The organism is Actinophytocola sp., from assembly GCF_036378875.1.
In the GTDB taxonomy this organism is placed as follows: Bacteria; Actinomycetota; Actinomycetes; order Mycobacteriales; family Pseudonocardiaceae; genus Actinophytocola.
The window spans coordinates 1-52,024 of sequence record NZ_DASUVO010000121.1 but is presented as its reverse complement, the minus strand read 5'-3'; the positions used below and the strand labels follow the sequence as shown (position 1 = coordinate 52,024).

The window sequence follows — 52,024 nt, the reverse complement described above, 5'->3', positions numbered from 1 at the left end:
CTCAGCCCGCCGATCTGGCCTTGTCCGCGCGGTCTGGCCAGCCCAGTCTGGTCCGACCTGCTCAGCCTCCACCCTCCCGGGCTGGCTGACTCGGCCTGGCTCGGCCCGCCTGGCCCGGCCTGACCTGCTCAGCCTGACCTGCTCAGCCTGACCTCCCCTCCGTCCCGGCCTGACCTGGCCTGCCTGGTCCGGCATGGCCTGGTCCGGCATGGCCTGGTCCGGCATGACCGCCCTTCCGGCCTGGCCGACCCAGCTTGCCGGCCGATCCGTCTGGCTGACCCCCAGCCCGCCTGCCGGCCCGGCTGACCCGGCCTGCCTGCCGAGCTGCCCGGTTGGCTGCCCACCGCGTGTTCGGCTGCCATGCCCACCTGGCCACCCAGGGCCCAGTCGGCCTGGCCGACCCCGGCCCCGCCCGGCCCGCCCCGCCCGGCCCCGCCCGGCTCGGTCCGGCTCGGTCCGGCTCGGTCCGGCTCGGTCCGGCTCGGGTCGGCTCGGTCCGGCTCGGGTCGGCTCGGGTCGGCTCGGGTCGGCTCGGGTCGGGATCCGGCCTGGTCTGTTGGTGAGGATGGCGATGCTTTCGGGTCGGGAAGCGGTGGTGGGTGTGTTGGCGAGCGTTCCGGTCTCGTCGTGCGACTCGTGCGTCCAGCTAACTGGGGTGCCCACTGCGTGCGGAGCCGCATCCTCACCTCACCCTGGACGCTCCCTCGGTCGGTGTCCGGGCCGGTAGGAAAGTCGCCGGCCCGGACACCGCCGCCTCCGTCGCGCCTCGGACGCGTTGGAATCGGCTGTCGGACGTGCGTGTCAAGCGCACCCGCCGGGCGCTTGACACGCACGAGCCGGCTTGCCTGGACGAACCGCGCAGGGTGCCCAGTCCTGTCGCTGCCCGTCTCCGCCGCGCACTGCCCTTCCGGAGGACGCGTCGACTCCGGGACGGGGTTGTCACCCCTCAGACAGTGCTCGAGTCGCGTTCTGGAGGCGGTCTGCGGTGATCGCCGCGTACTTCGGTCTCGTGCTGATCTCCTTTCTGCCAAGCCATGACCGTTGTCAGGCGCCGATCACGTTGTTGTGGCCAGAGCGAATGGCAGCACCGCGGGTACACCGGTTTCCCGCAGGAGCTTCGCTGCGACCGTCATCGTCCAGCCCGTGTCCACCCGGTCGTCGACCAGTAGAACCGGCCCAGTCACCGTGAACAGTCGCTCGGCCAGCTCGGCGTCGACCGTGAGCTTCTGCCACACCTGCGCGAGACGTAACGCGCTGTTGGCACGAGGCTCTCCCGACGGTTCGGTGCCGATCTCGCCGAGTAGAGCCAGTCTGCCGATCGAGGCGAGACGTTCACCCAAACTGGAGACCAGCTTCGGTCGGCTTCGTGAGCCGATCGTCACCACTCCGACTGGGCGTTCCTCCCACTCCCACGACGCCAACACCTGCACGCAGGCGCTGACCATGTCATCCGGCACCGGACCGTCCGCGTTCTCAGCCCCCGGCGAGAACAGTTCGCGCAAACGATTGCCCCACCCGACGTCCGTGAGTCGTCCTAGCGCTCTACCCGGTGCGGCGGCCACGTCCGCGCCGATTCGACCGGAAAGCGGCACGTCCAGCACCGCCATTCCGCTCGGCCACTGACGACGCGGCTCGACCTCGACGCCGGGGCGACGTAACCGCTCGCCAGCCTTGGCCACCCGGTCCAGCGACACATCGGTGCTCCACTTGGGACCGGCGCAGTTGTCGCACCTGCCGCACGGTGCCGCGTGAGGGTCGTCCAGTTGACGAAGTAGGTACTCCATCCGGCACCCGCCCATCGACTGGTAGTCGAGCATGGTCTGTTGCTCGGCCTGCCGTGCCTCGGCGATGCCTCGATACCGCTCCGCGTCGTACTGCCACGCGGCGCCCGTCGCGAGCCAGCCACCCTTCACCCGCTGCACCGCGCCATCCACGTCCAGGACCTTGAGCACCATCTCCAGCCGCGACCGCGACAGGTTGCACCTCGGTTCAAGGGCCATTGTGGACAGTGGTCGATCGGCGTTCGCCAACGCGTCGACCACTTGGCGTACAAGCGGTTCCGGCGGGAAGGCCAGCGAGGCGAAGTACTTCCAGATGGCTCTGTCCTCGACACCCGGCAGCAACAACACCTCGGCACGGTCCACCCCACGACCCGCGCGGCCGATCTGCTGGTAGTACGCGATTGGTGAGGCGGGGGAGCCGAGATGGATCACGAACCCGAGGTCGGGTTTGTCGAAACCCATGCCCAGTGCGGACGTCGCCACGACCGCCTTGATCCGGTTGGCCAACAGGTCCTGCTCGATCTGCTCCCGCTCGGCCGGTTCCGTTCGACCCGAGTACGCGGCGACCTCGAACCCGTTGTCCCGCAGGAAGGACGCCGTCTCGTACGTCGCGGCCACGGTGAGCGTGTAGATGATGCCCGACCCCGGCAGATCGCCAAGATGTTCCGCGAGCCAACCCATCCTGGCCTGCGGTGTCGGCAGATCCAGCACACCGAGATGAAGGCTTTCCCGGTCGAGCTCGCCCCGCAGCACAAGAGTGTCCTGCTTGCCGAGATCGAGCTGGTCCGCGACGTCTCGGACCACGCGGTCGTTGGCCGTCGCCGTCGTCGCCAGCACCGGCACGCCGTCCGGAAGCTCGGTCAGCAGTGTGCGGAGCCTGCGGTAGTCCGGCCGGAAGTCGTGACCCCAGTCGGAGATGCAATGCGCCTCGTCGACGACGAGCATGCCGGCCGACGCGGTCAGTTCAGGTAGCACGGACTCGCGGAAGTCCGGGTTGTTGAGCCGTTCCGGGCTGACCAGCAGCACGTCGGTGCGGCCGGAGAGCACATCCTGTTGGACCTGGTGCCACTGGTCGAGGTTCGCCGAGTTGATGGTCGCCGCGTGCACGCCGGCGCGTGCCGCGGCGTCGATCTGGTTGCGCATCAACGCCAGCAACGGCGAGACGATCACCGTCGGACCACTGCCCAACTCCCTTAACAGTGCGGTGGCGAGGAAGTACACGGCCGACTTGCCCCACCCGGTGCGCTGCACGACCAGAGCACGCCTGCGTTCGATGACCAGCGCCTTGATGGCGGTCCACTGGTCGTCGCGCAGTGACGCGCCGTCGCCCGCGAGGGCGCGGAGCCGGGTTTCTGCTGAGTTTCGAAGTGCTTGCTCGTCCACGGGGTCCACGATGGCGCATCGCGGGGGAGGGGGCCAGGAGAAGGCCGAGCGAATGGGACTTTCGCTCGGGAAAGTGGTGGGCGACATACGCGCTCCCGATCTCGTGCACGTACGCTGACCAGCTATGACAGGTCGTCGGATCGGGATCATGGGTGGCACGTTCGATCCCGTGCACCACGGGCATCTGGTCGCCGCCAGTGAGGTTCAGGCGCGGTTCCACCTCGATGAGGTGATCTTCGTGCCGACCGGTCATCCCTGGCAGAAGAGCGACCGCAAGGTCAGCGCCGCGGAGGACCGCTATCTCATGACCGTGATCGCCACCGCGTCCAACCCCCGCTTCTCGGTGAGCAGGGTGGACATCGAGCGCGGCGGCACCACCTACACCATCGACACGCTCCGCGACCTGCGCAACGCCTATCCCGGGGCCGAGCTGTTCTTCATCACTGGGGCCGACGCGCTCGAGCAGATCGTGTCATGGCGGGAGGCCGAGGAGCTGTTCTCGCTGGCACACTTCGTCGGCGTCACCAGACCCGGCTACCGGCTGGACGACGGACATTTACCGACTGGTTCGGTGAGCCTCATCGATGTGCCGGCGATGGCGATATCCTCAACAGCGTGCCGGGAGCGGGTCGCGTCCGGTCTGCCGGTGTGGTACCTGGTTCCCGACGGCGTGGTCCAGTACATATCGAAACGGGACCTCTATAACGCGTGACCCGAACCGCAACGGCACAGGTATTCTCCCAGGGTTGAACAACCCAGGACACACGACAAGGAGTGACGTGGCCGCAACGCACGACGCACGGGAGTTGGCGCTGGTCGCAGCCAATGCGGCAGCCGACAAGAAGGCCAGCGACGTGATCGTGCTCGACGTCTCCGACCAGCTGGTCATCACCGACTGCTTCGTGATCGCCTCCGCGCCGAACGAGCGGCAGGTCGGCGCCATCGTCGACAACGTCGAGGAGAAGATGCGTGACGCCGGCACCAAGCCGGTGCGCCGGGAAGGTGCGCGGGAGGGCCGGTGGGTCCTCCTCGACTTCGTCGACGTGGTGGTGCATGTCCAACACGCCGAGGAGCGCGCGTTCTACGGTCTCGAGCGCCTCTGGAAGGACTGTCCGCGCATCGATTTCGACCCCGATGCCGGGATGGACGAGTCGAACGGTGGGACGACGTGACGCTCCGCCGGCTCGTCCTGTGGCGCCACGGCGAGACCGACTACAACGCCGCCAGCCGGATGCAGGGCCAGCTGGACTCCGTGCTCACCGACGTCGGGCGCAACCAGGCCAGGTTCGCGGTACCCGCGCTCGCTCGGTTCTCGCCCGATGTGGTGGTCGCGTCCGACCTCAAGCGCGCCACGGACACGGCGCTGATCTTCACCGAGACGACCGGCGTGCCGCTACGGTTCGACAAGCGCTTGCGTGAGACGCACCTCGGTCTGTGGCAGGGCATGACCGGCCAGCAGGTGGACGAGCAGTGGCCCGGTGCGCGGCAGGTGTGGCAGACGGACGCGGCCTGGACACCGCCGGGCGGCGAGGCGCGGGTCGAGGTCGCCGCACGTGCGTCCGAGGTCGTGGCCGAGCTCGACGAGTCCACTGAGGACACCGCGATCCTGTGTGCGCACGGCGGGTTGATCACGGCGTTGACCGGGCATCTGCTCGAGCTGCCGATCGCCGCGTGGTCGAAGCTCGGCGGCATCGGCAACTGCCACTGGGTGGTGCTCGCTCGGCGGGCATCGAGCGGCCTGGCCTGGCGGCTGATCGCCTACAACGCGGGGATCACCGGCTGACCAGCATGACGACCCTGCTGGTGTTCGGGGATTCACTGAGCTTCCAAGGCCCGAACGGGCCACGCCCCTCGGACGACGAGCGGCTGTGGCCCAACCGTGCGGCGGCTGCGCTGGGTGGGCGCGCCGAGCTGTTCGCGAGGTCCGGCTGGACCGCGCGTGACGCGTTCTGGGCGCTGACCAGCGACCCCAGATTGTGGACCCAGCTGCCCAAAGCCGATGTGCTCGTGCTTGCGGTCGGCAGCATGGACACTCTGCCCTCGCCCTTGCCGACCTACCTGCGGGAAGGGCTGCGTTACCTGCGGCCGGACCCGCTGCGGCGTTGGGTGCGGGACCGCTACCTCGCCGCGCAGCCCTGGCTGGCGAAGGCGACAAGAGGTCGTCCCGTCGCGTTGCCGCCCGCCCTGACTGTCCATTACCTGGACCGGATCCTCGCTTCGATCCGCGTACTCCGGCCGGATCTGCCGGCGGTAGGGGTGTTGCCGCCGGTGCACCAGGCCAGCTCCTACGGCTATGTCCACACTGGCCGGGCCGTCGGAGCCGCCGCGATCCGCGCCTGGGGAGACCGGGTGGGAGTGCCGCTGCTGGACCTGGCCGCGCTCGTCGGTGACCATGTGCGCGCTGGACGCGGCAACCCGGACGGCATGCACTGGGGCTGGGAGGCGCACGAACTGGTGGGCAAGGCCCTCGCCGACGAGGCCGGCGCGCTGCTCGGCCGGCGCTGACGTTCATTTTTGTCACCGACCCCGTAGGCTCCCGTCCGTGGCGGTCGCCGTGGTCACCGATTCCAGCGCGTACCTGCCGGATGGCTTCGCCAGCCGGCACGCGGTGCACGTCGTACCACTGCATGTGCTGATCGACGAATGTTCCGGTCTGGATGGTGTCGACATCGGACCCGCGGAGGTGGCCGCGGCGTTGAGCGGGCGCCGGAGGGTCACCACGTCGCGGCCCAATCCAGAAGAGTTCGCCCAGATCTACCGGCGGCTACTCGACGACGGCATGGACGGCATCGTTTCCGTGCACCTGTCCCGTGAGCTTTCCGGGACCTGGGAGTCGGCCAGGCTGGCCGCACTGGAGGTCGGCGCCGACCGCGTGAAGGTCGTCGACTCGCGCACCGCGATGATGGGACTGGGGTTCTCGGTGCTGCGGGCGGCGACGGCAGCGGCCAGCGGTGCGGGCTGTGCCGATGTCGAAGAGGCCGCGGTGGCCGCGGCCGCGCGGACCACCACGTTCTTCATGGTCGAGACGCTGGAGTACCTGCGGAGGGGCGGCCGGATCGGCTCGGCGGCGGCGTTCCTGGGTACCGCCCTTGCGGTCAAGCCGGTCCTGTATGTGAAGGACGGCCACATCGTGCCGCTGGAGAAGGTACGCACGACCAACAGGGCACTGGCCCGCCTCGTCGACCTGGCTGAGCAGGCCGCTATCGACACGGGTGCCGACGAGGTGGAGCTGGCTGTGCACCATCTTGCCGCCCATGAACGGGCCGTCGAGCTCGCGACCAGGTTGGACGAGCGCATCTCGCCGTCTTCCGGCTGTGTGGTGTCGGAGCTCGGTGGCGCGATCGGCGCGCACACCGGACCCGGCATGCTCGGTGTCGTCGTCTGTCCCGCGAACGGGTAGCCGGCCAGCTTCGCACACCACACCGACATTTACGCGGCCCGAAGCCGCTCCCCGGGGGCAGTTGTCCACAGCCCACCGAGTTGTCCACAGACAAGCCGTCGGCTCCCCCGCCCTCCCCCTCCAGCCCCTATCGTCGAACTCGTGATCGAAACCATCTCGCGCCGCGACCGCGGGGCAGACGAAACACGTGACCGCCTCAACCGACTGATGAACGAGACACGTCCAGAACAGGAGCAGCAGCGGACCGAACTACTCGCTGACCAGCAGTGGGTGGACGTCTCGGCAGAACCACCGGAACCGCCGCCACGAGAGCCGTGGTGGCGGCGTGGCCGGGCTGGTCGGTTGATGGCCGATTGGACACCGGAGGCGTCCACCGGTGGTCGTCGCCGGTCTACCGTGGCGCTGGTCGGTGGGCTTGTACTCGCCGTGCTGGTGGCGATCGGTGTGTCCATTTCCAGTGGTGGCGTCGAACATGAAGCACCCCCGCTGTTGCCGGTGGCCGCCGCGACGCAGTCCGTCTCGGCCGAATCGTCCATTGTGGTGAGTGTGGTGGGGCTGGTCGCCAGACCCGGCTTGGTGACGCTTCCCGAAGGTGCGCGGGTGGCCGACGCGTTGCGCGAGGTGGGCGGCCCGGTCCCGGGCGCGGACCTCAATGCGCTCAACCTGGCCCGCCGACTGGCTGACGGCGAGCAGATCTATGTCGGTGTTCCTGCTCCGGCCGGCGGCGAGCCGGTTTCGGGGGCACCAGGTTCCGCGTCCTCGGACAAGGTCGACCTGAACATGGCGACGTTGGCCGAGCTGGACACGTTGCCAGGTGTTGGTCCTGTGACGGCGCAACGCATTCTGGACTGGCGCACCGAGCACGGCCAGTTCGACAGTGTGGAGCAGCTGCGGGAGATCGACGGGATCGGTCCGAGCCGGTTCGCGAAGCTCCGGGACATGGTGGTGGCGCGATGATCGCGGCTCGGCCAGGGAAGCTCCCCTTTCGGTTCGCCGCCACTGGGTTTCGTGGCGGGGTGCGGTCGTGATCAGGGCGTTCGGCCTGGATCTCGGTAGCCGAACTGACTGGCGGCTGATGCCCGCCGCGCTCGTCGTGTGGTTCGCGACGATGGCCGGCCTGCTGCTTGGTTGGTGGTGGTGCGCGGTCGGTGGTCTCGCCGGAGCAGTGGCGGGGCTCGTCGTGCTGGCCCGGGCGCGAGGACGTTCAGCGGTCGACAGATGGTGGCGGCTCGGTGTCGCGTGGTCGTTGGTCCTGTGTGGTCTGTTGGTCACGGTGGTCGTCACTATGCGACTGCGGGATGCGGCCGACGATCCACTTCGGGCGCTTGCCACCGCCGACTCGGTCGGGACGTTTCGGCTCGAGATAACCGAACGGGCGAGGCCCGTGTTCGCCGCCGGGTTCGGTGGGCAACAAAGCGGTGTTCGTGTGGTCGTGTTGCCGGCGCGAGTGGTCATGGCGGAGGTAGCCGGTCGGCCTGTGCGGTCGACTGGAGCTGTTGCGGTGATGGCGCCGACCGACCGCTGGCGGACGCTTCTGCCCGGCCAGCGCGTGACGGCGAGGGCGGTCATCGTGCCAGCCGAACCGGGGCAGCTCACTGTCGCCGTGCTGCGGGTCCGCGGGCCCCCGGACGAGGTGAGCGAGGCGGCGGTGTGGCAGCGCGTCGCGCAGACGCTGCGGTCCGGCTTGCGGGATGCGGCCCAGGTGCTGGATCCGGAGCCACGCGGATTGGTGCCCGCGTTGGTCGTCGGTGACACCGACGATGTGCCATCCCAGGTCGTCGACGAGTTCCGCGCGGCCGGGCTGACTCACCTGCTCGCGGTGAGCGGCACGAATCTGGCCGTGGTGTGTGTCGCTGTGCTGTTGCTGCTGCGGACACTGCGGTGCGGGCCGAGGACAGCGGCGGCCGGAGCGATGGTGGCGCTGGTCGGGTTCGTGGTGCTTGCCGGGCCTGAGCCGAGCGTGCTACGGGCCGGTGTGATGGGCGCGGTCGGGTTGCTCGCTCTCGCGCTCGGACGCCAACGTGCGGCGCTTCCTGCACTCGGCGTCGCCGTGATCGTGCTGGTGCTCTGGGATTCCGCGATGGCGGTCAGCATCGGGTTCGCGTTGTCGGTGCTGGCGACCGGAGCGCTCGTGCTGATCGCGCCTCGGTGGGCGGAGCGGCTCGCCGCCGGGGGCGTGCCGCGTGGGTTGGCGGAGGCGCTGGCCGTGCCGGCCGCCGCACACCTCGTCACCGCCCCGGTCGTGGCTGGGTTCGCCGGTGAGGTGAGCGTGGTCGCGGTCGTCGCGAACCTGCTCGCGGCACCTGTGGTCGCGCCGGCGACTGTGCTCGGGGTGCTGGCCGCGGTGGTCGCGCCGATGGCGCCGTGGCTTGCCGAGTTGCTCGTCAGGCTGGCCGGGCCAGAGGTGGACTGGCTGATCGTCGTTGCCAGGCACGCGGCTGACGTGCCGGGCGCGGTGATCTCGTGGCCCGGTGGCTGGCTTGGCGGGCTCCTGCTCGCCGGGTGCGCGATAGTGCTGGTGGCGGCGCTGCGCAGGCGGCGGCTGCGAGTGCTTGTCGCCGTGGTGCTGACCGGGTTGCTGGTCGTGGTGATCCCGGTGCGGGTGATCGCGCCTGGATGGCCGCCGGCGGGCTGGGCGGTGGTCGCGTGTGACGTGGGACAAGGCGATGCCCTTGTGCTCGCCACCGGGGAGGCAGGGCGGGCGGTCGTCGTGGACACCGGGCCGGAATTCGGGCCATTGGCGGCATGCCTCGACCGGCTGGACGTGTCTCGGGTGCCGTTGGTGGTGCTGAGCCACTTACATGCCGATCACATCGGTGGGTTGGCGGCGGTGCTGGCCGACCGGGCGGTCGGCGCGGTCGGAGTGAGCCGGGCGCGGGAGCCGCGCTGGGCGTGGAAGGAGGTGCGAAGAAACGCACAGGACGCTGGGGTGCCGGTGGTGCAGCTGACCGCGGGGCAGCGGTTGGCGTGGTCAGGACTGGTGATCGACGTGTTGGCGCCGGACGAGAAGGAGGTGATGCCGGCCGCCGAGTCGGACGGAACGGAGATCAACAACGCGTCGTTGGTGTTGCGGGCGGCGACGCCGGCGGGCCGTGTGTTGCTGAGTGGAGACGTGGAGTTGGCCGCGCAGGCGCAGTTGCTGGACGCACAGGTGGACCTCAGCGCCGATGTGTTCAAGGTGCCGCATCACGGTTCGCGGTACACGTCGCCGGAGTTGTTCGCTGCAGTGCGGCCGCGGATCGCGTTGGTGAGCGTCGGATCGGGAAACCGGTACGGCCACCCGAGTCCGGTCACGCTTCGGATGCTCGCTCGGCTCGGGACTCTGGTGTTGCGCACCGATACCGGCGGAGACACGGCGATCGTCGCGACTCGGACCGGACCACGGGCGGTGACGCGCGGGCCGGCCCGCCGGCCACCGTGACGTGCAGCGCCCACCGTGACGGCAGCGCCCACCGTGACGGGCGGCGACCGCCACAGCGACGTGCGGCGACCGCCACAGTGACGTAGCGGCCACCGTGGTGCGGCAGTCGCGTTGAGTGGCGGCTTCTGTGGCGCTGTGGGCACGTCGTGCGGCGTCGTCCGTGGGGCTGCGGGCAAGTGCATGCAGGCTTCTGCAGTCGCGGTGTGCGGCGGCTTCCGCGGCGCTGCCGCGGCGACGGGTCGACCGTGACGTGGGTGACTGTGGCGCACAGCAGCCGTGCTGCGGCGACAATGACATGCGGCAGCGACCATGGCGTGCGGCGGAGGCCGTGGCGGTGGCTGTCACGTGTTGGTAGCCGTGAGGCTGCGGTGACGTGGTGCTGCGGTGGTGTGGCGTTGTGCCGCGTTGGGGTCAGGTCAGGTCTGCCTGATCCGACCCCAACGGCGGAAACGCGTTGTCAGTCGGCCAGTGCGGCGCGTACCGCGGCGGCCGACGGGGGCACTGTTGCGCGCGGGCCTACCTTGTCCTGCACGGCATCGAGGGTCTTGAGGCCGTCGCCGGTGATGAGGAGGACTGTTTCGGCGTCTGGGTCCAGTTGGCCGGACTCGATGAGCTTCTTCGCCGTGGCGACGGTGACGCCGCCGGCGGTCTCGGCGAAGATGCCTTCCGTCCTGGCCAGCAACCGGATGCCGTCGACGACTTCCTCGTCGGTCACGTCCTCCACCGCGCCGTTGGTGCGGCGGACCACGTCGAGCACGTACGGGCCGTCGGCCGGGGCGCCGATGGCGAGCGAACGGGCGATGGTGTCCGGCTTCACCGGCGTCACCACGTCGTGGCCTTCCTTGTACGCGGTCGCGACCGGGGAGCAGCCCGTTGCCTGCGCGCCGAACACGCGGTAGGGCTTGCCCTCCACCAGGCCGAGTTCGGTGAGCTCACGGAAGCCTTTGTCCACTTTGGTGAGTTGCGAGCCGGAGGCGACCGGAACGACCACCTGGTCGGGCAGGCGCCAGCCCAGCTGCTCGGCGACCTCGAAGCCGAGTGTCTTCGAACCCTCGGCGTAGTACGGCCGGACGTTGACGTTCACGAACGCCCAGTCCTCGTGCTCCGCGGCCAACTCGGTGGCGAGGCGGTTCACGTCGTCGTAGTTGCCGTCGACGGAGATCAGCGCGCCGTCGTACACGGCGGTCGTGAGGATCTTCGCCCGCTCCAGCGACGACGGGATCAGCACGACCGACTCCCAGCCGGCCCGTGCGGCGGCGGCAGCGACCGCGTTCGCCAGGTTGCCGGTGGAGGGGCAGGCGAGCACGCGGAAACCCAGTTGGCGTGCGGCGGCGAGTGCGACGCCGACCACGCGGTCCTTGAAGGAGTGCGTCGGGTTACCGGTGTCGTCCTTGACCCACAGGGACTTCACGCCGAGTGCGGCGGCCAGCCGGTCGGCCTTCACGAGCCGGGTGAGGCCGGGCTCGGTGTTCGGATGGGTGTCCACATCGGATGGCACGGGCAGGAGGTTGCGGTAGCGCCAGATGGACTTGGGACCCGCCTCGATCTCGGCTCGGGTGACGTCCCCGAACTCGTAGGAGACCTCGAGCGGGCCGAAACACTCCGCACAGGCGAACTCTGCTGCGAGAGGAATCTGGTGACCGCACTCCCGACAGCTCAGGGCGCGCGCGGGCCCGAGGTCGAACGTGGTGGTGCTGGCGTGGGCGGTGATCGTCATCGCGAGGTATCTCCTCATCTGTCCCGCGTGCGGGTCGGAATTGGCACCGTGGTCGTCGCCAAGCTCGCGATCGCGATTCGTCTGGCTGACGCTGGTTGCCGGGGCTTCTTCGGGCCGATCCCTCTGCCCCTCTGGATGAGCAATATGAAGTTGTCTGTCGGACACGTTACGGCACGACCGAGTCACTCGGCCAATGTGAGGTCCATCATTCGAGAATGCCTGTAGCGGGACTCTATATGCGCACACGGCCGGGGGAGACACGGACGAGTGGCGTGCCCGCCAACCCTCTCCGGCAGGGTGATGCGAGGATGGCGGGGTGAAGGCGCCCGCCGTGACCCCGCCCGCACTCCAGGTCGTGCTCGGCGACGAAGAACTGCTGGTCGAACGCGCGATTCGGACCGCGATCGACACCGCGCGCCTCGCTGATCCGTCCGCGGACATGACCCGCATGAAGGTGACCGATCTCACCGGGCCGGAGCTGGCCGAGCTGGTGAGCCCGTCGCTGTTCGCCGAGCGGCGCGTGATCGTGCTCGAGGGCGCGCAGGAAGTCGGCAAGGACATCGCGACGGCGATCATCGCCTACGTGAAGGAGCCGGCGGACAGCGTTCAGCTGGTCGTCCTGCACAACGGCGGGGGGCGGAAGCCGGGCAAGGACCTGCTGGCGGCCATGAAGTCCGCCGGTGCACAGGTCGTCGAGTGCCCCAAGATCACCAAACCGGCCGATCGTGAGTCGTTCGTCCGAAACGAGATCCGCCAGGCCGGCGGGCGCTCCGACGCGGAGGCCGTGCGCGAGCTGATCGAGTCGGTCGGCTCCGACCTGCGAGAACTGGCCGCCGCGGCCGCGCAGCTGGTGGCCGACGCGAACGGCCAGGTCACGGTCGACGCGATCCGCCGCTACCACCGCGGCAGGGCCGACGTGACCGGGTTCGCGGTGGCGGAGAAGGCCGTGACCGGCGACGTGACCGGGGCCCTGGAGATGCTGCGCTGGGCCATGCAGCTCGGCGTACCGCACGTCCTGGTGGCCGACGCGCTGGCGGACGCGGTCCGCACGGTGGCGAAGGTCTCGGGGGCGGGACGCGCGGACCCGTACCGGCTGTCGACGGAGCTCGGCATGCCGACGTGGAAGGTCCGCAAGGCACTGTCCCAGTCACGCGGATGGCACCCGGCGGGCCTGGTGGCCGCGATGCAGGTGGTGGCCGAGGTCAACGCGGACGTCAAGGGCGTCGCGGTGGACGCGAACTACGCACTGGAACGCGCGGTACTACGCCTCGCGGAAGCACGCCGCCAGACCTGACGGGCACCGCCCAGGCCCCTGAACACGGCGAGGGCGCGTCGGCTGTGCCGACGCGCCCTCGTGGGAAGCTCAGATCAGATCTGGTTCGCCCGCTTCGCCATGGCGGACTTCTTGTTCGCCGCCTGGTTGGCGTGGATCACGCCCTTGCTGGCCGCCTTGTCGAGCTTGCGGCTCGCCTCCTGCAGAAGTTCCGTGGCCTTGGCCTTGTCGCCCGACTCGGCGGCCTCGCGGAACTTGCGGATCGCGGTCTTCACCGAGGACTTGACGGACTTGTTGCGCAGGCGCGCCTTCTCGTTCGTCTTGATCCGCTTGATCTGGGACTTGATGTTTGCCATAAGGGAACTAGCTCCTCGATGTCGATCACGGAAGTCGTGCACGCGTCTCAACCAGTGGCCCCGCCGAATCGGCGGGTTTCCTCCAGGGCGGAATGCCACACGGGCACGACCGGCACAGCTTAACAGCGGGTGATCCCACCCTGGTCAGCGGCCGCCGAGGATGCTCCTGGTCAGTGTCTGCTGTTCGGCCATCAGCTCCGTGAGGACGTCGTGGACCACCGCCCCGTCCAGTGTTCCGCCCTGGTCGACATGACGCAGGACCGCGCGCCGCACGAGCTCCTTGATGAACGACGCCGTCACACCGTCCGTCGCCTCGACCACCGTGTCCGCGGACGGCAGGTCCAGCGGGGTGCCCGACGAGTACAGGCGCAGCAGGCGCTCGCGGCACTCCGTGTCCGGTTTCGGCACCTCCACCGCCAGGTCGACGCGGCCCGGGCGCTGGGTCAGGGCCTCCTCCATCGCGCCGACGCGGTTGGTTGTGAGCACGAACGTCACGTCCGCCTCCGAGCCGATGCCGTCCATCTCGTTGAGCAGCTCGAACAGGACCGGGTTGCCCTCCATCCCCCGGTGCTGCGCGATCAGGTCAACGTCCTCGACCACGATGACCGACGGGGCCAGCCGCCTGGCCAGTGCCGTTGTCGCACGCAGGTGTCTGATCATCGCGATGCCGGACAGCACGAACACCGTGCACTCCGGCAGGCGGCTGAGCAGGTAACGGACGGTGTGGGTCTTGCCGGTGCCGGGTGGGCCGTACAGCAGGAGGCCCCGCTTGAGGTGCTGTCCGTACCTCCGCAGCACGGCCGTCTGCTCGGCGGTGCGCACCACGTGCCGTTCGATGGACGTCAGCAGGCCCTCCGGCAGCACGACCTCGTCGGCGCGCAGTGCCGGGCGGGGCAGGAAGGTCAGCAGCTGGTTGCCGTGATGCTCACTCATACCGAACGAGAGCACCTGGCCACGGAAGATGTTGTGCTCGCGGGTCAGGCGGTCGACCTCGTCCCGGACCACGGCGGCTGTCGCCCGGTCCGCGGCCAGCACCTGCAGGTGACACCGCTGCTCGTGGTGGTCGTCCTGCGCGCCCTGGATGCCCAGCACCACCGGGGACCCGTCGGGCGCCGACGTGCACACCAGGCCGATCTGCACCGCCTCGGTCGACGTCGACGGGCCGGTGGCCACCGTCGTGTAGTCGACCGCGCCGAGCTGGTGGCTGCCGCTGTTGGCCGACTCCGCCAGCATGTCGATCACGGTGTTGAAGTGGCGGGTGCCGGAGATGCCGAACCAGCTCGCCTCCGGGGTGTGCTCCGCCAGGTACGCGTCCACGCCACGCTGCAGGTTCACGTGCTCGAAGCTCGGCAGGTGCAGTGCGACGTTCGGGATCTCGGTCATCGGACAGCCGAGGTGCTCGGTGACCCGGCTGACAAGCGTTGACTCCGCCGACCCCCGCAGTGTCCGGTGCGCTGACTCGAAGAGCTCCTTGACGGCAACGGCCAGCGCACGTGCGTCGGTTGGATTCACTCCTCCACAGTGCCGGGCGGGTCAAGCACTTCGCTTCCGGAATCTTCCTTAGGGGGCCGGCCTCGTTTCGGCGGCTTGCCCGCGTTGTTCGGTAGGCGTCCCGCCTGTGACAGCGCCCGGCGCAGGAGGAACTCGATCTGCGCGTTGGTGCTGCGCAGCTCGTCAGCGGCCCAGCGTGCCACCGCGTCGTGTATCGCGGGATCCAGACGCAGCAGGACTTTCTTGCGCTCCGACACGGCTCAGTAGAGCGAACCGGCGTTCACCACGGGCTGGGTTTCCCGGTCCGAGCACAACACCACGAGAAGATTGCTGACCATCGTCGCCTTGCGCTCCTCGTCCAGCTCGACAACATCCTGGTCGGCGAGCTCCTGCAACGCGAGCTGCACCATGCCGACCGCGCCTTCCACGATCCGCTGCCGAGCCGCGACCACCGCGCCTGCCTGCTGGCGCCGCAGCATCGCACCCGCGATCTCCGACGCGTACGCCAGGTGCGTGATGCGTGACTCGATCACCTCGACCCCCGCCGCCTCGACGCGGGCGGAGATCTCCGCCGACAGCTTCTCGGTGATCTCCGACGCGTTCTCCCGCAGCGACAGGTGCTCGTCGCCGTGCGCGTCGTACGGGTAGCTGGTCGCGATGTGCCGGACCGCGGTCTCCGCCTGGATGTTCACGAACTCGTCGTAGTCGTCCACCTCGAACATCGCGCGGGCGGTGTCGGTGATCCGCCACACCACCACGGCCGCGATCTCGATCGGGTTGCCGTCGGCGTCGTTGACCTTCGTGACCGCGGTCTCGTGGTTGCGGATCCTGGTCGAGACGCGGCGGCGGTAGGTGCACGGGTTGACCCACCGCAGCCCGTCGGTCCGCACCGTGCCGACGTAGCGGCCGAGGAACTGCAGCACCCGTGCCTCGCCGGGCGCCACCATGATCAGCCCGGCGTTGAGGATCGCGCCGGCGACGAGCAGCAGCGCGCCGATCACCAGCAACACGACGCCCGGCGTGCGGGGATCGCCGTCCGGGTCGGGCCGCAGGATCCCGACCAGTACGAGCGTGATCGCCCCGAGGTAGGCGAGCGCGACGAGGCCCAGGACCGGCAGGCCGGAGCTGCCGAACGCGACGCGTTCCCGTACGCGTGGTGCCGGCATCGCCGGAGTGTCGATGACGAGGTCGGTGTCCATGACGTTCCCCTTGGAGGCACGGATCTAGCAAAGTGATATCACTTTAGCGTACTGTCAAGAGCATGACCAACGAGGTGGCGCTTCGGCTGTCCCGGCTCTACAAGGTCTTCGGCTCGAACATCGCGGTCGATCACGTCGACCTCGAGGTCCCGGCCGGCTCGTTCTTCGGGCTGGTCGGGCCGAACGGCGCCGGCAAGACGACATCGCTCTCGATGGCGGTCGGACTGCTGCGTCCGGACGGCGGCACCGCGAGCATCTTCGGTGTCGACGTCTGGGCGGACCCGCTGCGCGCGAAGGCCCTGATCGGGGTCTTGCCTGACGGGCTGTCGATGCCCGAGCGCCTCACCGGGCGAGAGCTACTCACCTACATGGGTCTGTTGCGTGGCCTGCCCACGCAGACAGTCACCGAGCGTGCCGACGAGCTGTTGACCGTCCTCGAACTGGCCGACGCCCAGCACCGCCTGGTGATCGACTACTCGGCCGGTATGCGGAAGAAGATCGGGCTCGCCGTCGCGCTCCTGCACGCGCCGCGCCTGCTGGTGCTCGACGAGCCGTTCGAAGCGGTGGACCCGGTGTCGGCTTCGACGATCCGCACGATCCTGCAGCGCTTCGTGACCTCCGGCGGTGCGGTCGTGCTGTCCAGCCATGTGATGGCGCTGGTCGAGCAGCTGTGCACGCACGTCGCGGTGATCACGCGGGGACGGGTGGTCGCGGCAGGGCCGGTGGCGCTCGTGCGGGGCGCGACGAGTCTGGAGGAGGCGTTCGTGCACATCGTCGGCGGACGCACGGGTGGCGGGGAGGGGTTGTCGTGGCTGGCGTCGTCGTGAGACAGGGCGGCGTCGTCGGTGTCCTGATCCGGATGCGGTGGCGGGTGCTGCGGCACTCGTTGCGGGGCAAACAGGCCGGCCTCACGGTGCTCGGGTTCGTGGTCGGGTTGTTCGCCGCCGGGGTCACGCTGGTCATCGCGGCCACGGACTTCGGCAGGCCGGGCGTGGCCACCGACGTCGTCGCCGCCGTTTATCTCATGTGGACGCTCGGCTGGCTGGTCGCGCCCGTGCTGTCGGGCGGCGGGGACGAGACGCTGCGCCCGGAGCACTTCGCGTTGCTGCCGCTGTCGCCGAGGCAGCTGGCGGCGGGACTGCTGGGCGCCGCGTTCGTCGGAGCGCCGGCCGTCGTGACCACGATCGCGTTCTGTGGCCTTCTCCTGCACGGACACGCGCTAGTCGCGCTGGTCGCGATACCGCTGCAACTGGTGTTCGTCGTGCTGCTGTCGCGGGTGACGATGACGGCTCTCGGCGCGGTGCTGCGGTCGCGGCGTGGTCGGGACCTGGGCATCCTGCTGGCCGCGGCCGTCAGCATGTCCGGGTTCGTCGTGCAGGCGCTGGTACGTGCGTTCGGGCCGGCGCTCACCGCGGGCGACTCGCCGGTGCTTTCCGCGGTCCTGCGCTGGTCGCCGTCCGGGTGGGGAACCGTCGCGGTGACCTCGTCGTGGCCGGTGGCGCTCGCGTGCCTGGCCGGCTTGGCGGCGGTGAACGTGGCGCTGCTCATGATCTGGGGCACGTTGCTGGTCCGGCGCACGACGCGTGTGGCGGCCACCACCGCCCCGGCGCGTGGGCGATCCTTCGGCAGCCGGACCCCGCTGGGTGCGATCGTCGGCAAGGAGTTACGGACGTGGGCCCGTGACGTGCGGCGCCGGGTGGCGCTCCTGTCGACGGTCGTGGTCGCAGCGATCGTCGCGGTAGGACCATTGCTGTCGGGCGACGGTGGGGTGTCCCCGTTCGGCGGGGTCGCGCTGGTGGCGTTCGGAGCGCTGATGGCCGGGAACCTGTACGGAATGGACGGTAGTGCCGTGTGGCACACGCTCGTCGTCCCCGGTGCGGAGCGGATGGACGTGCGTGGCCGCCAGGTCGCGTGGCTGCTGATCGTCGGGCCGTTGTCGTTGCTGCTCGCGATCGTGCTGCCCGCCGTGTCGGATCCCGGCGCGTACCCGTGGGTGCTGGGGTTGGCGCCGGCTCTGCTCGGCGGCGGGTCCGGTCTGGTGGTGGTGCTGTCGGTGTTCGCGGCGTACCCGATGCCCGACCAGAAGGCGAGCCCGTTCGCCACGGGTGGCGGTTCCGGGTTCCTGAAAGGCTTGCTGCAACTGGGAATCAGCCTGCTCCTGGCCGTGGCGGCGTTGCCGGTGGCCGCGGTGGTGGTCGCGGGATCCTCGCTCGGCGTGCCGGCGCTGGAGTGGCTGGGCGTGCCGGTCGGGATCGCGGTCGGGGCGCTGCTGTTCTGGTGGTGGGGCGGCGTCGCGGCGCGCCGGCTCGCGACGCACGGTCCTGAGCTGCTGGCACAGGTGGCCAAGCCGGTCTGAAGTTGTCCACAGGCAAGATCAACTGGCTGGGTTCTGTCACCCCCCACTGGTAGACTGGCACGGCGGGACGCCCCCGGGACAGGGTGGGGGTTGGGCAACGCGCGCGCGAGTTTCGTGGCGATGGGGGACTGTGCATCCGGTTGCGGTTTTGCTTGTGCTCGGGGCCGCGTTTTCCCATGCCGGGTGGAATCTCTTCGCCAAGCGGGTGCCGCACGGCGGTGCTTCGTTCGTCTGGCTGACTGCCGCCCTGGACTTCGTCCTCCTGCTGCCGTTCGCCGTGGTGATCGTCGTGCGGGACGGTGTGCCGGGGGTCTGGTGGGTGGCCATCGCGGTCACCGGGATGTTGCACCTCGTCTACTTCTTGTTGCTGCAGCGCGGTTATCGCGTCGGTGACCTGTCCGTCGTGTACCCGCTGGCCCGTGGCAGCGGACCACTGCTGTCCATTGTGGCCGCCGTCTGGCTGCTGAACGAACGGCCGGGGACCACCGCGCTCGTCGGCGCGGGACTGGTCATCGCCGGGGTGTTCGTCATCGGCGGGCTGCGCACCGGGCGTGGCGCGGCGTACGGGTTCGCCACCGGTGTGCTGATCGCCGCCTACACGCTCTGGGACGCACACGCCGTCACCGCGCTGGCCGTGTCGCCGCTGGTGCTCATGGCCGGGTCGGCCGCCGTGGAGACCCTGCTGCTCGCGCCTTACGCGTGGCCGCGCAGGCAGGAGATCGGCCAGCTCTGGCGGGAGCACCGGCTTCCCGTGCTGGCCGTCGTCGTGCTGTCGCCGATCGCCTACCTCCTCGTGCTGTTCGCCCTGCGGCTGGCGCCCGTCAGCATGGTCGCGCCGGCACGGGAGCTGTCCATCGTCATCGCGAGCCTTGGCGCCTGGCTGCTCCTCGGCGAGCCGAACCCCGCGCGACGACTCGTCGGAGCTGTGATCGTGGTCGCGGGGGTGGCGGCGATCGCGGTCAGCTGAGTAGTTTCTGCTGATGGAGAGATCAACCCGTGCGCGCAGGCCACCCGCCGGGCTGTTCGACGGCTACCTCGACCCCAAGCGGCCGCACGCCGGCGCCTACGACGAGATGTTCGCCCGCGACGGCGCCGTCCGGCAGGCCTACCGGCGGCTCCACGAGCAGCTCGACAAGAGCGTCCCGGCCGAGCTGGGCGCCCGCGCCGAGGCACTCGAACGGGCGCTGGTCGACCAGGGCATCACGTTCTCGCTGTCCGGGCAGGAGCGCCCCTTCCCTCTGGACCTGATCCCCCGGGTGATCGCCGCAGCCGAATGGGCACGGCTCGAACGGGGGATCGTCCAGCGGGTCAAGGCGCTGGAGGCGTTCCTCACGGACATCTACGGCGACCAGCAGATCGTTCGCGACGGTGTGCTGCCCAAGCGCCTCATCACGTCGTGCCCGCACTTCCACCGCCAGGCGGCGCGTCTCGTGCCACCCAACGGCGTGCGCATCCACGTCTCCGGCGTCGACGTCGTGCGCGACGAGGACGGCGTCTTCCGGGTGCTGGAGGACAACCTCCGCAACCCGTCCGGGGTGTCGTACGTGATGGAGAACCGCCGGACGATGGCGCGGGTGTTCCCCGACCTGTTCGCCAAGCACCGGGTCCGGCCGGTCGGCGACTACGCGGTCCACCTGCTGCGGGCGCTCCGGGCTGCCGCGGCGCCCAACGTGGCCGACCCCAACGTGGTCGTGCTCACCCCGGGCGTCTACAACGCCGCCTACTTCGAGCACTCGCTGCTCGCCCGCCAGATGGGCGTCGAGCTGGTCGAGGGCCGCGACCTGTTCTGCCGGGACAACACGGTCTACATGCGCACCACCCAGGGCGAACGCGTGGTCGACGTGGTCTACCGGCGCATCGACGACGACTACCTCGACCCGGTCCAGTTCCGGCCGGACTCGGTGCTCGGGGTCGCCGGCCTGCTCAACGCGGCCCGCGCCGGCAACGTCGTGATCGCGAACGCGGTCGGCAACGGCGTCGCGGACGACAAGCTCGTCTACACCTACCTGCCGGACATCGCCAAGTACTACCTTGGCGAGAGCATGCTCCTGCCCAATGTGGACACCTTCCGCTGCTGGCTGCCCGACGAGCAGCAGCAGGTCATGGACCGGCTGGCCGAGCTGGTCGTCAAGCCGGTCGAGGGATCCGGTGGCTACGGCATCGTCTTCGGGCCCAACGCGAACACCCGCGAGCTGGCCGCGTTGCGCCGCCGCATCCGGGCCAACCCGAGGGGTTGGATCGCGCAGCCCGTTGTGCAGCTGTCGACAGTGCCGACGAAGGTCGGGCAGCGGCTGCGTCCCAGGCACGTGGACCTGCGGCCGTTCGCGGTCAACGACGGCAAGTCGGTGTTCGTGCTGCCGGGTGGGCTGACCCGGGTGGCGATCCCCGAAGGCAGCCTGGTGGTGAACTCGTCGCAGGGCGGCGGTTCCAAGGACACGTGGGTGCTGGCCGCCCGGTCCTCGACGCAGGACTCCGAGCTGTCCGGCAGCGGCCTCGCGGACGCGCGGAGCCAGACCGTGCCCGAGGTCGCCCCGGAAGTGGGCCCGGAACTCACCCCGGGCCAGCAGCAACAGCAGCAACAGCAGCAGGGGGTGGACCGTGCTCGCCCGTAACGCGGAGTCGCTGTACTGGATCGGCCGATACGTCGAACGGGCCGACGACACCGCCCGTATCCTCGACGTCTCCGTCCACCACCTGCTCGAGGACGCGACCGTGGACGCCGACGCGACCAGCCGCCAGCTGCTCGCCGTCCTCGGCATCACCCCACCGGACGGCGAGGCCCTCGACGTCCGGCCGCTCACCGACCTCGTCGCGTTCTCCCGCGAGCACGCCGGCTCGATCGTGTCGTCCATCTCCAGCGCGCGGGAGAACGCCCGCGTCGCCAGGGAGGTCGTGTCGACCGAGCTGTGGGAGTGCGTCAACGCCATGTGGAACGCGGTGCCGGAACGCCAGCGGGCCGCGAAACGCCTTGGCCCGCACGAGTTCTTCTCGTTCGTCGAGGAGCGGGCGGCCATGTTCGCCGGGCTTGCCGACTCGACGATGAGCCGGGACGACGGCTGGCGGTTCCTCGTGCTCGGCCGGAACGTGGAGCGCGTCGACATGATCGTGCGGTTGCTGCTGTCCCGGGTGGGGGACAAGCCGTCCTCACCGGGCTGGGTGACGGTGTTGCGGTCCGCCGGCGCGCACGACACGTACCTGCGCACCTACCGCGGCGCCCTCGACGTCGGGCGGGTCGTGCAGTTCCTGATGCTGGACCGGTTGTTCCCGCGTTCGGTGTTCTACGCGTTGCGCCAGGCCGAGTCCTGCCTGGAGCAGTTGGACCTGCGGCCGACCGCGCGGGTCGGCGCCAAGGCGGAGGCGATCCGGTTGCTCGGCAAGGCCCGCAGCGATCTGGAGTTCCTGCGTCCCGAGGAACTGCTCGACGGCCTCACCGGACGGCTCAACTCGCTGCAGAAGACCGTTCGCGACGTCGGTGAAGCCGTTGCGCTGCAATACTTCCACTCGGTGCCGTGGGTGGCGTGGACCAATGCGGAGGTTTCGCTGTGAACTGGCGGGTCAGGGTGGTTCACACCACTGGGTACCGGTACGCCGCGCCGGTGACCCAGTCCTACAACGAGGCTCGGCTCACGCCACGGAGCAACCGCTGGCAGAACCTCGTGGTGGGCAGCGTCGTGACCACGCCGGCCACCCGTTCCTACCGCTACACCGACTACTGGGGTACCGAGGTCACCGCGTTCGACCTGCACGCGCCGCACACCGAGCTGAAGATCGTCTCGTCGTCGGTGGTGGAGACCGGCGACGCCGGTGCGCCAGTCAACGGGGTCAGCTGGGCGGAGCTCCGCTCGTCCGACGTCATCGACCGGTATGCCGAGTACCTGGAGTGGACCCAGTACGTGCCGCGCGACCGTGAGTTGGCGGCGGTGGCCCGGGAGCTACGCAAGGGACGGCGACCGGTCGACGCGGTGCTCGCCGTGTCCGAGTGGGTGCACGACAAGCTCACCTACCAGCGCGGCACCACGGGCGTGCACTCGTCGGCGGTCGACGCGTGGCAGACCCGCGAGGGCGTCTGTCAGGACTACGCGCACCTCACGCTGCTGATGCTCCGGTCGATCGGCATCCCCAGCCGGTACGTGTCCGGCTACCTGCACACCAAGCCGGACGCGGGCATCGGCGAGACTGTCAGCGGCGAAAGCCACGCGTGGATCGCGGCGTGGACGGGCGGCTGGTGGGGGTTCGACCCGACCAACGACATCGAGGTCGGGCCCCGGCACATCTGGGTGGCGATCGGCCGGGACTACGGGGACGTGTCGCCGGTCAAGGGCACCTACTCGGGCGGCGCCGCGACCGCCATCGAGGTCTCGGTCGAGGTGACCCGCCTGGCCTGACTGTGGCTACGGTGGAGGCATGCCGAACTGGGCCACCGGACGGCTACACGCCGTCGTCTACGACTACGGGGTGGAGCGGGCGTGGCTCGCGCGGCCGGTCGGCGCGCTCCTGTGGGGCACCGACACGCGGGAGCTGTTCGCCACGATCCGCACCCTCGGCGCGCTGCCTCCCGGCACGGCCGTGCTCGACGTGCCGTGCGGGGGCGGGCTGGCGCTGCGAGGCTTACGCCGTGACCAGGACGTCCGGTACGTGGCGGCGGACATCTCGCCGACGATGCTCGACCGGACCCGGCAGCAGGCCCGCCGGCTCGGCCTCGACGTCGAGCTGGTGGAGGCCGACATCACGCGGCTGCCGTTCGCCGACAACGAGTTCGACCTCTGTGTGAGCTTCAACGGCCTGCACTGCCTGCCCGACCCCGCACTCGCGGTGCGTGAGCTCGCCCGCTGCCTGCGACCGGGTGGCCGTCTTGTCGGCGACACGCTGGTCCGGCAGGCGGGATGGCGGCAGGACCTCGCGCTCACGGTGTTCCGCCGCAGCGGGCTGTTCGGGCCGGGCGGCACTGCGGCCGACGTCGAGCAGTGGCTCGCCGGCGCCGGTCTGCACGTCGACCACATCGAGCGCTCCGGCGCGGTGACCCGGTTCGCGGCGACCCGTTGACGGGCCGCCGCGAACGCGGAACCTACGCGACGACCCTGCGGCGAGCCCGCACCAGACCGAGGCCGGACACCATCAGGAGCACGCCCAGCGCGATCATCGGCGGCACGGGGGATCCCGTGTCGGCGAGCTTGGTCGTGGCCGCGGCCGTGGCGGTCGGCGTGTTCGACGTCGGGTTGGCGGCTGGCGGCAGCGTGGCGCCGTCCAGCGCGATCGTGACGGTCACCGGGTCGAGTTCGGTGCCTGCCTCGTAGAAGCCGGCGAAGCCCGCCGCGCCCTCCTCGGTCAGCGTCGCGGGCAGTGCGGTGTAGGTGACCACGCCGTTCGCGACGTTCGGGGCGGCCGTGCCCAGCGTGGCGAACACGACATCGTTCAGCTCGGTGAACTCACCGGTCTCCAGGCTCTTGCCGCGCACGTCGAGCAGCAGTTCGGCGCGCCCGCCCGCGAAACGCACCTGTGGCTGGGAGATCGTCAGGTCCAGCTGTCCACTGTGGCCGGTGAAGCGCACCCCGCCGGCGAACGCGGTCGTCCCGCCAGTGCCGGTCGCGTAGTCCGACGAGGTCACCGTCTCCCAGCGGAACTCGCCGGTCACCCCGTCGAGCGTCCAGGAACCGTGCGCGATGGGGCCGCGCACGTAGGTGCGGAACGACTGCTTCAGGCCCCAGCCGAGCCGCGCGCTCGTGACGGCACCAGGCTCGACCGGTGTGGTCGGGTCCGGGTCGGTGGTCGGCGGAGCGGCCGTGAACGACAGCGCGGTGAACAACTCGTGCGCGGCGTTGACCGCGCCACCCGCCGCGTAGGTGATCACTCCACAGGTGTCGACGGCGCAGTCGGCGACACCCTCGGTCACCGCCAGCACGTCGAGACTCGTGGAGAACGTGCCGTCCTCGGCGAGTGTCACGTAGTCCGGGTTCGTGCCGGCCGGGTCCAGAACGGCCCGGGAGGCGGCCGGCAGCACCCACTTCTGGTCCAACACGGTCCGTGCGGTCGACGGCGCGCCCTCCGACGGCTTCCACGGCTGCCCGACCTTCGCGAACACCAGGTAGATCCCGGTCCGCTGGCCGGCGAGCGGTGGCCGGGTTCCCACGTTCGCGGCCGGGTCGAACCCGCTGCCGGTCACGTTCAGCGTCTCACCCGCCGGGTCGATACCGGAGGTCTTGCTCACCGTCACGGCCGGTGTCCACACCGGATCCGGCACGGTCGTCAGGCTGAACGACAGCGGGTCGAGGGCGGTGCCCGCTGGGTAGAAGCCCGCGAACGCCGGCGAACCGTCCTCGGTCAGCGTCGCGGCGACGCCCGTGCCGGTCACCGTGCCGGTCACCGTGCCGGTCGCGGCGGTCAGGTCGGTGTCGGCCAGCGTCGCGAACTCGGCGTCGTCGTAGGTGGTCAGCTGCCCGCCGGGGGACAGCGACTTGCTGACCACGTCCGCGACGAGCGTGCCGCCGGAACCGGTGAGCGCGACGCGGATGTCCTCGATGGTCACGTAGAGCAGGCCGTCGTGCCCGGTGAACTCGACCTTGCCGGTGAACGCCAGCTCCGCGGTGTCCGCGTCGGCGTCGGCGGAGCCGGTGGCCGACGGGAAGCGGAACGTGCCGTCGACGTTTCTCGTCGCGCCCTCGCTCGTGGTGATCGTGCCGTGTGCGATCGGGCCACTGATGTAGTTGCGGAACGACTGCTTCAGACCCCAGTCGAGGTGTCCGCCGGACACGGTCGCCGCTGAGGCCGCGGTGGCGGAGCCGACGAGCAGTCCGGCCGTGCCGAGCGCGACGGCCAGTGCCGTTGCGATCGGTCTCGCCTTCGTGGTTCGAGTGGACATGGTGAGCTGACCTGCTCCTTCGGGGGATAGGGGACGGACAGCTCCGTGGTGGGGTGGCGCGTCAGCCGGTACGCCTTCTGCGTGCCCGCAGCACGAGCACGACGACCGCGGCGAGCAGCACCGCGGCTCCTGCGCCGAGCCACCAGCCGGTCCGGTTAGGTTCGGCCGGCGCGGCGGTGTTCTCGACGGCCGGCGCGGTCGTGGTCGTCGTCGTTGTCGTAGTGGTGCTGGTCGTTGTCGTGGTGGTCGTGGTGGTCGGCGGCGGAGGAGGAGGCGGCGCCTCGGTCGTCGTGGTCGTGGGAGCCGGAGGCAGGCCGAACGTCAGCGGTACGCGAGCGTCCTGCGAGCGGTCTGACGTGCGGGTGTGGTCGGCACGTGTGACCGCCGAGCACTGGACCTTTGTGCAGTCCGTGCCGGTCACCGGGTCGACGGCGACCACCGACAGCGTCACCGTGAACGAGCCGTCCGGGTTGTACGGCGTGGTCAGGCCCTTGCTGTAGGCCGGTGGGTTCGACGAGATCCACTTCGACCCGGTGCCACCGCCGCTGGTGTCGGCGCCGCCGAGGCACGGCGTGGGCACCTGGCCAGGTCCGTTGTCGACACATACGGCCACGTAGATGCCCTTCGTGACGTCGAATCCCGAGCCGCTGACCGTGATCGTGTCGCCGGCCGGGTCCAGCCCGGTGCTCTTCGAGACCGTGATGTTCGGCGCCGCCGAGGCGGGGGTGGCCGTCGCGAGCAGCATCGCCGCGGCAGCCGTGAGCACGGCGACAGTTCGTCCACTTGGCACTAGAGGCCCCACCAATCATTAGGTTAGGCTCAGTTTACTTAGGGCAGCCTAGCTTTACTGGAGCATGGGTGACAATGACCGATCTTGAGGTGGGACGGCTTTCCGCACGGCTGCGCGACGCGACGAGGGAGGAGCACGAGCGGACCGAGTCGGCGCTGTTCGTGGTCGCGTTGATGGCAGGAGAGCTGGACCGCGGGGCGTACGCGGCGTTGCTCGGGCAGTCCTACCTCTTCTACTCCGTGCTCGAGGAGGCCGGTGAACGCTGGCGCGGGGACGCCGTGGTCGGGCCGTTCGTGTCCGACGCCCTGCTGCGCCGCGAAGCGCTGGAGGCCGACCTCGCGTGGCTCTTGGGGGACGGCTGGCGGAACGAGGTCGCGCCGCTTCCCGCGACCAGCCGCTACATCGACCGCCTGCGACAGGTGTGTTTCTCGTCCCGCAGCGGTTTCGTCGCACACCACTACACGCGCTACCTCGGTGACCTGTCCGGCGGGCAGATCGTCAGGAGCAAGCTGCGCACGATCTACGGGCTCACCGGCGACGGCGTGCGGTTCTACATCTTCGACCGGATCGCGAAACCCAAGGTGTTCAAGGACTCCTACCGCGCGCTGATCGACACGACGTCGTGGGCCGTGGGGGAGCAGTCCAATCTGCTCGCCGAGGCCAACGAGGCTTTTCGGCTCAACCGAGGGGTTTTCGACGACCTGGGCAAGGCGCTCGGCGTCGGGTGGACAGGGTCGTGCGACAAGTAGCGGCGCTGCTCGCCGCGGCCTTCCTGTTGGCTGGATGCGGTGGGGTGGCGACCGGCACGCGGGAGGCGCCGACCGCGCTGGCGCTGTCCGGCCCGGCGACGGCCCGGCTCACCGACACCGACGTGCATCCCGTCGTCACCGACCCGACGCCGGAGCTGCCGGTGACCGTGCGGTCCCACGACGGCGCCGAGGTGACGGTGTCCAGTGTGGACAGGATCGTCACGGTCGACCTGTACGGCACGCTCAGCGAGATCGTGTTCAGCCTCGGACTCGGCGACCGCGTGGTCGGTCGGGACTCGTCGACCGGTTTTCCCAGTGCCGCGAACGTTCCGGTGGTGACCGCCGGCGGGCACGACCTCAACGCGGAGGCCATTCTCGACCTCGATCCCACGGTGGTGCTGACCGACACGAGCATCGGGCCGCCGGAGGTGCAGCAGCAGCTACGCGAAGCCGGGATCCCCGTGGTGTTCTTCGCGCCGGAGCGGACGCTCGCCGGTGTGCCGGCGCACATCCGCGCGGTGGCGGCCGCACTGGGTGTGCCTTCCGTCGGCGAACAGCTGGTGTCCAGTGTGGACGCAGAGATCACCGCCGCCCGTGCGCTGGCGCCGGAGGGCGCGACACCGCCCCGGCTGACGTTCCTGTACGTGCGTGGCTCGGCCGGCGTGTATCTCATGTCCGGTCCGGACTCCGGCGCGGACGCGATGATCGAGGCCGTCGGCGCGGTCGACGTCGGCACGGACATCGGGCTGGACAAGCCGTTCGTGCCGATCACGAGCGAGGGTCTGCTGAACGCGCAGCCCGACGTGATCCTGGTGATGTCGGAGGGGCTCGAGTCGGTCGGCGGGATCGACGGGCTGCTGCGGATCCCCGGTGTCGGGCAGACCCCGGCCGGGCAGTCACGCCGGATCGTGGACGTCGCCGACACCGACCTGCTGAGCTTCGGCCCTCGCGTCGGCCGGACGATCACGGCGCTCGCCAAGGTCCTGTATGAAGGCTGACACCCTGGTGCGCAGGCGGGTGCGTGGCGTGCCGCTGGTCGCGGGGCTCACGGCTGTGTTGGTTGTCATGATGCTCGTCGCGGCCGGCAGCGGGCAGGTGGCGATCCCGCCCGATGAGGTGCTGGGGTCCGTTCTGCACCACCTGGGGCTCGACCTCGGCCCGCTGCCGGCACATCCGCAGGGGGAGAACGCGTTGTGGGCCGTGCGGTTCCCGCGCGTGACGCTCGCGCTGCTGGTCGGCGCGTGCCTCGGGGTCGCCGGGGCGCTGCTACAGGGGGTGTTCGGCAACCCGCTCGCCGAGCCCGCGGTGATCGGGGTGTCGTCCGGCGCGGCGGTCGGGGCGTGTTCGGCGATCGTGCTGGGTCTGTCCGTGGCAGGGAACCTGACGATCGCGGTCGCGGCGTTCCTCGGCGGGCTGGTAACCACCCTCGCCGTGTACGTGCTGGCCCGCTCGGGCGGCCGCACCGAGGTGGTCACGCTCGTGCTGACCGGAATCGCGGTCAACGCGTTCGCGTTCGGCATCATCGCGTTCCTGACCTTCGTCGCCGACCCGCAGGCACGGGAGCAGATCGTGTTCTGGCAGCTGGGCAGCCTCAACGGCGCGACATGGGAGGCGGTCGCGGCCGTGAGCCCGCTGGCGGCGGCCGGGTTGGTCCTGGCGGCGTCGGTGGCGGGTCGGCTGGACCTGCTCGCGCTCGGCGACGGCCCGGCCAGGCACCTCGGCGTGCACGTTGAGCGGCTGCGGCTGACGGTGGTTTTCGCGGTGGCGCTGCTCGTCGGCGCGGGGGTGGCGTTCACCGGCATCGTGGGGTTCGTGGGGCTGGTGGTGCCGCACGTGATCCGGATGGTGGCCGGGCCGGCGCACCGGCTCCTGCTCACGGCGAGTGGGCTCGGTGGGGCGCTGGTGGTGGTGAGCGCCGACCTGCTGGCCCGCACGGCGGTCGAGAACGCCGAGTTACCCCTCGGCATGCTGACCTCGCTGGTCGGCGGCCCGTTCTTCTTCTGGCTGCTGCGGCGCACCCGCGACCGGCAAGGAGGCTGGGCATGAGGCGGCGTACACCGCCGGTGTGGCCGTCGCCTGGTGAGCCGCTGGCGGTCATGAAGGGCGCCGGGGTGTCGCGTGGTGGTCGGGAGGTGCTGCGGGACGTCTCGCTGACGCTGTCCTCCGGGGAGGTCGTCGCGGTGGTCGGGCCCAATGGTGCCGGCAAGTCCACGCTGGTCAGCGTGCTGTCCGGGGATTTGTCGGTGGGCTCTGGCATGGTGTCGGTCGGTGGGCGGCCGGTTGGGCGGTGGCGGCCGGCCGAGCTGGCGCTGTGGCGGTCGGTGCTGCCGCAGCACACGGCGGTGGCGTTCCCGTTCACCGTCGAGCAGGTGGTGGCCATGGGCCGGGCGCCGTGGGTGGGCACGGAGCAGGCCGACGAGGACGAGAAGGCCGTGGTGGAGGCCATGGCGGAGACGGAGGTGACGGAGTTCGCGGGGCGGACCTTCAGCACGCTGTCCGGCGGTGAGCGGGCACGTGCGGCGCTCGCGCGCGTGCTGGCGCAGCGCACGCCGGTCCTGCTGCTGGACGAGCCGACGGCGGCGCTCGACCTGCGGCATCAGGACCTGGTGCTGCGAGTGGCGGTGTCGCGGGCACGGGCCGGCGCCGGCGTGCTGGCGGTGCTGCACGACCTCAACCTGGCGGCCGCCTACGCGGACCGGGTCGCGGTGGTCGCGGGTGGGCGGCTGCGTGCGTGCGGGCCACCGGCGATGGTGTTGACCAGCGAGTTGCTGACCGGGGTGTACCAGCGTGAGGTGGAGGTGCTGGCGCATCCCCGCACGGGAACTCCGCTCGTCCTGCCGGTGCGGTAAGCGCTCATGGGACGATAGGTCGTATCCGTAGACACCGCGAGGAACCCGAGTGACGACTTTCGCCGACACGACCTTCACGAAGCCTGAGCTGATCAGGAACTTCTGCATCATCGCGCACATCGATCACGGCAAGTCGACCCTTGCCGACCGGATGCTGCAGCTCACCGGCGTCGTCGAGGAGCGGGCGATGCGGGCGCAGTACCTGGACCGCATGGACATCGAGCGTGAGCGCGGCATCACGATCAAGGCGCAGAACGTGCGGCTGCCGTGGCAGGTCGACGGCCAGGACCACGTGCTGCACATGATCGACACGCCGGGCCACGTGGACTTCACCTACGAGGTGTCCCGTGCGCTGGAGGCGTGCGAGGGCGCGGTGCTGCTGGTCGACGCCGCACAGGGGATCGAGGCGCAGACCCTCGCCAACCTGTACCTCGCGATGGAGAACGACCTCACGATCATCCCGGTCCTGAACAAGATCGACCTCCCTGCGGCGGACCCGGACAAGTACGCCGGGGAGATCGCGCACATCGTCGGCTGCGAGCCGGGTGACGTGCTGCGTGTCTCGGCGAAGACCGGCATCGGCGTGCGGGAGCTGCTGGACGAGATCGTGCGGCTGGTGCCGCCGCCGGTGGGCGTCGACGACGCACCGCCACGAGCGATGATCTTCGACTCGGTGTACGACACGTACCGGGGTGTGGTCACCTACATCCGCGTCGTCGACGGCAAGATCACGCCGCGGCAGCGGATCAGGATGATGTCGACGGGCGCGACGCACGAGCTGCTCGAGGTCGGCATCATCTCCCCGGAGCCGAAGCCGAGCAGCGGTCTGGGCGTCGGCGAGGTCGGCTACCTGATCACGGGTGTGAAGGACGTCCGGCAGTCGAAGGTCGGCGACACGGTCACGGCCGAGAAGCGCGGCGCGACGGAGCCGCTGGCCGGCTACCGCGAGCCGAGGCCGATGGTCTACTCAGGACTGTATCCGGTGGACGGTTCGGACTACGCGGATCTGCGTGAGGCACTGGACAAGCTGCGCCTCAACGACGCCGCGCTGAGCTACGAGCCGGAAACGTCCGCGGCGCTGGGCTTCGGCTTCCGCTGTGGCTTCCTCGGCCTGCTGCACCTGGAGATCGTGCGCGAGCGCCTGGAGCGCGAGGCCGGCCTCGACCTGATCTCGACGGCGCCGAACGTCGTCTACCGGGTCGTGCTCGACGACGGTGGCGACGCCACGGTGACGAACCCGTCGGACTGGCCGGAGGGCAAGATCGCCGAGGTGTACGAGCCGGTGGTGAAGACCTCGATCATCGCGCCGAGCGACTACATCGGCGCGATCATGGAGCTGTGCCAGAGCAGGCGTGGACAGCTCGGCGGCATGGACTACCTGTCGAGCGACCGCGTGGAGCTGCGTTACACCATGCCGCTCGGTGAGATCATCTTCGACTTCTTCGACACCTTGAAGTCCCGCACCCGCGGCTACGCCTCCCTGGACTACGAGCCGGCCGGCGAGCAGGCCGCGGACCTCGTGAAGGTGGACATCCTCCTGCAGGGCGAACCGGTGGACGCCTTCTCGGCCATCGTCCACCGCGAGTCCGCCTACGGCTACGGCACGAGGATGGCGTCGAAGCTGCGCGAGCTGATCCCGAGGCAACAGTTCGAGGTCCCGATCCAGGCGGCGATCGGCGCAAGGGTCATCGCCCGCGAAACCGTGCGCGCCATGCGAAAGGACGTGCTGGCCAAGTGCTACGGCGGTGACATCACCCGCAAGCGCAAACTGCTGGAGAAGCAGAAGGAAGGCAAGAAGCGCATGAAGATGGTGGGCCGCGTGGAGGTCCCCCAGGAAGCCTTCGTCGCCGCCCTTTCCACCGACGAGTCCCCGGACAAGGCGAAGGGCAAGAAGTAGCGACAGCACGGAAGTCACCCAGGCCGGACGTGTGGGTGAGCAGATGGTGGATGGTGACCGTGTCGGCGACCTTGGTGGCGAAGCCGCTCAGGTGTTCGTAACGGGCCGCGCGGCATGGACGGTCGAGTACAGCTGCTCGGCGGTCGTCCTGATGGACGTGCGGATGCCCGAGATCGACGGCGTCGAGGCCGCCCGCCGGCTCTGCGTCGGCGGCTGCCCGAGCCGGATCCTGATGCTGACCACGTTCGACCTCGACGAGTACGTGTACGCCTCACTGCGGGCCGGCGCGAGCGTCAAGGACACGCTCGCCGCCGACCTGCTCTCGGCGATCCGTGTCGTCGTACGTGGCGACGCCGTGGTTGCGCCCAGCGTCACCCGTCGCCTCCTCGAGCGCTACGTCGGCACCGGACCGGACCCGACCGCACCGACCCGTCGTCTTCGCCTACGAGTCGGGCCTGGTGCGCGCCGGGTCCGGCCAGGCCCGGTCGTGATCGACCGAGGGCTACAGCCCGAAGGTCTTACATATGCCAGCGTCACCGCCAGGGACGGCAGGGTGATGCCGCGTGCGGCCTGCGCCAGCGTCGTCGGGGAGTAGTGCGCTCGCCGCGCCAACTCGCGGTATCCCAGACCGCCCGCGCGGCGCCGCAGTTCCCGTAGCTCGGCGGCGAATCTCGCCACCGGCCCCTCCGCCGGATCCACCGGATTCTCCGGACGTGCCATCCCCCACCAACCCCTATGTCATCGCTGCTCCCGAGAAACGTCTCATCAAATCTCGTTGTGCACTACTGGTTCCCGACGCCGCACAAAAAGGGATCAGTGCTGGATGCCGTGTTCCAGGTACAGCGTGCGGTTTTCGGCGTTGGCGCGGAGTGCCGCGTCCATCCGGCGGCGTAGGCGGGGGATCAGGCGGTCGAGTGCGTCCTCGGGTGGGAGGAACGCGTACGAGTCCAGTTCCGTCGCCTGTAGGCGGATCGTGGCGATCTCGGGTTCGGTGAGGACGCCGCCGTCGAAGACGAACAGGACTCGGTCGCCGTGTTCGGGGTGCGGGGCCCAGTCGACGACCAGCAGGCGGCCCGTGGCGCGGGTCAGCCCCAGTTCCTCCGTGATCTCCCTGGCACAGCCCTGCGACGGCGTCTCGCCCACTTCGATCACGCCGCCGGGGATCTCCCAGTGGTTCTTGTAGTTCGGTTCGACCAGGAGGACACGACCGGTTTCGTCGCGGATGAGGGCTCCTGCGGCACTGAGGATGGTGTTGTGCACGGCAGCCAGTGCACCATGCCGGCCAGTTGCGCCGTCAACTCTCGACTCGCAGTGGCAGGATCATCGCATCGAAATTCGGCGCGTCCGGGTAGGGCTGGAGCTTGCCGATCTTGCGCCAGCCCCACCGGGTGTACGCGTTCTGGGCGGCGTCGTTGTCCTCGCGGACGAGAAGCGTGGCCCGTTCTTCCGGCCGGCCGCCCAGTAGGTCGTCGTGTAGCGCGTGCGCGACGCCTTTGCCCTGCCATTCGGGCACGACCATGAGTTCGTTGAGCGCGAACGTGCGGCAGCCGTTCTCGTCCGTGAAGCCCTTGTCGACGGGTGTCGTCAGGCCCTGCCACCAACGTGCGTTCGCGGGAAGCGCGTAACCGAACGCCAGGCCGATGGCCGTGCCGTCGGCGAAGGCCGCGACCAACTCGAACCCTGGCGCACGCACATACCCTTCGACCCGTTCGACGAACCGCTCGGTCGAGTAGAACGTCTTGTCAATGACATCGGCATGGCTCGCCTCATAGACCGGCGCCACGACCAAGTGGAGGATTTCCTCGGCGGAGTCGGCGTCCACGTGTCGGTACGTCGTTGACATCGTCGGGCTACCTTTTTCCTCTCGGACATGCTGACGGATTCGCGAGCCAGTCGGACCTCGGGTCGGTCGTGGTGGGTTCGCGGAACCAGGTCGAGCGTCAGCATTGCGCTTCGCGCAACAATGCCGTCGTCACGCTGCCACGGCTCGAGGCGCTCCATCGTCGACCTCAAGTGGTCGGCTCCGGCACCGACGTCACCCGATTGAATGAGAGCGGCAGCGCGGTGATGTTCGATCTGGCTACCGCCTTGAAAGTTGCCGCCGGGATACACGGCAAGCGCGGAGTCTTGCGCCTTCCCCGCCTCGTTCAGGCGCCCGGCGCACGCATGCACGTGACTCACGACATGGTGCAGCCGTTGCTCTCCCCAGTTCCATTGACTCGTCGAACAGTTACTCGCAGTAGCGGGCAGGCGGGTGAACAGATCGAGAACAGTCCCCATCGCAGCTGCGGACTCATCGTGCCGGCCCAACTGTCCCAGTGCCTGGGCTTGTGCAGCGAATCCGCTGATGACTCCGACGGACGGTGATGAGCGACCCGCCGCGACCGCGTGGTCGGCCAGTTCAAGAACTCGTTCGGGCGGGCTGTTGTACAGCGACATGACGGCGTGGCGACCTCGCACCAGTGCGACCAGATTGTGATCTCCGGTCACAGCGGCGGCGTGTGCGGCGGTTCTCCACCAGCGTTGCGCGGAATGGCGCTCGCCGGCGTTGATCAGAGCGATCGCGGTCAGGGTCGCCAACTGCGACGCGCTGTGGACCAGCCGCTTTCTGATCGTGCTTCGAGACCGAGCGAAATCAGCCTGGATGTCGGCGAAATCGGCGACGATGTTGGGCAGTACCTGTAGCGCTGGCGTAGCGCCTACCTCGCGGGCGTAGTCGGCGACTGTCCGTTCCCAGTCGTCGGCGTCGCGGTCCACTGGCTCTGTACCGAGCATGCCGTCGAGGCCGCGCCGCACATCTTCGAGTCGGCCAGCCAGCGGGGACGCGGCTAGCGGGCCGAAGATTCCCAGGACGGCCCGCCGGTTCATGTCGTCCACATCTTCGTCCATGTGTTCGTCCAGGAGCAGCTCGAAGCGGCTCTTGGCGCTGTCGTCCGCGCGGTGCAAGGCCATGTCCAGGATGGCTTGGGTCTCCGGGAGCGGGAACGTCGACGCGCCGCGTTCGTCCCATTTCGACACGGTCCGTGCGGCCACGCCCAGATGGGCGGGGAACGCGCGGATGCTCATCCGCAGCGCTCGTCGCAACATTCGCGCCTCGTGGCCGCTCCAGCGGCGAACCGTGGTCACTCACACCTCCTCTCCCAGTTCACCACACGGCGCAGTTGCGCTGCGTCGTAAGTGCGACACAAGTACAGCATCGAGTCGTTTCGACGCCGGCCAGACCGGGACATTCTTTAGTCGTCCGACAGGAAAGGAAATACGGTGACAACGACGACGCAACAAAAGACCGGTCGCTCCCTGGTGTCGACGAGACTGTTCGAACGCCTGGTCATCAGGTTGATGACCGATGAGGGACTTTCCCCGACATTCGCTGCCCGAGTGATGGACCAGGCACTGGCATTCCTGGGCACTTCTGCTGTCCACCGGGGCGAGCCACTGTCGCCGAGTCGAGCGGTTGATCCTGGCTGGCACACCTTCATTCTGCACACCCGCGACTATCGCGAGTTCTGCCGACAGACGGCTGGGCGTTTCATCGATCATGTGCCGATGCGGGAACCGTTCGGTGATCCTGGTCAGTCCGAGTCGTCGTTGCGTCGTACTGTGGCCGCTATGCGGCAGGCTGGCTATCAGGTCGACGAGGTGTTGTGGTTCTCGGTCGCCGCCTGCACCGGTTGTCACGGTGGTTGCCACGACGACCCGCCGCCCAGCCCGTGATGGTTCGCCGGGCATGGACCGACTTACCCGCGGGCGTGCGCGGGGAGGTCGAACGGCATGTGGGCGTGGTTGTCGGCGAAAGTCCAGCGCCTGCCGGCCGTCATTCGGAAATCTCCACCACCCTCCGTACGTCGACTGGCCGCGTCTTCGTCAAGGGCATCACCACTGGTCACTCGGGTGTTCGGGCGCACCGGCACGAGGCGGCCGTCAATGTGAGACTGCCTGATCTCGCGCCGCGACTGCTGTGGACAGTCGAGGTCGACGGCTGGTTGCTGCTCGGGTTCGAGCACGTCGCCGGTCGGCATGCTGACCTGTCGCCAGGCTCGCCGGACCTTCCGTTGCTCACCGACGCGCTAGGCGATCTGGCTTGCCGACCGGCGGGCGAAGCGCCAGACCTGGCCACACAATGGGTGAGGCTGGCCGCATGGCGGCGGCTTCGTCACAAGCCGCCCGTCGATCTTCATCCGTGGTCACGCGCGAACCTTGACCGCTTCGTCGATTGGGAACGGCATGCTGTCGACGTCGTCGCCGGCGATCACTTGGCGCACACCGATCTGCACTCGCTCAACGTTCTTGTCGGTCAGCGGCTGCGAGTCGTCGACTGGGCGTGGTCGAGGGCGGCGGTGCCGTGGTTGGACGCCGGGTTCGTCCTGCTTCGGCTGATCGACGCCGGGCACTCGCCGACCGACGCGGAACAGTGGATGGCGAGGGTCGACGCATGGGCCGCGACATCGGACGAGGATCAAACGGCGTTCGCTGTCGCGGTGTTGGGGATCTGGGAGTTTCTGCAGCGCGATCAGCCGTTACCGCATCGTGCGCGGTTGACGGACGCGGCACGACGTTGGGTTCGGCATCGACTGGGGCAGTAGAGAAAGGAACGAGGAGTCGGTGAACGAGTACACGCTGCGCGCGGTGGGGCATGTCGAGTCGACGTTGACCGAGCGGGCCGCGGCGCCTCGGCAACCCGATGAGGGAGCGCCCGATGCCTGGCTCGTCTTCGACGATCGGTACGTCGCCGCGTTGGACGGGTTGCTTCCCGGGACGGACGTGCTGCTGCTCACCTGGCTCGACCGTGCCGACCGGGACACGCTCACCGTCCATCCGCGTGGCGACGTGAGCCGGCCGCTCGCCGGTGTGTTCGCCACCCGCGCACCCGACCGTCCGAATCCGATCGGGCTTCACCTCGTCCACATTCTCGCCGTCGCCGGTAACCGGGTGCACGTTCGCAACCTCGAAGCGCTTGACGCGACCCCGATCCTGGACGTCAAACCTCTCCTCGCCCCGGACAGCACACAGCGCTGAGGATGGTGTTCCGCACGTCGGCAGTGCACGATGTCGGCATGGGGCGGCCGTTCACCGTGGACGATCTCGAGTTCATGCCGGATGACGGCAATGTGTACGAGCTGATCGACGGTGTGCTGTTCGTCAGCCCGCAGCCGGGGCGGCGACATCAGCGGGCGTTGTGGCGGCTCGGCGAGTTGCTCGACGACGCCTGTCCCGAGGACCTGGTCGTGTTGTGGCCGCCCTATGTCGTGCGGATGTCGTGCGACACCGAGCTGCGGCCCGATCTCCAGGTGGCCTGGGAGGTGGACGTCGAGGACGAGACGGTGCTCGACGCGCCGGAGCTGGTTGTCGAGATCGTCGATCCGAGTACGACGATCAACGATCTCAACAACAAGAAGGTCGCCTACGCACGCATGGGTGTGCCGCACTACTGGGTGCTCGACCCCACCCGGCCGTCACTGCTGGCGTACCGCCTGGACGGTGGCTCCTACCAGCGGATGGCGCGGGTGTGTGCGGAGGAACCCTTCGAGACCGACGACCCGTTCCCGGTCCGGGTCGTGTTGGCCGAGCTGCTCGGCCGCCGGTCAGGCGGTCAGGAACCGCAGAGCTGACTCGTACTTGGTGCGCAGTCGCTCCTGCGTCTGCGTGTCGAGGCGGGAAAGGCGCTCCGGGGACATGTTGTCCGCGAGGTCCGCGCGTTTCACGGCCAGCGCGATCGGGTTAGCCGCCACGCGTGCCAGGTAGGCCTCCTGGTCCTCGCCCGGCTGCTTGCTGATCGCGGCCACCGCGGACAGCACCTGCTCAGGGCAGCCCGCCGCCCTCAGGTCGGCGAGCGTCACCGAGGTGTCCTCGACCACGTCGTGCAGCACCGCCGCCATGCGCTCGTGCTCGTCGCGCAGCGCGCCCATCACCCTGAGCGGATGTGCGATGTACGGCCGGCCGGACTTGTCCAGCTGGCCCTCGTGCGCACGGCGTGCGACCTGGATCGCCTCGTCCAGTGTGAAAGTCATGCTGCTCCTCGCGTGAAGACGATCTTGCCGGCGGTCTCGCCCGCGAGCATCTGTTCGAAGCCGTCCTTCGCCTCCGTCATCGGCAGTTCCGTGCCGATCGCCGGGCGCAGGCCCTTGAGGTCGCAGAACGACAGCAGGTCGGCCAGCTCGTCGCGGTTGCCCATCGTCGAGCCGATCACCCGCAGCTGCATGAAGAACAGCCGCTGCAGGTCGGCGTTCGCGTCCGGGCCGCTCGTCGAGCCGGACACGACGATCGCGCCGCCCGGCTTCAGCGAGCGCATCGAGTGCGCCCACGTCGCCTTGCCCACCGTCTCGAACACCGCGTCCACCCGCTCCGGCAGCCTCGCGCCCGTCTCGAACGCGTCGTCCGCGCCGAGTGACACCGCCAGCGCCCGCTTCTCCTCGGTCCGGCCAGTCACCCACACCCGGACGCCAGCGGCCTTGCCGAGCGCGACCAGCGCCGTCGCCACGCCGCCGGACGCGCCCTGCACGAGCATCGTCTGCCCCGGTCGCAGTCCGGAACGGCTGAACAGCATGCGGTACGCGGTGAGCCACGCCGTTCCCATGCAGGCGGCGTCCGCGAACGACAGTGACTTCGGCTTGGGCAGCACGTTCCTGGCCGGTACGACCACCGTGTCCGCGAACGTGCCCTGGTGCTTCTCCGTGAGGAGTGATCGCTTCGGGTCGAGCGTCTCGTCTCCGTACGATGTGTCGCCGATCACGCTGTGCACCACGACCTCGGTGCCGTCCGCCAGCACGCCGGCGCCGTCGCAGCCGAGGATCATCGGGAACCGGTCCGCCTTGATGCCGACCCCGCGCAAAGTCCACAGGTCGTGCATGTTCAGGCTGGCCGCGCGCACGTTGACGGCCACCCAGCCGTCCGGCACGTCCGGCTCTGGCCGGTCACCGACACGCAACGCGTCGAGCGGGCTCTCCGGGTTGGGTTCTGCGGCGTACACGGCGAACATGCACATCAAATTACCCAGTTGGGCCATCCCTCGAACCAGAGAAGTGGCGCAGGTCTACTCTCGTGTTATGGCCGACTGGTGGAACGGCGTCGAGTTGTGGGTGGCGGGTATCGCCTTCCCGTTCCAGTTCGCACTCGTCGTGCTGTTCCTCGGGCCGCTGTGTGTCGGCGTGGCGTGGGTGATCGACCGGACCGTCGACCACGCCTCGACCTGGTTCGGACCGGCACCCGGCGACGAGGAACCGATCGGCGCCGAGGCGACCGGCGTCGAGGTCGCCCAGGACGAGGAGCGGACCGAGGACCTGGTCGACTCCGTGCGTACGTAGAGTGATCACGTGGGTTCGAACAGACGCATCACGATCGCCCTGATCGCGCTCGTCCTGCTGGTGATCGTGGGCTACTACCTCACGACCTAGGCACCGCTCGCCCGCCGGCACCCCCTGCTCGGCGAGCACGCCTTCGCCGTTGGCGATCTTCGTCGTGTCTTGTGGGGGCCGAGCCCCCACACCCCCAGCCGGGGGCGAGCCCCCGGACCCCCAGCATGCTCACTGGACTTGACGGGGCACCCAGCTGGCCGGGCGCTTCTCGGCGAACGCCCGGATCCCTTCCTGCCCCTCCGCGCCTGCGAAGAACCCGGCGGACAGCTCCAGCATGTCCCCGAACTCGTCGTCGATGTCCGCGGCGCGGGCGCGGCGCAGCACCTCCTTCGTCGCGGCGAGTGCGGTTGGTCCGCCCAGGGCCAGCATGCCGGTGTAGCGGTCGACCTCGGCGTCCAGCGCCTCGGCCGGCACCGCGGCGTTGATCAGGCCGATCGCGACGGCCCGCGCGGCGTCGAAGCTCTCGCCCGTCAGGAGAAGCTCGTGCGCGGCGCGGGGGTGCAGCCGCGGCAGCACGGTGACGGAGATCACGGCCGGCACGAGCCCGAGCCGCACCTCGGTGAACGCGAACGTGGCCGTTTCCACGGCGACCGCGATGTCCGCGGCCGCGACGATGCCGACGCCACCGGCCCGCGCCGGCCCGGCGAGCTTCGCCACCACCGGCTTCGGGCTGGTCCAGATCCGGGTGAGGATCTCGGGGAACTCGTTGACCCCGGCGGTGCTGGAGTCCGCGTTGCCGGCCTCCTTGAGGTCCATGCCGGCGCAGAACACGGGCCCGGTGTGGTCGAGCACGATCACCCGCACCGCGTCGTCGCCGATGGCGGTGGCCAGGTGGTCACGCAGCTCCCGCCGCAGCTGCGCGGACAGCGCGTTCCGGTTGTGCGGCGAGTCCAGCGTGACCGTCGCGACACCGTTGTCGGTCGTGTAATGCACCAGCTCATCAGCCATGCGGCTGAGACTAGCGAGGGGCGTACCGGATGGGGACGTAGTGATACTCACCCGGCGCGCCCCACACGTACACCTGGTGCTTGACCGGCGTGGCACCGAAGTCGTAGGCCATGTAGGTGGTGCGGCTGCCGTCGGTCCAGTGCTCGAACAACCGGACGTGCTTCCCCCACGCCAGCAACGCGTCACCCGCGCGCAGCTGATCCTTGTCGATCACCCGGGCGACGTCCATCAGGTCGTGCTCCAGCCCATTGCGCGGCGTGGCGTAGCTGACCGGCAGCCCCCAGACCATCGACACGAACCCGGAACAGTCGGTGCGGTAGTACGGCTGATGGCAGCCACCCAGCACGCCCCGCCAGTCGGTCCGTGCGTAACCGTCGCCGGCCATGAAGCAGGCGTCCTGGTCATACAGCGGCGACCGCTGGAACCACTGCTCGGCCCGCACCATCATCGGCTCGCTCACCGCCGTGTACGGCGTGGCGTCCGCTCCGACCGCGATGCCGCACAGCAGCAGCACGATCGCCCCCATGGCTCTGTGCACGGCCGGAGCCTAACCTCCCGCGCGTCCGTTCCTGGCCCGTTCGAGCACCTCCTCGTCGCGTAGTGGGCTCGGTGGGTGGTGGCTCAGGCAGAACGGCGTCGCGAGGAGTTGGAAGCCGACCTGCTCGGTGGTGACGTAGAACTGTCCGACGCCGAGCCCGCCGACGTCGTCCAGCCTGGCGCCCTTCGTGCGGGCGATGTCCTGCACGGCCGCGATCTGGGTGGCGTGCTGGAGCCTGCCGACGAACTGCGTCGTCGCGTTGCCGGTGATCTGGTTGTGCAGGCCCTTCGGCGCCTGGGTGGCGAACAGCAGCCCGAGACCGTACTTGCGGGCCTGCGACGCGAGCACGATCGTGCTGTACAGGCTCGCCGTCGCCTTCTGCGCCGGGGCCAGCATCTGTGCCTCGTCCATGACCAGTAGCCCGCCGAGTGGGCGGTCGTGGGCCGGGTTGCGTTTGAACCAGGCGAAGATCTCCATCTGCAGCTGGTTGACGAAGCCCTGCCGCTGGTCCTCGGACGGCAGGCCGACGAAGCTGATCACCGAGATCCGCGCCTTCCTGCCGGGCGCCGGGGTGAGCAGGGCGGCCGGGTCGGCCGGTTCGCCCATGCCGCCGAGCAGCGGGTTGTTCACCATGGCGGCCTTCAGCGTCTGCGCCAGGCCAGCGGCGATCTTCTGGCTGCCGATCAGCTGGCTGACCCCGTCGGGCAGGTCGGCCAGCAGCTCGACGAAGCCGGGCAGGCTGCGTGCGCCGGTGCGGGCGTAGTGCCTCAACGCCTCGCGGAGCACTGCCTTGCCCCAGCTCGCCTTGTCGGTGGTGCCGTTGACCTTCGCGTGCGTGGCGAGAGTCGCGACCGCGGCCTCCACCGACTGGTCGAACTCGTCGGAGTCGTCCAGGACGCTCGAGAAGTCCGGCAGCGGCTGGAAGCTGAGCGGACGGCCAGCGGCCCGCCCCGGGGTCCACACGACGACATCGGTGTTCGCGAGGTACTCCTTGGCGAGCTGCTCGTCACCGGGGCCCCACTGTTCCGGCGGGCTGGGCCACGGGTCGCCAAGGCGGGCGAGGTCGTTGTTCGAGTCGAGCACGATCGCCGACACGCCGCGCAGGGCGCACTCCTCGACGATCCGCCGCATGAGCACCGTCTTCCCAGAACCCGACCCCGCGAAGATCACGACGTGCTTGCGCAGCGTCTCCAGGTCGAGCGGCACCGGCTCGCCACCGGCCGTGCCGAGGGGGATGGTGTTCTCGTCCCGCGGTGCTGTCTCGTCGGGCGGCTGACTCGGGGTCGTCGCGGCCGGCAGGATCTCGCTCAGCAGTGCGGACTTACTCGCCGGCTGACGTGCCACCAGCCATTCGAGCAATTCGAGGTTCCAGTCTCGCAGCATCACCTCCAACGCGCTGAAGGTCCGCAGATCATCCTCGGAGATCTTCAGGTGCTTCCCGCCACTGGCCCAGAACTCGTTGAGCTCGACCCGGGTCTTGTCGCCCCGTGACCACTCCGGTTCACGGAGGACGATCAGATGCCTGGTGGCTGAGCCGGTGCGGCCGCTGGCCGCTGCCCTGGCTTTCCGCAACCGACTCAGCGCGGCTCTCGGGTGGGTCGCCGCGATGGCTCGGAAGGCCCAGTGCTCCTCTATGTCCAGTTTCTCGTCGATCACCCGGTTCAGGCAGGCGTGCAGGACCCTGGTGTCGGACGGGATCTCCACTCCCCAATCCATGTTGTCGTTGCCGGTTTCGATGATCCACGCGCGTAGCGCGGCGGACAGGTAGCCGGGTACGACCTCGTTCTCGGTTCGGTCGTCAAGCGCTTTGCCGATCTCCGCAATGTCGCGCAGCTCGGCGAACTTGGCGTCGAACTCGACGAAGGTCTCCGGCTCGCGCACAGTCGCCGCGACCTCGGTGGCCGTCACGTCAGGCTGGTCGGGGTCGAAGGACGTCAGCTCACGAATCGTCCCCTTGAGACAAGTTTTGACGTGGACGTGGACCCGCTTGAGGATCTCCCGAGCGGTGTACTCGTCCCAGTTCTCGAACGCCACGGGGGCCACCGGCCAGGTTGGATGTGGCGGATCGAAGTTCTCCCGCTGGAAGGGCACGCTGAGCCAGGCCTCGACGAACTCCCGAGCCCGTTCCGGGTCAGAGATCCGACTGACGGTGATCGGTTCGTGGAACCGGTCCGGCACGGAGCCGATCGCCTGGTTCCGCAGCAGCTGCCAGCTGGTGGGTAGGCAGGCCACGATCGACAGGGTCCGTTTCGTCCGTTGCCGCAACATCATCAGTCCGTCGGCGACCAGGGCGACCTCTCCGTCAACCTCGGCGTTGCGGGCCGGGTTGTCGTTGGTCAGCTTGGCCTTCGCGAGGAGTGTGTCGAACTGGTCCACAGCCATCACACTGGGCCCGGTCAACGCGAGCAGCGTGGAGACCTCCTCCACCATTTTGGGCGCTGGCTTGCTGTCTCGCCGAATGCCCCACGTCTGCCTGGCGTGATCGTCCTGCGCCTCCTTGCCGGCGAGGTAGTCCTCGCCGACTGTCTGGACATCCTGGTTCCTCGCCATGCACAGGACGAGCGCACGGGCCGTGTCTCCGCACTCGCGGGCCGCCCGCGAGTTGCGGCGACGAAGCGCGGCCATGAACACCTGGAGATCCTCGCCGGTCAGCGGCTCCTCTCCGGTGATGGCTTTGGTCACGGCCTCGGGTGTCCCGGTCCACTCGCACAGCCTGCGCAGGAACAGTGCCAGCTGGGTTTCGCCGCTGTCGTCCGTGTGTGACAGTCCGGTCAGCAGTGCGTCGGCCGCGTCCGTCCAGAAGGTGTCGCCGGAGTTGAGGGTGATCAGGAAGAAGTAGCCCTTCTGTCGCTGCACCTCGCGGCGGACCCAGCCCAACAGGTGGGTCTTGCCGACCCCCTTCTGCCCCTGGAGCACCAGGCCGATGGGGCTGGGCCCTTCGCTCCAGGCCGCGTCGTTGATGCCGTTGCGGATCTCCTGTTCGGCACGTTCGTGCACGCCGTCGACGTGGTAGGGCGAGGTGCTCCAGATGTGGTCCGGTGTCTCCGACCAGTTGAAACGGAGGGCGGCGAGCGCTTCTCGCCTGGAATCACTCATGATCGCTCGACCACCAGTAGGTGGTTGTCCTCACCGCCGATCCGGATCGCGGCGGCGCGATCGGCGTCGGTCAGTGCCCTGCGGTCGGGATGCGGGGTCAGCTCGGCACGCTTTGTCTTGCTCATCTCCTTCAGCACCCGGTCCACCTCGGACCGGTCGGCGCCGTTGAGTCGCTGCCGGAGCTGCGCCAACGGGACGTAGTCGCCCTGTTTCTCGGCCAGTTGCCGGTACGCCGAGGTGATCTGCTCGTCGAGATCCGCGGGCGCCTCGGTCGCCGCCCTGAACAGCTGGGCGAGGGCCTTGTTGTCCCGTTGCAGGTAGCGGGCCAGGCCGTCGAGGACCAGGTAGAAGGCGCCGGCGACCTCCTTCGTTCCACTGAGGAGGCCGCCGGTCAGCTCCGCCTCGCACCGCTTCCAGCCGGCGTCGGTCAGCGTGTGCAGGTACGGCTTGCTCCGGCTCGCCTGGGTGCTCGTCACCAAGTGGCGTTCGTTGAGTGTCGTGCGCGTCTTGCCGTCGATGCGAAAACCGACGAGCTCGGACAGCTCGTTGTTCGAGATTTCCCGACCGGCACCCATCAGGGCGAACAGTGCCGCGATCTGCGCTTTGCTGAGTGGATCATTCATTGGGGGGAAGCCTCCGAATTTCACGGGCGTTTCTTGATGCGGCGGTTGATTTCGCTGACGAGTTCGGTAACCAGGTTGTTTACTTTCGTGGGAGCGTCGTACCGGGCGCCTGATGCGCCGGCCGTGGTGCGGCCGGCCAGTTCCTGGGTCAGCACACGCAACTGTTCGAGATCGCCATTCCGCACGGACGGGGACATGGCGTGCAGGGTCTGTTCGACGAGGAACCAGTCGTAGTTGCCCAGCATGGTTTGCCGGGTCAGCTCGAGCACGGAGATCGCGCCGGTCAGGACCCCGGAGTCCATTGACTCACTGACCACCTCGCCCCGCAACTGATGCGCCGCGTCCATGACGGCGAGGCCCGCGCCGAGTTCCAGCCGCCGGATGTTGCGCAGGAACCCCGGCATGGACGTGGGGCTCGTCGCCGCGGTGAGCACGGGGAACAGCCGCCGGTCGTCGGTCACCAGCGTGCGGCGCAGGAACCACTCGGCCTCCGCGACCTGCCAGCGGGTCACCTTCTCATCGATGACCAGGCACAGGTGCCGGGCGACGTCCCGCGTCCTGCCCAGGAAGTCGATGTCACCCGACAGGGACCGTTTCGCGCGGATGCCCAGCTTCTCCAGAGCGGTGACGAGGTCGGCGGCCACGCGTTCGGCCGACCTCGGGCAGCTCACCAGGATGTCCAGTTCGAACGCGCTGGCCTGCCCCTGCGCGGCCGCGACGTAGGCGTCCCGGTTGTCGGCGAGGAGGTCGGTGCGGTCGAACCGGTGTGCCACGATCGCGGCGACGGTCTCCAGCGCGTAGGCGATGTGGTCGGTCGACGGGGTGATCTCCTCCAGCACCGGCAGCTGCTCGCCGAAACTCCAGTACGAGACGTACGGCAGGGTGAGGTGACGCAGCATCAACGCGGGCGGCACGTGCTTGACCAGCCAGTTGCTGAACAGGGGCGTGGTCGTCTTCGTGCAGGCCTGGAACCACGTCTCCGCCCGCTTGTACTCGACGCGGCTGTCGAAACGGGACAGCACCGGCAGCACGGTGAGCTTCGGCCGGTCGTACGGCATCCGGTCGCGCGCCTCGTTGGCCCGCCGGGCCACATCCACGGCGCCACCGAGGCTCTGCTCGTTCGCGGTGAACACCAGTACCAACCGGTCCGGCAGGTGGGCGGTGCAGATGCTGGCGATGTCGGCCCACCCCGTCCTGCTGTCGATGAGGACGAAGTCGTAGTGGGTGACCCATTCCTCCCGCAGTTGTTCGAGGACGTTCGCGAAGCCGCGTTCGTACAGTTCGGCCCAGTCGATGCCCTGCACGCGTTGCGAGTAGTGGTCGTCCTGGCGGCCCGCGGCGATCAGGTCGACCACGCCGTCGCCGGAGTTCATGCGGGTGACGTACCGCGCCGTCGAACCCACAGTGCCGTCGGTGAAGTCGGCGACGACGTTCACCAGTCCGGTACTGGGCGGGTTCGCCAGCAGCGGTGCGAAGTACTCGTGCAGGCCAGGCGCCTCCAGGTCCCAGTCGACGACGAGTACGCGGTTTCCCCACCGGGCCAACAGAAGCGCGATGTTCGCCAGCGTGAAACTCCGGCCGACGCCGCCTTTGTATGAGTAGAACGTGACGATCGTGCCGTCCACGTCACCACCTCGGGAACTTGGTCGTCGGTGGGATGGGCACATCCGGGCGACGCACCGGCCAATCCGGTTGCCATGGCGGCGCGCCGTTCAACAACTGCTCGACATCGGCTGCGATCACGCGCATTCTTCGGTGGAACTCGAGCCAGTCCAGCGACTGTTGGAACATGAGCTCGGGGACGTCCAGCCCCTTCATGTCGTGCCACATCCGATCCAGCCCGTACTCGGGAAAGTTCTGGGAGTCCGAGTACAGGACCGGGAGGATCAGCCCCTGCGTCAGCTCGGGGGAGGCCAGGCCCAGCAGGCGCTCGCGCTCCGCCATCGACTCCCACTCGGCCTGGCACCACTTCGACTGGAAGTACTGCGCGGAATAAATGGACACGAGGATCTTCGAGCGGGTGAGGACCTGCTCCAGCCGGCTGGGCCAGACCGTGCCCGACTCCATTTCCTGGTCGACGAACACTGTGGGTTCGTGGCCGATCTCGTCGGTGAGACAGGCGCGTAGTTTGGGCAGGAAATGGTTGTGTACCCAGGCCGGCGAGCTGCCTTTGCGAGAATAGCTGAGAAAGACGTCGAACTCGTAATTGTTCACCGCGCCCCGTCGCCCCTCTGACCCGATCGAAGCTGCGTTGGACAGCATAAATGACGAGGTCGCGGGATTAGGGGACAAAAAGTGGACAGTATTAAAAGGAGAGGCGTTCCCCCACGTCGTTGTGGGGGAACGCCTTGTACAGGGCCCGGCTCTTACCTCATGCGATCGTGGTCGAGGTGAGCACCGGGTTCGGGCTCGGGAAGCACGACGTCGGCGCCGTGATGTCGCCGATGAACGTGGACACGACCGTCGTGAAGGTCAGGCCCGGGTTGGTGAAGCTCGTCCCGCCCAGCGTGGACGTGACAACGCCTGATGCCCCAGCCGTCAGGTGAGTGGTGATCGTCGGCAGCTCGTACGTCGAGCCACCCGCGATCGGCCCGGGGAAGCGGATCGTGATCACGCCACCGGACTGTGACGCCGTCGGGGTGCCCCCCAGGTTCGAACCACCCGCCAGGGCGATGCCCGTCAGTGTCGCGTTCGCCGGGACCGGGACCCTGAGCGTGAACGTGTTCACGTTCCTCACGGTGAAGCCGTTCGCCTCGGCCGGGACCTGGCCAGCGGCAGGGTCGACGACGATGTCGAATGCGCTGCCAGGGGCGACGGTCGCCGGCGCGGTCGCGTCGACGGTCTGGATCAGCGAGCTGGTCTGGGCGCCGAGTGGGGTGTTGGCCCGGCAGTTGTAGTTGATGTCGGTCGCCGCGAGCGCCTGAGGGGCGCCCACCACTGCCAACGTGGCCGCGGCGAGTGCGGCCGTGCCGGTTTTGAGCAGGGTGAACTTCATTGTCCTCACCTCTGGAAACCGTTGCAGGGTAAGAGATCCCGGTGCCGGGGTGATGTCGCGACCCCTCTTGTCTACCGGCGAGTAGGTATCTCAGTCAAGAGGCAATGGTTACCGAAGGTATGTGAACGGTTACCCGCCGCAGGTCAGGCGTACTGGACAGACCGGACCGTGGCGGCCTCGGTGTACCGGTCCACGACCAGCGCGGCCAGTTCCGGCGCCGGCCCCAGCGGCTCGGCGACCAGCGCGTCCGGCCCCGCGAGTGCCGCCACCTTGTCGGGCAGCCGGCCGGGCGCGATGAACCACGACGCGACCGCGATCCGCGAGGCCCCGTCGGCGCGCAGCGCGGCAACGGCCTCCGGCACGGACGGGTCGGCCATCGACGCGAACGCGGCCCGTGTCGGGAACCGATGCGCCCACGATGCCGCGACCGCCGCCACCGCGGCGTTCGCGGGTGCGTGCGACGAGCCCGCGCCGGCCAGCACCACGCCCAGCGTCGGATCGTCCAGCGCCACACCCGTCGCGGCCAGCCGGCGCAGAGCAACCGCCGAAAGGATGTTCGCTCCGCAAGCTCCGCTCGGAAATCGCTCGTCCGGGCCCAGCACCTCGGACACCGTCACCGTGAGCCGGGGGAGCCTGGCGTGTACCTCGGCCACCAGCGACGGCAGGTCGACGCGTGCGTGATAGGCGGCTCCGAGCAACAGCGGCACGATCACCGCATCTCGGTGCCCCTCCGCCGCCAGACCGGCCAGCACATCGGGCAGGCGAGGCGCGGACAGTTCCAGGAACGCGGCCCGCACGTCGAGATCGGGCCGCTGCGCACGCACCACGTCCAGCAGCGCGGCGATGGTCGCCGCCGAGCGCGGGTCACGACTGCCATGTGCGACGGCAACGAGAGGTATCACAGTGCCCCGGTCAGCCCGCGAGCACGCAGCACGGCACGCTCCAGCGGGCGGAACACCAGCAGCTCGATCCCGATACCCACGAACAGGATCAGGATGATCGCCGCCATGACCATCGACATGTCCGACAGCGACATGCCGTTGTGCAGGAACTGGCCGAGCCCCACGCCGAGCTGCGGCGACGTCGCGATCAGCTCGGCCGCCATGAGCGAACGCCACGAGAACGCCCAACCCTGCTTGAGCCCGCCGAGGAAGCCAGGCAGGGCGGCCGGCAGGAGGATGTGCCTGGCCGACGCCAACCGGCCGGCGCCCAGCACCTTCCCGACCCTGGGCAGTATCGGCGGGATCTGGTCCATACCGGACACGAGGCCGTTCGCCACCGACGGCACGGCACCGAGCAGCACCACGAAGTAGATCGACGCGTCGGTCAGCCCGAACCACAGGATCGCGGCCGGCACCCACGCGACCGACGGGAGGCTCTGCAGGCCGGACACGAAAGGCCCGATCCCGCGCCGCACCAGGCTGAAGTTCGCGATCAGCAGGCCGAGCGGGATGGCGGCGGACACCGCGATGACGAACCCGATCACCGCACGGTGCACCGACACCCACAGGAAGCTGAAGAACTCCCCGGAAAGCACCCTGCTCCAGATCTGGTCCCACACCGCGGCAGGCGAGGGCAGCTGGTACTCGGGCCAGAACGCGGCCGCCCACAGCGCCTGCCAGATCGCGACGACCGCGACGAGCACGAGGACGGGAGGCAGCACCTGGCCGAGGATCCTGCGTGCTCTGCTCCGCCCGTCCGACGCGGTAGGGGTGTCGAGCGCGTCGAGCCCGGCACCGACGGAGGCATCGTCCACGACGGTGCCCTCAGGCATGGTTGCTGATCACCTCGTGCAGTCGCGTGTTGATCTCGTCCACGACGTCCGCCTGGGCCGAGGCGTTCAGGTCGTCCACACTCCACTCCTGCACGACCCGGCCCGGCCGAGACGAGAGCAGCACGACCCGCTGCCCGAGCCGCACCGCCTCGCGAACGTCGTGGGTGACGAACAGCACCGCGGTCGCGGTGGCCCGCCAGATCCGCAGCAGCTCCGACTGCAGCACGTCCCGCGTGATCGCGTCGAGCGCGGAGAACGGCTCGTCCATGAGCAGCAGAGAGTTGGCGTCACCGTCCACAGCCGACGCGAGCGCACGAGCCAGTGCGACACGCTGCCGCATGCCACCCGACAGCTCGTGCGGCCGCTTGTCGCCGACGCCGGACAGCCGCACCAGTTCGAGCAGCTCGTCCGCGCGGGCACGCCGCTCCGCGCGGCCGACGCCGTTGAGCCGCAGCGGCAGCTCGACGTTGCGTGAGGCGGTCAGCCACGGCATCAGCGCGGCTTCCTGGAACATGACCGCGGGCCGCGAGGTGTTCAGCTCGATCTCGCCCGTCGTGGGCCGATCGAGGCTCGCCACCAGGTTCAGCACGGTCGTCTTGCCGCACCCGGACGCGCCGAGCAGGCACACGAACTCACCCGGCGCCACGTCGAGATCGACGCCGTCGAGCGCGGTGACCGCACGCCTGCCCTGTCCGAACGTCTTGCTCACGCCGGAAAGGCGCACGGCGTATTCGGTTCGCACACCGACCTCGAGCGTCGCGGTCATGTCCCGTCTCCCCTTACTTCTTGTCCAGGCCGCCGGCGTCGACTTCCGGCTTGCCCGCTTCCTTGAGCACGGCGTTCAGTTCCGTCAGGTCAGCGAACCCGGCCACGTCCGGCGCCTTCTCCGCGATGCCCGCCGTCACCTGGTCCTCGGCGAGCTGCTTGAACTCACCCGCGATCGGGTCGAACGTGAGGGTGATGTTCGACCACGCCCGCTCGATGGTCTCCGGCTTGAGTTCCTTACCGGTCAACGCCTTCAGCTGTGTGTTGACCGCGGTCTGCGCGTCGGCCTTGTTCGCGTTGGCGTAGTCGATCGAGGCGACCAGGCCCTTCAGGAAGGCCTTCACCGTCTGCGGGTGCTCCTTGAGGAACTCGGTGCGCACGATCACGACGGTGGTCGGGAACTGGCCGTCCGGCCACAGCTCCTTCTCGTCCAGGAACACCTTCGCGCCAGCCTCGAGCACGAGCCGCGACGACCACGGCTCCGGCAGCCACGCCGCCTGCACCTGACCGCCCTTGAACGCGTCGAGGGTCTGCGCGTTCTCCATGTTGGTGACCTGGACCTTGTCGGTGAGTCCCTTGCCCGCCAACCACTTCTTCAGCGCCACGTCCTGGGTGTTGCCGAGCTGCGGGGTGACGACGGTCTTGCCGACCAGGTCCTCCGGCGAGTTGACGTCCGCGCTCGTCACGAGCTGCGCGCCACCCGAGGTGACACCGGAGATCAGCCGGACCGCCTCGCCGTTCGACTTGGCGTAGGCGTTGATCGCGGGACCCGACCCGATGAAGCCGATGTCGAGCGAGCCGCCGAGCAGTGCGGACACCTCGTTGGGGCCGGCGTTGAACTCCTGCTTGGTCAGCTTGGTGCCGCCCAGTTCCTTCTCGTACAGGCCCTTTTCCAGGCCGATGAGCGCGGGAGCGTGGGTGACGTTCGGGAAGTAGCCGAGCCGCAGTTCCGTTGCCGGGCTCGTGTCCTGTGCTGCCGTGTCGGATTCGCTTGAGCCGCTGTCCGCCCGGGAGCACGCCGAGGCGAGTAATGACAACGCGACGGTCGTGGCGACGAGTAAGCGGGTACGCACGAGGTTCTCCTAAACCTTGTCCAGCAACGGAAGCGGAGCCCCGACCAACCCTGCCGCCAGGGTCGTGCCATCCGCCGGATCGATCACCAGGAAGGCGCCGGTCCGGCCGTGGCTCGTGTAGCGGTCGACGGGCAGTTGCTCCGCGAGGCGCAGCGACACCTGTCCGATCTCGTTGAGTGCCAACGCTTCCGGGTTGTCGTGCGTGGACAGCTTCTGCTCGTCGAAGCGGGTGCGCAACTCAGTGACCATTGCTTGGACGGTCTTGGCGCCGGACTTGACAAGTACCCGTGCGCCCGCGCGTAATGGCTTGTCGGCAAGCCATGCGAGGGTCGCGGGAAGCTCGTCGGTCAGCTCCGGCGGTTCGGTTGCGCTCGCGATCAGATCGCCGCGCGAGATGTCGATGTCGTCGGCCAGGATCAGCGTGACCGAGCGGCCCGCGACCGCTTCGAGCAGCTCGCCGTCCGGCGTGTCGATCCGCGTGACGGTGGTCCGCACACCCGCAGGCTGCACGACGACCTCGTCGCCGGGCCGGACCGTGCCGGCGGCGACCTGGCCAGCGTAGCCGCGGTAGTCCGGGAACTCCGGTGTGCGCGGCCGGATCACGTACTGCACGGGGAACCGGAACGGCGCCTCGTGCGGGTCCGGCTCGACCGGCACGGTCTCCAGGTGGTCAAGCAGTGTCGGGCCCGCGTACCACGGCGTGTTGGCCGAGTGCTCCACGACGTTGTCGCCGACCAGCGCCGACACCGGGATCGCGACGACCGAACCGCCTGCGTAGCCGAGTGTGGTCGCGTGGTGGGTGAACTCCTTGGCGATCACCTCGAACGTGCCCTCGTCGTAGTCCACGAGGTCGATCTTGTTGACCGCCAGCACGAGCCGGGGCACGCCGAGCAGCGCGAGGACCGCGGCGTGCCGCTTGGTCTGCTCGATCACGCCCTTGCGCGCGTCCACCAGCAGGATCGCCAGCTCGGCCGTTGACGCGCCGGTCACCGTGTTGCGGGTGTACTGCACGTGCCCCGGGGTGTCGGCGAGCACGAACGTCCGCTTGTCGGTGGCGAAGTACCGGTAGGCGACGTCGATCGTGATGCCCTGCTCGCGCTCGGCGCGCAGCCCGTCGACCAGCAGCGAGAGGTCGGGGGTGGCGAGGCCCTTGTCCACGGACGCGCGGTGCACGGCCTCGATCTGGTCCGCCAGCACCGACTTCGTGTCGTAGAGCAGCCGGCCGACCAGCGTCGACTTGCCGTCGTCCACGCTGCCCGCCGTCGCGAAGCGCAGGAGGTCGCGGCCCATCTTTAGAAGTACCCCTCTCGTTTGCGGTCCTCCATCGCCGCCTCGGAGAGCC

Annotated in this window: 51 protein-coding genes, 1 pseudogene and 1 riboswitch; of the genes and pseudogenes, 26 read left to right on the top strand and 26 right to left on the bottom strand. The window is 69.2% G+C overall.

Annotated elements, in window-relative coordinates; all coding sequences use genetic code 11:
- Positions 1-1,055 precede the first annotated feature (1,055 nt).
- Positions 1,056-3,164 carry a RecQ family ATP-dependent DNA helicase gene (locus VF106_RS35295; protein WP_330844282.1) on the bottom strand — a complete coding sequence of 703 codons (2,109 nt, stop codon included), beginning with the start codon at positions 3,162-3,164 and terminating at the stop codon, positions 1,056-1,058.
- Positions 3,165-3,288: 124 nt separating this feature from the next.
- Here VF106_RS35295 and nadD point away from each other — a divergent pair, with 124 nt between their 5' ends.
- The 7 genes from nadD to VF106_RS35260 all read left to right on the top strand — a co-directional run bounded on the left by nadD (position 3,289) and on the right by VF106_RS35260 (position 9,985).
- Positions 3,289-3,876 carry a nicotinate-nucleotide adenylyltransferase gene (nadD, locus tag VF106_RS35290; protein WP_330844281.1) on the top strand — a complete coding sequence of 196 codons (588 nt, stop codon included), beginning with the start codon at positions 3,289-3,291 and terminating at the stop codon, positions 3,874-3,876.
- A 67-nt stretch (positions 3,877-3,943) separates the two neighbouring features.
- The gene (gene rsfS / locus VF106_RS35285) at positions 3,944-4,336 is read left to right on the top strand and encodes a ribosome silencing factor (RefSeq protein ID WP_330844280.1); all 393 of its coding nucleotides are present in this window, start codon (positions 3,944-3,946) and stop codon (positions 4,334-4,336) included.
- Positions 4,333-4,947, top strand: a complete 615-nt coding sequence (locus tag VF106_RS35280) for a histidine phosphatase family protein (protein ID WP_330844279.1) — start codon at positions 4,333-4,335, stop codon at positions 4,945-4,947. Before rsfS ends, VF106_RS35280 begins: the two co-directional genes overlap by 4 nt.
- 5 nt (positions 4,948-4,952) lie before the next feature.
- A complete protein-coding gene (gene octT, locus VF106_RS35275; RefSeq protein ID WP_330844278.1) occupies positions 4,953-5,669 on the top strand; it encodes a diglucosylglycerate octanoyltransferase in 717 nt (238 codons plus the stop codon).
- 37 nt (positions 5,670-5,706) lie between these two features.
- A complete protein-coding gene (locus tag VF106_RS35270) occupies positions 5,707-6,564 on the top strand; it encodes a DegV family protein (protein ID WP_330844277.1) in 858 nt (285 codons plus the stop codon).
- A gap of 141 nt (positions 6,565-6,705) precedes the next feature.
- Positions 6,706-7,521, top strand: a complete 816-nt coding sequence (locus VF106_RS35265) for a ComEA family DNA-binding protein (RefSeq protein ID WP_330844276.1) — start codon at positions 6,706-6,708, stop codon at positions 7,519-7,521.
- A gap of 118 nt (positions 7,522-7,639) precedes the next feature.
- The gene (locus tag VF106_RS35260) at positions 7,640-9,985 is read left to right on the top strand and encodes a DNA internalization-related competence protein ComEC/Rec2 (protein WP_330844283.1); all 2,346 of its coding nucleotides are present in this window, start codon (positions 7,640-7,642) and stop codon (positions 9,983-9,985) included.
- Positions 9,986-10,442: 457 nt separating this feature from the next.
- Here VF106_RS35260 and thrC read toward each other — a convergent pair whose 3' ends face one another.
- Positions 10,443-11,702 carry a threonine synthase gene (gene thrC, locus VF106_RS35255; RefSeq protein WP_330844275.1) on the bottom strand — a complete coding sequence of 420 codons (1,260 nt, stop codon included), beginning with the start codon at positions 11,700-11,702 and terminating at the stop codon, positions 10,443-10,445.
- A gap of 11 nt (positions 11,703-11,713) precedes the next feature.
- A riboswitch (SAM riboswitch) is annotated at positions 11,714-11,844 on the bottom strand.
- A gap of 174 nt (positions 11,845-12,018) precedes the next feature.
- Here thrC and holA point away from each other — a divergent pair.
- Positions 12,019-12,996, top strand: a complete 978-nt coding sequence (gene holA, locus VF106_RS35250; protein ID WP_330844274.1) for a DNA polymerase III subunit delta — start codon at positions 12,019-12,021, stop codon at positions 12,994-12,996.
- Between the two features lie 74 nt (positions 12,997-13,070).
- Here holA and rpsT read toward each other — a convergent pair whose 3' ends face one another.
- The 4 genes from rpsT to VF106_RS35230 form a co-directional block, all read right to left on the bottom strand.
- Positions 13,071-13,331: a 30S ribosomal protein S20 gene (gene rpsT / locus VF106_RS35245; protein WP_330844273.1), complete on the bottom strand. Its 261-nt coding sequence runs from the start codon at positions 13,329-13,331 to the stop codon at positions 13,071-13,073.
- A gap of 144 nt (positions 13,332-13,475) precedes the next feature.
- Positions 13,476-14,843 (bottom strand): AAA family ATPase, encoded by a 1,368-nt coding sequence (locus VF106_RS35240; RefSeq protein ID WP_330844272.1) that lies wholly within the window; start codon positions 14,841-14,843, stop codon positions 13,476-13,478.
- Positions 14,840-15,079, bottom strand: coding sequence for a type II toxin-antitoxin system antitoxin (locus VF106_RS35235; protein WP_330844271.1), 240 nt, complete (start codon positions 15,077-15,079; stop codon positions 14,840-14,842). Before VF106_RS35235 ends, VF106_RS35240 begins: the two co-directional genes overlap by 4 nt.
- 3 nt (positions 15,080-15,082) lie before the next feature.
- Positions 15,083-16,021 carry an SPFH domain-containing protein gene (locus VF106_RS35230; RefSeq protein WP_330844270.1) on the bottom strand — a complete coding sequence of 313 codons (939 nt, stop codon included), beginning with the start codon at positions 16,019-16,021 and terminating at the stop codon, positions 15,083-15,085.
- Positions 16,022-16,083: 62 nt separating this feature from the next.
- Here VF106_RS35230 and VF106_RS35225 point away from each other — a divergent pair, with 62 nt between their 5' ends.
- The 7 genes from VF106_RS35225 to VF106_RS35195 all read left to right on the top strand — a co-directional run bounded on the left by VF106_RS35225 (position 16,084) and on the right by VF106_RS35195 (position 23,420).
- Entirely contained in the window at positions 16,084-16,848 is a 765-nt protein-coding gene (locus VF106_RS35225) for an ABC transporter ATP-binding protein (RefSeq protein WP_330844269.1), read from the top strand.
- Positions 16,830-18,377: a hypothetical protein gene (locus VF106_RS35220; RefSeq protein WP_330844268.1), complete on the top strand. Its 1,548-nt coding sequence runs from the start codon at positions 16,830-16,832 to the stop codon at positions 18,375-18,377. Before VF106_RS35225 ends, VF106_RS35220 begins: the two co-directional genes overlap by 19 nt.
- 148 nt (positions 18,378-18,525) lie before the next feature.
- Entirely contained in the window at positions 18,526-19,344 is an 819-nt protein-coding gene (locus VF106_RS35215) for an EamA family transporter (RefSeq protein ID WP_414639130.1), read from the top strand.
- A gap of 13 nt (positions 19,345-19,357) precedes the next feature.
- On the top strand, positions 19,358-20,989 hold the full coding sequence (locus VF106_RS35210) for a circularly permuted type 2 ATP-grasp protein (protein ID WP_330844266.1): 1,632 nt from the start codon (positions 19,358-19,360) through the stop codon (positions 20,987-20,989).
- Entirely contained in the window at positions 20,976-21,923 is a 948-nt protein-coding gene (locus VF106_RS35205; protein WP_330844265.1) for an alpha-E domain-containing protein, read from the top strand. Before VF106_RS35210 ends, VF106_RS35205 begins: the two co-directional genes overlap by 14 nt.
- Positions 21,920-22,762, top strand: coding sequence for a transglutaminase family protein (locus VF106_RS35200; RefSeq protein WP_330844264.1), 843 nt, complete (start codon positions 21,920-21,922; stop codon positions 22,760-22,762). Before VF106_RS35205 ends, VF106_RS35200 begins: the two co-directional genes overlap by 4 nt.
- A 19-nt stretch (positions 22,763-22,781) precedes the next feature.
- Complete coding sequence (locus VF106_RS35195; protein WP_330844263.1) at positions 22,782-23,420, top strand: class I SAM-dependent methyltransferase; 639 nt, start codon at positions 22,782-22,784, stop codon at positions 23,418-23,420.
- 22 nt (positions 23,421-23,442) lie between these two features.
- On the opposite strand, the gene VF106_RS35190 is transcribed toward VF106_RS35195, so the two are convergent.
- The gene (locus tag VF106_RS35190; protein ID WP_330844262.1) at positions 23,443-25,233 is read right to left on the bottom strand and encodes an HtaA domain-containing protein; all 1,791 of its coding nucleotides are present in this window, start codon (positions 25,231-25,233) and stop codon (positions 23,443-23,445) included.
- Positions 25,234-25,294: 61 nt separating this feature from the next.
- On the bottom strand, positions 25,295-25,999 hold the full coding sequence (locus VF106_RS35185) for a neocarzinostatin apoprotein domain-containing protein (protein WP_330844261.1): 705 nt from the start codon (positions 25,997-25,999) through the stop codon (positions 25,295-25,297).
- A 98-nt stretch (positions 26,000-26,097) separates the two neighbouring features.
- On the opposite strand from VF106_RS35185, the gene VF106_RS35180 reads away from it, so the two are divergent.
- The 6 genes from VF106_RS35180 to VF106_RS35155 are packed head-to-tail and all read left to right on the top strand — an operon-like array spanning position 26,098 to position 32,113.
- Positions 26,098-26,772, top strand: coding sequence for a biliverdin-producing heme oxygenase (locus tag VF106_RS35180; RefSeq protein ID WP_330844260.1), 675 nt, complete (start codon positions 26,098-26,100; stop codon positions 26,770-26,772).
- Positions 26,760-27,770, top strand: a complete 1,011-nt coding sequence (locus VF106_RS35175; protein ID WP_330844259.1) for a heme/hemin ABC transporter substrate-binding protein — start codon at positions 26,760-26,762, stop codon at positions 27,768-27,770. Before VF106_RS35180 ends, VF106_RS35175 begins: the two co-directional genes overlap by 13 nt.
- Entirely contained in the window at positions 27,760-28,818 is a 1,059-nt protein-coding gene (locus VF106_RS35170; RefSeq protein WP_330844258.1) for a FecCD family ABC transporter permease, read from the top strand. Before VF106_RS35175 ends, VF106_RS35170 begins: the two co-directional genes overlap by 11 nt.
- Positions 28,815-29,621 (top strand): heme ABC transporter ATP-binding protein, encoded by an 807-nt coding sequence (locus VF106_RS35165; protein WP_330844257.1) that lies wholly within the window; start codon positions 28,815-28,817, stop codon positions 29,619-29,621. Before VF106_RS35170 ends, VF106_RS35165 begins: the two co-directional genes overlap by 4 nt.
- Before the next feature lie 49 nt (positions 29,622-29,670).
- Entirely contained in the window at positions 29,671-31,518 is a 1,848-nt protein-coding gene (gene lepA, locus VF106_RS35160; protein ID WP_330844256.1) for a translation elongation factor 4, read from the top strand.
- Positions 31,519-31,561: 43 nt separating this feature from the next.
- Positions 31,562-32,113 (top strand): response regulator, encoded by a 552-nt coding sequence (locus VF106_RS35155; RefSeq protein ID WP_330844255.1) that lies wholly within the window; start codon positions 31,562-31,564, stop codon positions 32,111-32,113.
- Here VF106_RS35155 and VF106_RS35150 read toward each other — a convergent pair.
- The 4 genes and pseudogenes from VF106_RS35150 to VF106_RS35135 form a co-directional block, all read right to left on the bottom strand.
- Positions 32,077-32,238, bottom strand: a pseudogene (locus VF106_RS35150) (helix-turn-helix domain-containing protein); the annotation flags it as partial. The gene VF106_RS35155 and the pseudogene VF106_RS35150 sit on opposite strands and share 37 nt — an antisense overlap.
- A gap of 93 nt (positions 32,239-32,331) precedes the next feature.
- On the bottom strand, positions 32,332-32,778 hold the full coding sequence (locus VF106_RS35145; RefSeq protein WP_330844254.1) for an NUDIX domain-containing protein: 447 nt from the start codon (positions 32,776-32,778) through the stop codon (positions 32,332-32,334).
- A gap of 34 nt (positions 32,779-32,812) precedes the next feature.
- Entirely contained in the window at positions 32,813-33,190 is a 378-nt protein-coding gene (locus VF106_RS35140) for a GNAT family N-acetyltransferase (RefSeq protein ID WP_330844253.1), read from the bottom strand.
- Complete coding sequence (locus VF106_RS35135) at positions 33,103-34,644, bottom strand: helix-turn-helix domain-containing protein (protein WP_330844252.1); 1,542 nt, start codon at positions 34,642-34,644, stop codon at positions 33,103-33,105. The genes VF106_RS35140 and VF106_RS35135 overlap by 88 nt, the downstream gene beginning before the upstream one ends.
- 135 nt (positions 34,645-34,779) lie before the next feature.
- Between VF106_RS35135 and VF106_RS35130 the strand changes: the two genes are divergently transcribed.
- The 4 genes from VF106_RS35130 to VF106_RS35115 are packed head-to-tail and all read left to right on the top strand — an operon-like array spanning position 34,780 to position 37,127.
- The gene (locus tag VF106_RS35130; RefSeq protein ID WP_330844251.1) at positions 34,780-35,232 is read left to right on the top strand and encodes a glycine-rich domain-containing protein; all 453 of its coding nucleotides are present in this window, start codon (positions 34,780-34,782) and stop codon (positions 35,230-35,232) included.
- 59 nt (positions 35,233-35,291) lie between these two features.
- Positions 35,292-36,101: a hypothetical protein gene (locus tag VF106_RS35125; RefSeq protein WP_330844250.1), complete on the top strand. Its 810-nt coding sequence runs from the start codon at positions 35,292-35,294 to the stop codon at positions 36,099-36,101.
- Positions 36,102-36,120: 19 nt separating this feature from the next.
- Positions 36,121-36,534: a tRNA (N6-threonylcarbamoyladenosine(37)-N6)-methyltransferase TrmO gene (gene tsaA / locus VF106_RS35120; protein WP_330844249.1), complete on the top strand. Its 414-nt coding sequence runs from the start codon at positions 36,121-36,123 to the stop codon at positions 36,532-36,534.
- A 38-nt stretch (positions 36,535-36,572) separates the two neighbouring features.
- A complete protein-coding gene (locus VF106_RS35115) occupies positions 36,573-37,127 on the top strand; it encodes a Uma2 family endonuclease (RefSeq protein WP_330844248.1) in 555 nt (184 codons plus the stop codon).
- Here VF106_RS35115 and VF106_RS35110 read toward each other — a convergent pair.
- Together VF106_RS35110 and VF106_RS35105 are read right to left on the bottom strand one after the other, a co-directional pair.
- Positions 37,101-37,526, bottom strand: coding sequence for an HD domain-containing protein (locus VF106_RS35110; RefSeq protein WP_330844247.1), 426 nt, complete (start codon positions 37,524-37,526; stop codon positions 37,101-37,103). The two genes, VF106_RS35115 and VF106_RS35110, sit on opposite strands and share 27 nt — an antisense overlap.
- Complete coding sequence (locus VF106_RS35105) at positions 37,523-38,494, bottom strand: zinc-binding dehydrogenase (RefSeq protein ID WP_330844246.1); 972 nt, start codon at positions 38,492-38,494, stop codon at positions 37,523-37,525. Before VF106_RS35105 ends, VF106_RS35110 begins: the two co-directional genes overlap by 4 nt.
- 67 nt (positions 38,495-38,561) lie before the next feature.
- Between VF106_RS35105 and VF106_RS35100 the strand changes: the two genes are divergently transcribed.
- A complete protein-coding gene (locus VF106_RS35100; RefSeq protein ID WP_330844245.1) occupies positions 38,562-38,819 on the top strand; it encodes a hypothetical protein in 258 nt (85 codons plus the stop codon).
- Positions 38,820-39,038: 219 nt separating this feature from the next.
- Here the strand turns inward: VF106_RS35100 and VF106_RS35095 are convergent, their stop codons facing one another.
- The 12 genes from VF106_RS35095 to cysN form a co-directional block, all read right to left on the bottom strand.
- On the bottom strand, positions 39,039-39,818 hold the full coding sequence (locus VF106_RS35095) for an enoyl-CoA hydratase-related protein (RefSeq protein ID WP_330844244.1): 780 nt from the start codon (positions 39,816-39,818) through the stop codon (positions 39,039-39,041).
- A 10-nt stretch (positions 39,819-39,828) separates the two neighbouring features.
- A complete protein-coding gene (locus tag VF106_RS35090) occupies positions 39,829-40,356 on the bottom strand; it encodes a hypothetical protein (RefSeq protein ID WP_330844243.1) in 528 nt (175 codons plus the stop codon).
- Between the two features lie 9 nt (positions 40,357-40,365).
- Positions 40,366-43,452 (bottom strand): helicase HerA domain-containing protein, encoded by a 3,087-nt coding sequence (locus tag VF106_RS35085; protein ID WP_330844242.1) that lies wholly within the window; start codon positions 43,450-43,452, stop codon positions 40,366-40,368.
- Positions 43,449-44,075 carry a hypothetical protein gene (locus tag VF106_RS35080; RefSeq protein WP_330844241.1) on the bottom strand — a complete coding sequence of 209 codons (627 nt, stop codon included), beginning with the start codon at positions 44,073-44,075 and terminating at the stop codon, positions 43,449-43,451. The genes VF106_RS35085 and VF106_RS35080 overlap by 4 nt, the downstream gene beginning before the upstream one ends.
- 20 nt (positions 44,076-44,095) lie before the next feature.
- Positions 44,096-45,700, bottom strand: a complete 1,605-nt coding sequence (locus tag VF106_RS35075) for a tyrosine-protein kinase family protein (protein ID WP_330844240.1) — start codon at positions 45,698-45,700, stop codon at positions 44,096-44,098.
- A 1-nt stretch (position 45,701) separates the two neighbouring features.
- Entirely contained in the window at positions 45,702-46,289 is a 588-nt protein-coding gene (locus VF106_RS35070) for a toll/interleukin-1 receptor domain-containing protein (protein WP_330844239.1), read from the bottom strand.
- 157 nt (positions 46,290-46,446) lie between these two features.
- Complete coding sequence (locus VF106_RS35065) at positions 46,447-47,070, bottom strand: cyclase (RefSeq protein WP_330844238.1); 624 nt, start codon at positions 47,068-47,070, stop codon at positions 46,447-46,449.
- 143 nt (positions 47,071-47,213) lie between these two features.
- Entirely contained in the window at positions 47,214-47,972 is a 759-nt protein-coding gene (locus VF106_RS35060) for a sirohydrochlorin chelatase (RefSeq protein WP_330844237.1), read from the bottom strand.
- Positions 47,969-48,844, bottom strand: coding sequence for an ABC transporter permease (locus VF106_RS35055; RefSeq protein WP_330844236.1), 876 nt, complete (start codon positions 48,842-48,844; stop codon positions 47,969-47,971). The genes VF106_RS35060 and VF106_RS35055 overlap by 4 nt, the downstream gene beginning before the upstream one ends.
- Positions 48,837-49,610, bottom strand: coding sequence for an ABC transporter ATP-binding protein (locus VF106_RS35050; RefSeq protein ID WP_330844235.1), 774 nt, complete (start codon positions 49,608-49,610; stop codon positions 48,837-48,839). The genes VF106_RS35055 and VF106_RS35050 overlap by 8 nt, the downstream gene beginning before the upstream one ends.
- A gap of 13 nt (positions 49,611-49,623) precedes the next feature.
- A complete protein-coding gene (locus VF106_RS35045) occupies positions 49,624-50,682 on the bottom strand; it encodes an ABC transporter substrate-binding protein (RefSeq protein WP_330844234.1) in 1,059 nt (352 codons plus the stop codon).
- A 9-nt stretch (positions 50,683-50,691) separates the two neighbouring features.
- Positions 50,692-51,972, bottom strand: a complete 1,281-nt coding sequence (gene cysN / locus VF106_RS35040; RefSeq protein ID WP_330844233.1) for a sulfate adenylyltransferase subunit CysN — start codon at positions 51,970-51,972, stop codon at positions 50,692-50,694.
- Positions 51,973-52,024 lie beyond the last annotated feature (52 nt).

Coding starts and splice junctions, on each gene's coding strand:
- nadD (WP_330844281.1), top strand. CDS start 3,289: ATGACAGGTCGTCGGATCGGGATCATGGGTGGCACGTTCGATCCCGTG.
- octT (WP_330844278.1), top strand. CDS start 4,953: ATGACGACCCTGCTGGTGTTCGGGGATTCACTGAGCTTCCAAGGCCCG.
- VF106_RS35260 (WP_330844283.1), top strand. CDS start 7,640: ATGCCCGCCGCGCTCGTCGTGTGGTTCGCGACGATGGCCGGCCTGCTG.
- thrC (WP_330844275.1), bottom strand. CDS start 11,702: ATGACGATCACCGCCCACGCCAGCACCACCACGTTCGACCTCGGGCCC.
- rpsT (WP_330844273.1), bottom strand. CDS start 13,331: ATGGCAAACATCAAGTCCCAGATCAAGCGGATCAAGACGAACGAGAAG.
- VF106_RS35230 (WP_330844270.1), bottom strand. CDS start 16,021: ATGGACACCGACCTCGTCATCGACACTCCGGCGATGCCGGCACCACGC.
- VF106_RS35225 (WP_330844269.1), top strand. CDS start 16,084: ATGACCAACGAGGTGGCGCTTCGGCTGTCCCGGCTCTACAAGGTCTTC.
- VF106_RS35210 (WP_330844266.1), top strand. CDS start 19,358: ATGGAGAGATCAACCCGTGCGCGCAGGCCACCCGCCGGGCTGTTCGAC.
- VF106_RS35195 (WP_330844263.1), top strand. CDS start 22,782: ATGCCGAACTGGGCCACCGGACGGCTACACGCCGTCGTCTACGACTAC.
- VF106_RS35190 (WP_330844262.1), bottom strand. CDS start 25,233: ATGTCCACTCGAACCACGAAGGCGAGACCGATCGCAACGGCACTGGCC.
- VF106_RS35180 (WP_330844260.1), top strand. CDS start 26,098: ATGACCGATCTTGAGGTGGGACGGCTTTCCGCACGGCTGCGCGACGCG.
- VF106_RS35170 (WP_330844258.1), top strand. CDS start 27,760: ATGAAGGCTGACACCCTGGTGCGCAGGCGGGTGCGTGGCGTGCCGCTG.
- VF106_RS35165 (WP_330844257.1), top strand. CDS start 28,815: ATGAGGCGGCGTACACCGCCGGTGTGGCCGTCGCCTGGTGAGCCGCTG.
- VF106_RS35155 (WP_330844255.1), top strand. CDS start 31,562: ATGGTGGATGGTGACCGTGTCGGCGACCTTGGTGGCGAAGCCGCTCAG.
- VF106_RS35115 (WP_330844248.1), top strand. CDS start 36,573: ATGGGGCGGCCGTTCACCGTGGACGATCTCGAGTTCATGCCGGATGAC.
- VF106_RS35110 (WP_330844247.1), bottom strand. CDS start 37,526: ATGACTTTCACACTGGACGAGGCGATCCAGGTCGCACGCCGTGCGCAC.
- VF106_RS35105 (WP_330844246.1), bottom strand. CDS start 38,494: ATGTTCGCCGTGTACGCCGCAGAACCCAACCCGGAGAGCCCGCTCGAC.
- VF106_RS35100 (WP_330844245.1), top strand. CDS start 38,562: ATGGCCGACTGGTGGAACGGCGTCGAGTTGTGGGTGGCGGGTATCGCC.
- VF106_RS35095 (WP_330844244.1), bottom strand. CDS start 39,818: ATGGCTGATGAGCTGGTGCATTACACGACCGACAACGGTGTCGCGACG.
- VF106_RS35085 (WP_330844242.1), bottom strand. CDS start 43,452: ATGAGTGATTCCAGGCGAGAAGCGCTCGCCGCCCTCCGTTTCAACTGG.
- VF106_RS35080 (WP_330844241.1), bottom strand. CDS start 44,075: ATGAATGATCCACTCAGCAAAGCGCAGATCGCGGCACTGTTCGCCCTG.
- VF106_RS35065 (WP_330844238.1), bottom strand. CDS start 47,070: ATGAAGTTCACCCTGCTCAAAACCGGCACGGCCGCACTCGCCGCGGCC.
- VF106_RS35055 (WP_330844236.1), bottom strand. CDS start 48,844: ATGCCTGAGGGCACCGTCGTGGACGATGCCTCCGTCGGTGCCGGGCTC.
- VF106_RS35050 (WP_330844235.1), bottom strand. CDS start 49,610: ATGACCGCGACGCTCGAGGTCGGTGTGCGAACCGAATACGCCGTGCGC.
- cysN (WP_330844233.1), bottom strand. CDS start 51,972: ATGGGCCGCGACCTCCTGCGCTTCGCGACGGCGGGCAGCGTGGACGAC.